47 protein-coding genes and 1 tRNA gene (1 of these 48 running past the window's edge) are annotated in these 57,671 nt (G+C 40.0%); 19 read left to right on the top strand and 29 right to left on the bottom strand.

From position 1 onward, the window contains the following. Window positions 1-1,447, bottom strand: the 5' portion of a protein-coding gene (locus tag IJI01_RS11720) for a methyl-accepting chemotaxis protein (RefSeq protein WP_292190490.1). Its footprint begins 2 nt before the window's first position; only the first 1,447 of its 1,449 coding nucleotides appear in the window; the start codon lies at window positions 1,445-1,447; its stop codon straddles the left edge of the window (only 1 of its three bases is visible, at window position 1). Between the two features lie 441 nt (window positions 1,448-1,888). Between IJI01_RS11720 and IJI01_RS11715 the strand changes: the two genes are divergently transcribed. Together IJI01_RS11715 and IJI01_RS11710 are read left to right on the top strand one after the other, a co-directional pair. Continuing rightward, entirely contained in the window at window positions 1,889-2,524 is a 636-nt protein-coding gene (locus tag IJI01_RS11715; RefSeq protein ID WP_292190488.1) for a helix-turn-helix domain-containing protein, read from the top strand. A 6-nt stretch (window positions 2,525-2,530) separates the two neighbouring features. Beyond that, window positions 2,531-2,758: a hypothetical protein gene (locus IJI01_RS11710; protein WP_292190485.1), complete on the top strand. Its 228-nt coding sequence runs from the start codon at window positions 2,531-2,533 to the stop codon at window positions 2,756-2,758. Between the two features lie 40 nt (window positions 2,759-2,798). On the opposite strand, the gene IJI01_RS11705 is transcribed toward IJI01_RS11710, so the two are convergent. From IJI01_RS11705 to rpmH, 17 genes are all read right to left on the bottom strand, one after another. Next, the gene (locus tag IJI01_RS11705; RefSeq protein WP_292190482.1) at window positions 2,799-3,557 is read right to left on the bottom strand and encodes a helix-turn-helix domain-containing protein; all 759 of its coding nucleotides are present in this window, start codon (window positions 3,555-3,557) and stop codon (window positions 2,799-2,801) included. A 326-nt stretch (window positions 3,558-3,883) separates the two neighbouring features. Continuing rightward, window positions 3,884-3,957 (bottom strand) — tRNA-Arg (locus tag IJI01_RS11700). 64 nt (window positions 3,958-4,021) lie between these two features. Further along, window positions 4,022-4,732: a histidine phosphatase family protein gene (locus IJI01_RS11695; RefSeq protein WP_292190479.1), complete on the bottom strand. Its 711-nt coding sequence runs from the start codon at window positions 4,730-4,732 to the stop codon at window positions 4,022-4,024. Between the two features lie 71 nt (window positions 4,733-4,803). Continuing rightward, window positions 4,804-5,514, bottom strand: coding sequence for a purine-nucleoside phosphorylase (gene deoD, locus IJI01_RS11690; RefSeq protein WP_292190476.1), 711 nt, complete (start codon window positions 5,512-5,514; stop codon window positions 4,804-4,806). Between the two features lie 24 nt (window positions 5,515-5,538). Next, complete coding sequence (locus IJI01_RS11685; protein ID WP_292190473.1) at window positions 5,539-6,432, bottom strand: DUF3881 family protein; 894 nt, start codon at window positions 6,430-6,432, stop codon at window positions 5,539-5,541. A 20-nt stretch (window positions 6,433-6,452) separates the two neighbouring features. After that, window positions 6,453-7,745, bottom strand: a complete 1,293-nt coding sequence (gene serS, locus IJI01_RS11680) for a serine--tRNA ligase (protein WP_292190470.1) — start codon at window positions 7,743-7,745, stop codon at window positions 6,453-6,455. 93 nt (window positions 7,746-7,838) lie between these two features. Further along, complete coding sequence (locus IJI01_RS11675) at window positions 7,839-8,360, bottom strand: DUF4446 family protein (RefSeq protein ID WP_292190467.1); 522 nt, start codon at window positions 8,358-8,360, stop codon at window positions 7,839-7,841. A 22-nt stretch (window positions 8,361-8,382) separates the two neighbouring features. Then, window positions 8,383-9,282: a ParB/RepB/Spo0J family partition protein gene (locus IJI01_RS11670; protein ID WP_292190465.1), complete on the bottom strand. Its 900-nt coding sequence runs from the start codon at window positions 9,280-9,282 to the stop codon at window positions 8,383-8,385. 33 nt (window positions 9,283-9,315) lie between these two features. Next, window positions 9,316-10,080, bottom strand: a complete 765-nt coding sequence (locus IJI01_RS11665; RefSeq protein WP_292190463.1) for a ParA family protein — start codon at window positions 10,078-10,080, stop codon at window positions 9,316-9,318. Between the two features lie 280 nt (window positions 10,081-10,360). Then, entirely contained in the window at window positions 10,361-11,098 is a 738-nt protein-coding gene (rsmG, locus tag IJI01_RS11660) for a 16S rRNA (guanine(527)-N(7))-methyltransferase RsmG (RefSeq protein ID WP_292190537.1), read from the bottom strand. Continuing rightward, complete coding sequence (gene mnmG / locus IJI01_RS11655; RefSeq protein ID WP_292190461.1) at window positions 11,088-13,016, bottom strand: tRNA uridine-5-carboxymethylaminomethyl(34) synthesis enzyme MnmG; 1,929 nt, start codon at window positions 13,014-13,016, stop codon at window positions 11,088-11,090. Before mnmG ends, rsmG begins: the two co-directional genes overlap by 11 nt. Window positions 13,017-13,019: 3 nt before the next feature. Then, on the bottom strand, window positions 13,020-14,456 hold the full coding sequence (gene mnmE, locus IJI01_RS11650; RefSeq protein ID WP_292190457.1) for a tRNA uridine-5-carboxymethylaminomethyl(34) synthesis GTPase MnmE: 1,437 nt from the start codon (window positions 14,454-14,456) through the stop codon (window positions 13,020-13,022). A 189-nt stretch (window positions 14,457-14,645) separates the two neighbouring features. Next, window positions 14,646-15,395: an RNA-binding cell elongation regulator Jag/EloR gene (gene jag / locus IJI01_RS11645; protein WP_292190455.1), complete on the bottom strand. Its 750-nt coding sequence runs from the start codon at window positions 15,393-15,395 to the stop codon at window positions 14,646-14,648. A 14-nt stretch (window positions 15,396-15,409) separates the two neighbouring features. Continuing rightward, the gene (locus tag IJI01_RS11640; RefSeq protein WP_292190453.1) at window positions 15,410-16,720 is read right to left on the bottom strand and encodes a YidC/Oxa1 family membrane protein insertase; all 1,311 of its coding nucleotides are present in this window, start codon (window positions 16,718-16,720) and stop codon (window positions 15,410-15,412) included. 20 nt (window positions 16,721-16,740) lie between these two features. After that, the gene (gene yidD, locus IJI01_RS11635; protein ID WP_026489267.1) at window positions 16,741-16,950 is read right to left on the bottom strand and encodes a membrane protein insertion efficiency factor YidD; all 210 of its coding nucleotides are present in this window, start codon (window positions 16,948-16,950) and stop codon (window positions 16,741-16,743) included. Further along, window positions 16,947-17,297: a ribonuclease P protein component gene (rnpA, locus tag IJI01_RS11630; RefSeq protein WP_292190448.1), complete on the bottom strand. Its 351-nt coding sequence runs from the start codon at window positions 17,295-17,297 to the stop codon at window positions 16,947-16,949. The genes yidD and rnpA overlap by 4 nt, the downstream gene beginning before the upstream one ends. A gap of 53 nt (window positions 17,298-17,350) precedes the next feature. Further along, window positions 17,351-17,485, bottom strand: coding sequence for a 50S ribosomal protein L34 (rpmH, locus tag IJI01_RS11625; RefSeq protein ID WP_292190439.1), 135 nt, complete (start codon window positions 17,483-17,485; stop codon window positions 17,351-17,353). 575 nt (window positions 17,486-18,060) lie between these two features. On the opposite strand from rpmH, the gene dnaA reads away from it, so the two are divergent. The 7 genes from dnaA to IJI01_RS11590 all read left to right on the top strand — a co-directional run bounded on the left by dnaA (window position 18,061) and on the right by IJI01_RS11590 (window position 28,336). Beyond that, window positions 18,061-19,461: a chromosomal replication initiator protein DnaA gene (gene dnaA / locus IJI01_RS11620; RefSeq protein WP_292190437.1), complete on the top strand. Its 1,401-nt coding sequence runs from the start codon at window positions 18,061-18,063 to the stop codon at window positions 19,459-19,461. 318 nt (window positions 19,462-19,779) lie between these two features. Then, the gene (gene dnaN / locus IJI01_RS11615) at window positions 19,780-20,889 is read left to right on the top strand and encodes a DNA polymerase III subunit beta (RefSeq protein WP_292190434.1); all 1,110 of its coding nucleotides are present in this window, start codon (window positions 19,780-19,782) and stop codon (window positions 20,887-20,889) included. 42 nt (window positions 20,890-20,931) lie between these two features. Beyond that, the gene (locus IJI01_RS11610; RefSeq protein WP_292190431.1) at window positions 20,932-21,147 is read left to right on the top strand and encodes an RNA-binding S4 domain-containing protein; all 216 of its coding nucleotides are present in this window, start codon (window positions 20,932-20,934) and stop codon (window positions 21,145-21,147) included. Then, entirely contained in the window at window positions 21,144-22,262 is a 1,119-nt protein-coding gene (gene recF, locus IJI01_RS11605) for a DNA replication/repair protein RecF (protein ID WP_292190429.1), read from the top strand. The genes IJI01_RS11610 and recF overlap by 4 nt, the downstream gene beginning before the upstream one ends. Window positions 22,263-22,278: 16 nt before the next feature. After that, a complete protein-coding gene (gyrB, locus tag IJI01_RS11600; RefSeq protein ID WP_292190426.1) occupies window positions 22,279-24,219 on the top strand; it encodes a DNA topoisomerase (ATP-hydrolyzing) subunit B in 1,941 nt (646 codons plus the stop codon). 65 nt (window positions 24,220-24,284) lie between these two features. Further along, the gene (gene gyrA / locus IJI01_RS11595) at window positions 24,285-26,834 is read left to right on the top strand and encodes a DNA gyrase subunit A (protein WP_292190534.1); all 2,550 of its coding nucleotides are present in this window, start codon (window positions 24,285-24,287) and stop codon (window positions 26,832-26,834) included. Window positions 26,835-26,884: 50 nt separating this feature from the next. Beyond that, window positions 26,885-28,336 carry a GGDEF domain-containing protein gene (locus tag IJI01_RS11590; protein ID WP_292190423.1) on the top strand — a complete coding sequence of 484 codons (1,452 nt, stop codon included), beginning with the start codon at window positions 26,885-26,887 and terminating at the stop codon, window positions 28,334-28,336. Between the two features lie 100 nt (window positions 28,337-28,436). Here the strand turns inward: IJI01_RS11590 and trpA are convergent, their stop codons facing one another. From trpA to IJI01_RS11555, 7 genes are all read right to left on the bottom strand, one after another. Next, window positions 28,437-29,204: a tryptophan synthase subunit alpha gene (trpA, locus tag IJI01_RS11585; RefSeq protein ID WP_292190420.1), complete on the bottom strand. Its 768-nt coding sequence runs from the start codon at window positions 29,202-29,204 to the stop codon at window positions 28,437-28,439. Between the two features lie 12 nt (window positions 29,205-29,216). Continuing rightward, window positions 29,217-30,407 carry a tryptophan synthase subunit beta gene (gene trpB, locus IJI01_RS11580; protein ID WP_292190418.1) on the bottom strand — a complete coding sequence of 397 codons (1,191 nt, stop codon included), beginning with the start codon at window positions 30,405-30,407 and terminating at the stop codon, window positions 29,217-29,219. A 23-nt stretch (window positions 30,408-30,430) separates the two neighbouring features. Beyond that, complete coding sequence (locus IJI01_RS11575; RefSeq protein ID WP_292190415.1) at window positions 30,431-31,075, bottom strand: phosphoribosylanthranilate isomerase; 645 nt, start codon at window positions 31,073-31,075, stop codon at window positions 30,431-30,433. Window positions 31,076-31,111: 36 nt separating this feature from the next. Further along, entirely contained in the window at window positions 31,112-31,897 is a 786-nt protein-coding gene (trpC, locus tag IJI01_RS11570) for an indole-3-glycerol phosphate synthase TrpC (protein ID WP_292190414.1), read from the bottom strand. An 18-nt stretch (window positions 31,898-31,915) separates the two neighbouring features. Further along, window positions 31,916-32,935 carry an anthranilate phosphoribosyltransferase gene (gene trpD, locus IJI01_RS11565; RefSeq protein ID WP_292190412.1) on the bottom strand — a complete coding sequence of 340 codons (1,020 nt, stop codon included), beginning with the start codon at window positions 32,933-32,935 and terminating at the stop codon, window positions 31,916-31,918. Window positions 32,936-33,312: 377 nt separating this feature from the next. After that, window positions 33,313-35,094, bottom strand: a complete 1,782-nt coding sequence (locus IJI01_RS11560; RefSeq protein WP_292190409.1) for an ABC transporter ATP-binding protein — start codon at window positions 35,092-35,094, stop codon at window positions 33,313-33,315. Further along, the gene (locus IJI01_RS11555) at window positions 35,094-36,827 is read right to left on the bottom strand and encodes an ABC transporter ATP-binding protein (RefSeq protein ID WP_292190406.1); all 1,734 of its coding nucleotides are present in this window, start codon (window positions 36,825-36,827) and stop codon (window positions 35,094-35,096) included. The genes IJI01_RS11560 and IJI01_RS11555 overlap by 1 nt, the downstream gene beginning before the upstream one ends. 417 nt (window positions 36,828-37,244) lie before the next feature. Between IJI01_RS11555 and IJI01_RS11550 the strand changes: the two genes are divergently transcribed. Further along, entirely contained in the window at window positions 37,245-38,009 is a 765-nt protein-coding gene (locus IJI01_RS11550) for an exodeoxyribonuclease III (protein WP_292190403.1), read from the top strand. Window positions 38,010-38,025: 16 nt separating this feature from the next. Further along, on the top strand, window positions 38,026-39,018 hold the full coding sequence (locus IJI01_RS11545) for an AEC family transporter (protein WP_292190400.1): 993 nt from the start codon (window positions 38,026-38,028) through the stop codon (window positions 39,016-39,018). 137 nt (window positions 39,019-39,155) lie between these two features. On the opposite strand, the gene IJI01_RS11540 is transcribed toward IJI01_RS11545, so the two are convergent. After that, window positions 39,156-40,088, bottom strand: a complete 933-nt coding sequence (locus IJI01_RS11540) for an alpha/beta hydrolase (protein WP_292190396.1) — start codon at window positions 40,086-40,088, stop codon at window positions 39,156-39,158. Between the two features lie 126 nt (window positions 40,089-40,214). Between IJI01_RS11540 and arfA the strand changes: the two genes are divergently transcribed. Beyond that, the gene (gene arfA, locus IJI01_RS11535; protein ID WP_292190394.1) at window positions 40,215-41,732 is read left to right on the top strand and encodes an arabinosylfuranosidase ArfA; all 1,518 of its coding nucleotides are present in this window, start codon (window positions 40,215-40,217) and stop codon (window positions 41,730-41,732) included. 90 nt (window positions 41,733-41,822) lie between these two features. On the opposite strand, the gene IJI01_RS11530 is transcribed toward arfA, so the two are convergent. After that, a complete protein-coding gene (locus IJI01_RS11530; RefSeq protein ID WP_292190391.1) occupies window positions 41,823-42,392 on the bottom strand; it encodes a DUF4234 domain-containing protein in 570 nt (189 codons plus the stop codon). A 203-nt stretch (window positions 42,393-42,595) separates the two neighbouring features. Here IJI01_RS11530 and IJI01_RS11525 point away from each other — a divergent pair, with 203 nt between their 5' ends. Further along, window positions 42,596-43,945, top strand: coding sequence for an MATE family efflux transporter (locus IJI01_RS11525; protein ID WP_292190389.1), 1,350 nt, complete (start codon window positions 42,596-42,598; stop codon window positions 43,943-43,945). A gap of 120 nt (window positions 43,946-44,065) precedes the next feature. Continuing rightward, window positions 44,066-45,247 carry an aldo/keto reductase gene (locus IJI01_RS11520; RefSeq protein WP_292190386.1) on the top strand — a complete coding sequence of 394 codons (1,182 nt, stop codon included), beginning with the start codon at window positions 44,066-44,068 and terminating at the stop codon, window positions 45,245-45,247. Here the strand turns inward: IJI01_RS11520 and IJI01_RS11515 are convergent, their stop codons facing one another. Both IJI01_RS11515 and IJI01_RS11510 read right to left on the bottom strand, forming a co-directional pair. Continuing rightward, entirely contained in the window at window positions 45,248-45,667 is a 420-nt protein-coding gene (locus IJI01_RS11515; protein ID WP_292190384.1) for a hypothetical protein, read from the bottom strand. It lies immediately after the preceding gene. Beyond that, complete coding sequence (locus IJI01_RS11510) at window positions 45,664-47,208, bottom strand: Y-family DNA polymerase (RefSeq protein ID WP_292190381.1); 1,545 nt, start codon at window positions 47,206-47,208, stop codon at window positions 45,664-45,666. Before IJI01_RS11510 ends, IJI01_RS11515 begins: the two co-directional genes overlap by 4 nt. A gap of 117 nt (window positions 47,209-47,325) precedes the next feature. Here IJI01_RS11510 and surE point away from each other — a divergent pair, with 117 nt between their 5' ends. The 5 genes from surE (at window position 47,326) to IJI01_RS11485 (ending at window position 57,530) form a co-directional block, all read left to right on the top strand. Continuing rightward, entirely contained in the window at window positions 47,326-48,042 is a 717-nt protein-coding gene (gene surE, locus IJI01_RS11505) for a 5'/3'-nucleotidase SurE (protein WP_292190378.1), read from the top strand. Window positions 48,043-48,063: 21 nt separating this feature from the next. Then, window positions 48,064-50,316, top strand: a complete 2,253-nt coding sequence (locus IJI01_RS11500) for a DUF3160 domain-containing protein (RefSeq protein WP_292190375.1) — start codon at window positions 48,064-48,066, stop codon at window positions 50,314-50,316. 56 nt (window positions 50,317-50,372) lie between these two features. Then, window positions 50,373-51,788: a CapA family protein gene (locus tag IJI01_RS11495; RefSeq protein ID WP_292190373.1), complete on the top strand. Its 1,416-nt coding sequence runs from the start codon at window positions 50,373-50,375 to the stop codon at window positions 51,786-51,788. A 157-nt stretch (window positions 51,789-51,945) separates the two neighbouring features. Next, window positions 51,946-55,893: an endo-1,4-beta-xylanase gene (locus tag IJI01_RS11490; protein ID WP_292190370.1), complete on the top strand. Its 3,948-nt coding sequence runs from the start codon at window positions 51,946-51,948 to the stop codon at window positions 55,891-55,893. 119 nt (window positions 55,894-56,012) lie between these two features. Beyond that, window positions 56,013-57,530 (top strand): MBOAT family O-acyltransferase, encoded by a 1,518-nt coding sequence (locus tag IJI01_RS11485; RefSeq protein WP_292190367.1) that lies wholly within the window; start codon window positions 56,013-56,015, stop codon window positions 57,528-57,530. Window positions 57,531-57,671: the final 141 nt, after the last annotated feature.

Below are 57,671 nucleotides of genomic sequence, written 5' to 3'. Positions count from 1 at the left end.
ATTTCAGCCTCTGCGCCTGATCATATATCCCCTTCAGCAGAATATCAAACTCATCAAATTTCTCCACCGCTGTCCTTGCTCCCTCTTCGTTCATACTGGACAAAGATGCCACCTGCTCACTTGTGGCGGCGAGGCTCGCAATATTATTATTGATCTCCGTTGCACTTCTTCCTATAGCTTCTATGGAAGTACCAATATCATTAAATCTTCCTATAAGGTTTCCAACGTTCTCCCCGATCTCTTCAAAAGTATCTGCGGTCTCTCTGATAAGAATGTCCTGAGCCTTGACAGACTCAGCTGCCGCATTGGTAGAGTCTACCGCATTCTGAACATCAGCGGAAAGCTCCTGCATGATGCTGGTGATCTGATTTGAAGCACTGCTGGTCTGCTCCGACAGCTGCCTTATCTCATCGGCAACCACAACGAAACCTTTCCCGGCTGCTCCCGCACGCGCTGCCTCAATTGAAGCATTGAGCGCAAGAAGATTGGTCTGCTTTGATATCGATATGATGGAACCGACAATCTTCTCAACCTTTTCGACCTTCTCAGTGACAGCTTTTGTGGATGCCACCGTCTTATCACTCATCTCAACAACATTTGCGGTCTTGTCCTTGAGCTGGTCGATGACCTTAGTCCCATCAATAACGGCTTTCTGCGTGCTCTCGGACATCTCAACCATCTGATTTCTCTTGGCATCAGCCACTTCCGTTTGCTCATGGATATCTGCTATCTGATGTGACTGCTCTGTCACGGCAGCTGCGGTATTTCCTGTGCTGCCCGCAATTTCCCTCATGCCATCGTGGTTTCTTCCTATGATGCTCTTTAACTCATCGACTTCCCCATGGGCCTCATCAAACAGCCCCGTAATTTCCTTGGCAATCTCCACCATCTGGATACGGGTCTTTTCCTGGGTCTCCTGCCCTTTCTTGATGGCCTCGTCGTCCTCTCTTACCAGGGCCCGCCTCATCTTAAGCGACTCTATTCCGGCAATTCCCGCAAGAATGATTATGAAACCGGCCACAAAATGGTCCCTGGGTATCGAACCTGTAGCAATAAGATTTCTGACCAGGACAATAAGTCCGCCTATGGTCATAGTCATCTGTCCCACCACATAGAGCCTTAAGTCCAGATAAAGAATACACGACAGCATTACCGGTATCGCGAATGCATAAAAAATCATATCATTTTGTATTATCATGATAATGATATAGTAAAGAGTCGGACCTCCCAGAATGACCACTGCGCCAAACCTGGTCTCTCTGAATTTGATAAACCCAACCGTCATCTGCAGCACACCTGCCAGGACAGCGACAATCTCGATAACAAGCCCCAGACTCATTCCGTGTGTTGCAGCATCCAGCACTACCATTAAAAGCGCAGTAAAGGCAATAATAAGGTTGATCTGAAATACTTTTTTGTTTGATCTTGCATACTGGTCAGGTGTCATATAATTATCTCCTTTAGCCATGAAAACAGAATTTAACTGTACAATAACTGACAAAATAATTATATACTATTACGTTGTGAACAATTATTAAATAACGCTAAAATCAATCTTGCATCCGGTTATGAAGTCAGTCATGGGAAAACTATCGCCTGACCGTATGCAAGATTGGTTTTAGCAGTATCGCCCTGATCTTTACTACGGCTCAATTGTTGTATTATTGACAGGAACAACATAGAATTCTGCCTAAGACAGTACAGTAGTGCTGTCCTTGCCATCAAGAACCTTAAGACTTACATGAAATTTTTTCCCATCCCAACTGTAATTGGACCTGGGGGACGGGGTTGGTGGTCCATTTTCAGGTTCCAACTAATCCGTAATTGACGATTTTAATAGGCAATGTTATTATAAATCCGTAATTAACGATTTCATAGAGGTGTTTCGATGACAATTGGACAAAGAATTTTCCATCTGCTTGAAGAAAAGCATATGACTCAGAAAGAGTTTTCAAATAAGACTGGCATTGCAACAACTACTATAAGCGACTGGAGAAAAAAGAATACAAATCCAGGATCTGACAAGGTAATGGTAATATGTGCTGCGCTTGGCGTTACTCCTGAATATCTTTTGTCAGGGGTCACGGAAGATAGTAACAGAGGAAGGGACGTGGATTATATGGTTATTCCTCAGGGAACTGAAGAGCGAGAACTAATAGAACTATTTAATGATTTGGATTGGCTAGAACGCGAACACTTACTGGAATATGCTCGAAAGGCCAAAGAAAAGTCTCTTCTCTCTGACTATGTCGACAGAACTGAGAAGAAATCCATGGTGAAGATTGCTGAGTTTTGCGATGTTGAGGTATTTATGGATTCTGAATTTGAAGGTGCCCCATCAGTAGATATAAATTACCTCGATGATAACATTCAAGGAAGTTTACGCTTAAGTGAAGGCACTATAACAGGAAGCTTTTCAAAGTACGTTCTTCCTGTTATAGAAGCCTGGTATAAAGAGCATAAGTCACAGCTTATTGCTATGTGGAATAACAAAAAAGTTGAAATGATACCAGCGTGGGAGTAACTTGTAATGGCTTGCATCGTTATTAAAAAGCTTTTAGGTTATGAGCTGTGTGTCTTAGAAAAAGAAGGGACTTTGTTTTATTCCGACCCTATCATGCTGATTAGAAAAGAAGGATTTACTGAAATATATAATCTTCAGAAACACGCCCATGAAACTGGGGATGTGATAAGCAAAGAGATAACTCGTAAGATAATATATGAGTTTATTGAAGAAAACATGCATATGTTCACATAAATAAGAACTGTCCAGATTTCTGAACAGTTCCTTTCTTTGTCTACGCATGAAACCGATGGAGTCTTCCCTTAATCACTAATAAAATGAGTGAGATTATACAAGCATAAAGGGCAGTAAGCACCATCACTGCAAGGTTTGGACCGATGGTCGCGGGATCAGCTATGTTGTGCATGAGAAGTACAAAACCTATCAGAGCTACACATAAGGCTGCTAAAAGAGTAGTTCTAATACCGAACGTTATGGCATACTCTGATTTTTCTGATAACAGCATAAGCTCTTCATCGGAATATCTTTTAGAGAAAAAAAGCAGTTTGAAGCTTCTGAAAAACTCTGCAAAATGCCCTGAAGCGCCAAGGATAATAAGCTGAATTCCAAGCAGTGAGATTAAGGATGGAGGATCGATGAAGTAAATTACCATCCCTACTCCGCCGGATACAAGAGTAATCAGATAAATAAAAAGACACAGCAAAATAATACCTACAACAGTTCCAACAACGGCTTTTCTGCTTTGTCTTTTAACATCTTCATTTGTTTTTATAAGCTCTACCATATTTTCTTCCGCCTTTCCGCAATAATCATCGCTGGATAGGCGCTGTCCTGACAAAAGATCATTAATACTGATATCAAGAACTTTGCATAGATCTGGCATTATAGATGTATCAGGCATACCACGACCTGTTTCCCATCTGGAGATTGCCTTATCACTTACTCCAATCTCTTCTGCTAGTTGTCTCTGAGTAAGACCTTTTTCTTTTCTGATATCTGCTATGAACTGTCCTGTCTTCTTTTGATTGATCATTTTCTGCTCCTATCAGCTCACTAATAGTTACAGTTAAAGCGTAAGAAATATTTAAGTATATTGTAACCTCATAAGCGTAGAAATAAGTATATTTTAGCATAGTACTGATATCTACGATTCGTAGATATCTCTATTCACAGTGACATAATCCAGAACATTCAAGATTTCTTTATTATAACTTTATGCCGTTATAATATTATCGTATTAGGTCTCGAATGGCTGCTTATGAAAAAGAACAAGCAGATTGAGAAAATTGTCACCCAGTGTCACCCACCTTTTGGGTGAAAATAAAAAATAGGAAGCACTACAAATGTGCTTCCTTACAGTGTTCCCGATGCGATTCGAACGCACGACCTTTCGCTTAGGAGGCGAACGCTCTCTCCTGCTGAGCTACGGAAACATGACAAATAGTATATTAGCACAAGAGCTTACTCTAATCAAGTAAGCTCCGTTCTTGCTGATTATTACTTATCAAAATTCATCTTCTCTTTTGCTATGTTCTCAAGATGGCGCATATCATTGAAAATCTCAAATCTTGGAATGACCATATCTCCTTCGCATCCATCAAAAGCAAGCACAGATACTGAGCAAACACCATAAGGAAGCATGGTAAGTGCAACTGGAAATGGAATGTTTAATACGTGCGAGAACATTACTGCACCTGATCCACCGTGAGCAAAAAGAGCTATGGTATCCTGATTCTCTTCTTCGCATAGATAATATCCGTTGTGGCGCTTAAGTCCGTATCCAGACAGAATCTCGTCTATACCTACTGAAATCTTATCAAAAGAGTTCATGCATCTATTGTTCTTGAAATATGGATGCTGCTCCCAATTGTTACCACCGATGTATTCCTGATTCTCAGTAAGAAGCTTATATCCAAGAGTCCATGGATGGCCATCAAATGGGATAATGTCAGAATCATCATTTGAGATTTCTCTCTTATCTCCCCAGTCGATTTCATGCATGAAATCAAGAGTTGTAACATCTAGGTCATGATCTTCTGCTGTAAAAGAGGCAGTCTTAACTGCTCTTCCCATTGGGGATGAGTAGATTTTCTTTATATTTTCTTTTTCAAGTCTCTTAGCTGTCGCTTTAGCCTGAACTATTCCGTTGTCTGTGAGACAATCGTCGGCGTAGTTTGGCTCTCCGTGCCTTACAAAAATGAGTCTCATATAATAAATAACTCACCAGGAAAAAGAAAATTCTTTTTCCTGATGAGATCCTTTCTTAGTTTTCTCTAAGATTAAAGCTGAATTGCTGTCTTGAGCGCAATCTCCATCATGTCTGTGAAGCTTGTCTGACGCTCTGCTGCAGAGAGTTCCTCTGACTTGTAGAGGTGATCAGATACTGTGAGGATTGTAAGCGCGTTCTTCTTGGCCTCAGCAGCGTTCATGTAAAGAGCTACTGTCTCCATCTCAACTGCAAGTGTTCCGAGGTTTCTATAACGATCAGCCTCGTCGCAGTTCTTCTTGTAGAAAGCATCAGAAGCAAGAACGTTACCAACGTGGTATCTTACGCCCTTATCCTTAGCGATGTTAACAGCCTTCTCAAGAATATCGTAAGTTGCTGTTGGGCAGAAGGTTCCTGGAAGTCCAAACTGGAATCCATAGTTAGAATCTGTGTGTGCGCCCATAGCAAAGATGATGTCCATTACATTAACATCGTCCTGCATACCGCCTGCTGAGCCAACTCTGATGATGTTGTCTACATCATAGAAATTGAAAAGCTCGTATGTATAAATACCGATTGAAGGAATTCCCATTCCGTGTCCCATAACAGACACTTCTTTTCCCTCATATTTACCTGTGAATCCGAGCATTCCTCTTACTTCGTTAACGCACTTAACATCTGTAAGGAAATTCTCTGCGATGAATTTTGCTCTTAATGGATCTCCTGGCATCAGGACGGTCTTTGCGAAATCGCCTTTTTCTGCACTATTGTGTGGTGTTGCCATAATATCCCTCCTTATTTGACTATCTTATTTTCTCTTCGCATCTGGATAGTTTATAAATCCCTGCATCCAGATATTACCCTTAAATCTCCTGCCGACAGCTGGTTCACCAAGAAGATCAATTTCATTTATACCCAGATCAAACTCCAGGTCATTGCAATTGATTCTCATGATAAAGACATTCTCGCCAGTAAATCTATTAGTAACTTTTCTGGTCGCAGTTATTTCTCCAAGAATTGAATAATGGTCACACTCTACGCCAAAAGGCATAAAGTATGAATCTACAAGACTATACACATCCTGCTTCCTGATTTTTTTGGAAATTGATGTATATAAGTCCATATCATCCAGTGTCAGAGACTCGATTGCTGTGTCGTCTCCTTTTCTGGCGTTATTTATGAGTTTATTACGATAATTGTTTTTCTTACGAGCTACCTCTTTTTCCTCTTCCGTCTTGGCAATGGGCATCAGAATCTGTCCCTTTGTAGAAAGAGCTGAAAGACTGAGTGTTGTTCCTCTGATTGGGAACTTGTTCTCATTCTCATACTTCATATATGGAATCATATTGAGAAGATAGAAAATGAGTGTTACACCAACCCTCGGTTCGTTACAAACTCCCTCGTAGGAAATTGTAGCTGCGTGTCTCTCAACATTGAGGTCTTCCTCAGTACTAACCTGGGATGGAATCAGATAAGGATAATAATATTCGTAGATGAATTTATCTTCCTCATCAAATTCCCCGCAAACAGCTAGTCCTATATCATCAGCAAAATCTCTGGCAAATTCTGCTACCATTCCATCATCTTTGGTTGAAACGTAGCTTCGTCTCGTAGCATCCTGAATACAGGCAGTGATAAGTGCCGTCAGTTCTTTTCTGTCTTTAATTTTTGAAAAACCTACGCAACGTAAGAATTTATGCACTAGGATTTTACCTCACTAAATCAAGCCTTCTTCTTTGGAACAAGAACTTCTTTTCCACCCATGTAAGGACGGAGAACTTCTGGAATACGAACGCTTCCATCAGCCTGAAGGTTGTTCTCAAGGAATGCTATAAGCATTCTTGGTGGAGCAACAACTGTGTTGTTAAGTGTGTGAGCAAGGTAGTTGCCATCCTTACCCTTAATTCTGATCTTAAGACGTCTAGCCTGAGCATCTCCAAGGTTAGAGCAGCTACCAACTTCGAAGTACTTCTTCTGTCTTGGTGACCAAGCTTCAACGTCGCATGACTTACACTTAAGATCTGCAAGATCTCCTGAGCAGCACTCAAGAGTACGTACAGGAATATCCATTGATCTGAAAAGATCTACTGTGTTCTTCCAGAGCTTGTCATACCATGTCTTAGAATCTTCAGGCTTACAGATAACAACCATCTCCTGCTTCTCGAACTGGTGAATTCTGTAAACACCTCTCTCCTCAATACCATGAGCACCTTTCTCTTTTCTGAAGCAAGGTGAATAGCTTGTAAGAGCCTTAGGCATCTCTTCTTCTGGAACGATCTGATCAATGAACTTACCGATCATTGAATGCTCACTTGTACCGATGAGGTAAAGATCCTCTCCCTCAATCTTGTACATCATAGCTTCCATTTCTGGGAAGCTCATAACACCTGCAACTACGTTGCCGTGGATCATGAAAGGAGGTACGCAGTATGTGAAGCCTCTGTCGATCATGAAATCTCTAGCGTAAGAAATAACTGCAGAATGAAGTCTTGCGATATCACCCATGAGGTAGTAGAAACCGTTACCTGCAACTCTTCTAGCTGCATCAAGGTCGATACCATCAAAGCTCTCCATAATATCTGTGTGATAAGGAATCTCGAAATCAGGAACAACTGGCTCACCGAACTTCTCGATCTCTACGTTCTGTGAATCATCCTTACCGATAGGTACTGACTCGTCGATGATCTGAGGAATGATCATCATCTTGTTTGTAACTTCTTCATCAAGCGTCTTCTGATTCTCCTCAAGCTCCTCAAGTCTCTTAGCTTCCTTAGCTACTTCATCCTTGAGTGCCATAGCCTCATCTTTTTTGCCCTGTGCCATAAGGCCACCGATTTCTTTTGAAATCTTATTCTTATGAGCTCTAATTTCATCAGCTTCCTGCTGGTTTAATCTTCTCTGCTCATCCAACTTGATAACTTCATCTACAAGAGGAAGCTTCTCATCCTGGTATTTCTTTTTGATGTTCTCTCTTACAACATCTGGATTCTCACGTAAAAATTTAATGTCGATCATCTTGATCTCCTCCAAGTAATTATTTATTTCCAGATATCAAACTACTTTGATATCCTAAATTAGCATTTTAATTAAATATCATATGTTATCTTATTATCTGTTTGTACTTTCTAATGCCTTGTCCAATGCTCTTCTCTCATCTTTACTGAGTTCGACATCTGCAACTCCAGCATTAATCTCTTTAGAATAAGAATAATTCATTCCGTCTGAGTTGTGAACTGAATTTAAAAGGAATCCGTTATCCTTCTCGTCAAGCATACATAATGCAAAACTTAGTTTACCACCACCCTGACTAAATGCATCATATTTTTCAAGACCAACCTTCTGGAAAGAATTGTTAAGTCTTCTATTTATGTCGATGATATCTTTTCTATTCTTCTCGTTCTCGCTTCGGATCATTCTGTTGTCATGAAACAGACCTATAATTTCATCCTCAAGAGACTCTGCCTCTTTGCCCTGCATAAATTTGGAATACTTACGCTCGAGTTTCTTAAGCTTGCTCCCCTGAACAATTATAAATACGAATGCAAGAATTAAAAGAAAAAGCATTACAAAAAATAAGATTGCAGGATCAAGTCCTGACATGCCCATTGCACTAAAAATGTTGCTATTCATATTTGCTCCCCAACGATATTATTTAGTTTTCTTTACAGATTCTGTCGATAATCTTCTCAAGATCATCATTGTTGTAGAACTCGATCTGAATAAGACCTACGCCATCACCCTTAGATGTGATATCAACCTTTGTTCCAAGAGCCTGTTTGCACTTTTCAGAAAGACTTCCATAAACTGCATCGATGCTCTCCTGGTTTTTTGCTTTAGTCTTCTTAGGTGTTGTCTTACCAAGATTCTTGACAAGCTTCTCGGTCTCTCGAACACTAAGCTTCTCATCAAATACTTTCTGGGCAAGTTCATACTGCTCAGTAGCATCCTCTACAGGAATAAGTGCTCTTGCATGACCTGTTGATAACTGACCATCAATAACCATCTGTCTTACTTTCTCACAGAGCTTCAAAAGACGAAGTGAGTTAGTAATTGTTACTCGGCTCTTAGATACCTTATCAGCTACAACATCCTGAGTATATCCAAACTCATCAATGAGTTTCTTATAAGCAAGTGCTTCTTCAATAGGGTTAATGTCTTCTCTCTGAATATTATCGATAAGAGCTACCTCAGCGATTTCCTGTTCAGAAAGATCCTTAATGATTACTGGTACTTCCTTGAGTCCAGCCTTCTTGGCTGCTCTCCATCTTCTCTCACCACCAACGATTTCAAAGTGGTCACCTCTGTCTTTTACAATAAGAGGATTGATGATTCCAAACTGCTTGATGGAATCTGCAAGCTCTATAAGCTTATCTTCATCAAAAGTTTTTCTTGGCTGATTTCTGTTAGGCTCAACCTTTGTGATATTTACCTTTTCTACCTGACCTTCGATATGCTTTTCTTCTATCTTACTCTCTTTAGAAGAACTAACCTTCGCAGGTATTATTGAATCAAGGCCTTTACCAAGACCTCTTTTTGCATTCTTTGTTGCCATTATCTCCTCCAACTATTATCCCAACATATATATTTAGAATTCTCTATCTATTACTTCATCTGCCAGGAGTCTGTATGCCTCTGCTCCGGCTGACTTGGGTTCATAAATATTTATTGGCAGACCATAACTTGGTGCCTCTGCCAATCTGATATTTCTAGGAATAATTGTCTTATAGACATTTTCCTGAATGTGTTCCTTAACGTTCTCAACAACCTGAAGTGAAAGATTTGTTCTGGAATCAAACATGGTAAATACCACGCCTTCCATTTCTAATTCTGGATTGAGTCTATCTTTAACGAGGTTGACAGTATGTACCAACTGACTAAGTCCTTCCAATGCATAATACTCACACTGAATAGGAACAAGTACTGTGTTGGCAGTTGTCATTGCATTAACTGTCAGCATACTAAGTGATGGAGGACAATCAATAATAATAAAATCATAATCATCTTTTACACTCTTGATTGCTTCCCTTAAGATGTATTCCTTCTGCTCTGCATCGATAAGTTCTATTTCAACAGCAGCAAGATTTACATTTGATGGAATGATATCCAGCTTATCGAATACTTCATCCTGAATTGCTTCCTTGACATCACATTCTCCGATCATCAATTCATAGATAGTATTATCAAGCTCATTCTTATCAAGACCAAGTCCACTAGTTGTATTACCCTGTGGATCTGTATCGATAACTAATACTCTCTTTCCTTTTTCTGCCAGAGCTGCAGACAAATTAATAGAAGTCGTTGTTTTACCGACTCCTCCTTTTTGGTTTGCTATCGCTATTACTCTACCCATTTCTCCTCCACATCATTAAACACTAATATGATTTTAGCACAAAACTAAAACTAAACACCAAGTTTTTGAGTTTCTTTTTAATTTTTCTTCTAGAAAACTATATGTTGTGCTGACTATTATCTGTCTTTCTTGGACAATTTTGTGGCAAAATTAATGTTTCACATGAAACAATACTATATTTAGTATTCCAATGTTTCATGTGAAACAATTTTTAGTAAGGTGAATTTAATGTTTCACATGAAACATTCACACCGATAAAAAGTTATCACCACAAGATATATTATAGAGGTTCTTTTGATGGAACTCCGGCTTTACGAGGATACTTTTTTGAGGTAGGTTCTACCTTATTAACAATACATATTGTTCTACTGATATCTGTATCAGGTAACATAAATTCATTAGTACTAATTAGCTTACCACCAAGAAGATGAATGGCTCCCTTAGCTTTCTGTAATTCATCGGAAGCTTTTTCGCTCTTGTAAGCAATAAAGTGACCACCGACTTTAACATATGGTAAACAGTATTCACTAAGCGTAGACATATTAGCTACTGCTCTGGATACAGCAATATCAAAAGTTTCTCTAAGAGAATCTTTTTTAGCGGAAGCATAATCCTCTGCTCTTCCATGAAGAGTAACTATAGAACCTTCTTCATTAAGACCAAGTTCATCTATTACTTCATTAAGGAACTTAAGTCGTTTGTTCAGAGAATCAAAAAGTGTTACATGAAGATTAGGAAAAACTATCTTAAGAGGAATACCTGGAAATCCAGCTCCAGTTCCAATATCAATAAGTGAATAATCCTTTGCAGCAAAATCAAAATATGGACTAGCTGAAATACTATCAACAAAATGAAGCTTACAAACATCTTCAAATTCTGTTATAGCAGTAAGGTTCATTACTTCATTCCACTTAACTAGTAATTCGAAATAAGTATTAAATTGTTCGAGCTGTTTATCACTAAGTTCTACATTAAAAGATTTCAGATCTTCTAACATATTTGCATACTTACTTCTCATCATTTTTTCCTCTATACATAGAATCAAGGTAAATTAATAGTACTGATACATCAGCTGGATTTACTCCACCAATACGTGAAGCCTGTCCAATATTTGTTGGTCTGAATTTCTCGAGCTTTTGTCTTGCTTCCAATCTAAGACTTGATACATCATTGTAATCAATATCAGCAGGAATAAGTTTCTTCTCAAGTTTCTTAAACTGTTCAACCTGTCTTTCCTGTCTATTGATATATCCTTCATATCTAATAGTTATCTCAACCTGTTCGATAATATCTTTTGAAAGAGTTGGTCTCTCTGGATCAATAGGAGCTAATGTTTCATATGAAAACTCTGGTCTACAAATCAGTTCCGCAAGAGATGTTGCTGTCTTAAGAGTTGAACTTCCATTCTCTTCCATGAATTTCTGAATAGCTGCATTCGCACCAACAGTTGTAGTCTTAAGTCTTTCTACCTCATGATTGATCTCATCTATCTTAGTAACTAACTTGTTGTATTTTTCCTCACTGATAAGTCCAGCTTCATAACCTTTTTTACGAAGTCTGATATCAGCGTTGTCCTGTCTGAGTAGTAATCTGTACTCTGCTCTTGAAGTCATCATTCTATATGGTTCAAGATTTTCTTTTGTAACAAGGTCATCAACAAGTACACCAATATATCCTTCAGATCTATCTATAGAAAGATATGGCTTACCCTGAATCTGCATCGCTGCATTAATTCCAGCATAAAGTCCCTGAGCAGCAGCTTCTTCATATCCACTACTACCATTGAACTGACCAGCACTAAAGAGACCATGTATATTTTTGATCTCAAGAGTTGGCTGAAGCTGACCAGGACAAAGGCAATCATACTCAATAGCATAAGCACTCTTAACAATCTTACAATTCTCAAGTCCAGGAACTGTTCTGTACATTGCAATCTGAACATCTTCTGGAAGTGAAGATGACATACCATCAATATACATCTCGTTTGTGTAAGTTCCTTCTGGCTCAACAAATACCTGATGTCTCTCATGATCTGGGAACTTAACAACCTTATCCTCAATAGATGGACAGTACCTAGGGCCAATACCTTCGATAATGCCAGCATATATCGGTGATCTATCTATGTTTTTTCGTATTATTTCGTGTGTTTTTTCATTGGTGTATGTCAACCAGCATGAAACCTGAGGTCTCTGCACATCAGCAGGATCTGTATCAAAAGAAAATGGAATAACTGGAGAATCTCCAAATTGCTCAGACATCTTGGAGTAATCAATTGTGTTACCATCCATTCTGGCCGGAGTTCCAGTTTTAAATCTGCGAAGTTCAATACCTGCATCGATAAGTGACTGAGATAACAGGTTAGAAGGTAGTAGACCATTTGGTCCGCTATAAGTAATAGCTTCTCCAGTAAGACATCTACTCTTTAAGTATGTACCGGTACAAAGAATAACAGCCTTAACATCATATGTGATTCCAGAGAAAATCTTTACACCAACAATCTTCTTGGTGTACTCTTCTTCCTCTGATTCAACCTTATAATCTTCAACTAAAATTTCAGATACTTCTGCCTGCTTAATAGAAAGATGCTCCTGAGATTCGAGAACTCTTTTCATCTCCTTGGAATATTCCATCTTATCAGCCTGGCATCTAAGAGAATGAACAGCTGGTCCCTTAGATGTATTGAGCATCTTGGACTGAAGGAATGTTTTATCTATTGCTTTTCCCATCTGTCCACCAAGAGCATCAATCTCACGAACAAGATGTCCCTTGGAAGATCCACCAATATGTGGATTACATGGCATGAATGCAATATTGTCAGCACTCATTGTAAATATAATTGTCTCAAGTCCAAGTCTGGCACAAGCAAGAGCAGCTTCACAACCAGCGTGACCAGCACCTATTACAGCAACATCATATTTTTCTCTAACATCTATCATAAATCACTTACCCATACAGAACTTGGAGAAGATTTCTTCAACAAGATCATCTCCAACTTCCTCACCTATAATTTCACCTAAACTTGCATAGGCATCATTTAAATCTACAGTATAAAAATCTTCAGACAAATCTTTACTGATACTATCTCTTACAAGCTTCAAACTATCGTAAGCATTTTGTAAAAGAGCTTTGTGTCTGAGATTAGTTATGTAAAGTTCCTGCTTTGGAACAATCTCTCCATTTAAGAACAGATCAGATACAGCTTTTTTCAGATCATCAATACCATTTCCTTTAAGCATTGAAGTCTTGATAATAGGTAAATTATCATTTGAAGCATCTGAAAAACGCATACGAACGATATCTTCTGTTATTTTAATTTCATCACTCAGATCGTCCTTATTTAAAAGAACTATCGTCTTCTTATTCATGCAAAGATCAATAATATCACCGTCTTCATCATCAATCTCAGATGTAGAATCCAGGATATAAAGAACAAGTTCAGCTTCCTGAACCATTGATTTTGCTTTATCCACACCAATCTTTTCTATGATGTCATCGGTGTTTCTGATACCTGCAGTATCTATAAGATGGAGAACTATATCTCCAAGTCTTACTGTCTCTTCTATAATATCTCTTGTTGTACCAGCAATATCAGTGACTATTGCACGATCATCACCCGTCAAAGTGTTGAGAAGAGAAGACTTTCCGGCATTAGGTTTACCAACAATTACTGTCTTAATACCATCTTTTCTAATCTTACCCTCATCAGCAGTAGAAATCATGTGTCCAATTTCATCTATAACCCCTGCTATAATTCCATCAAGCTTATCGGAAAAACCTGTAAGGTCATAGTTCTCAGGATCATCCAATGCAGATTCTATAAAAGCCATCTGATAAATAATTATCTCTCGAAGAGCTTTGATCTTACTATAAATCTTACCCTGAAGCTGGTTTCTTGATGCCTCAAGTGCAAAGTTATTCTGAGCACTGATTACATCCATGATAGCTTCGGCTTTAGTCAGATCAATTCTACCATTAAGAAAAGCTCTCTTGGTAAACTCACCAGGTTCAGCAAGTCGGCAACCAGACTTAAGAAGTAGCTCAAGTATCTGATTCATAACCAGCATTCCACCATGAGAGTTAATTTCTATAACATCTTCCCTAGTGTAACTATGAGGCGCTTTCATGAAAGAAATCATAACTTCATCAACAATCTGATTTTCTTCCTGAAGAGATTCATCAACAATATATCCATAAGTAATGGTATTTGGTTTATGTTCTAAAAGATTATGTTTCTTACCAGCAGAAACATAAACCTTATCACAAATCTCCACAGCTCTAGGACCACTAACTCTGATGATACCAATACCAGCATCACTCATCGCAGTAGCTATCGCACAAATTGTATCTGAATTTAACCTATTCAATAAATTCGCCATACCATGCTTTACCTGTTAACAAAAAAGTTTTCCACTAACTATAATATATCACACAAAAAAACAAGAATCTGCTGACTGTCTTGAACAACGCTGAAAGGAAGCAGATTCTTGTTTTAAAATCTTAATGAATTACGACGCAGACGAAAACAAGCATTTTAAATGCTCACCTTTGTAAGATCATAAATTACATTATTTCTTGAGTGTTACTACTACGCGTCTGAATGGTTCGTCACCTTCACTGTGAGTTGTAACATATCTGTCATTCTGAAGTGCTGAGTGAATAATTCTTCTCTCATAAGGATTCATAGGCTCAAGAGCAACTGACTGTCTTGTCTTTCTAACCTTATAAGAAATATTCTTAGCAAGATTCTCAAGAGTAGCTTTTCTTCTCTCTCTGTAGTTCTCAGTGTCTACCTTAACATGAATGTAATCAGAAGACTCTTTGTTAACTACAAGTGAGATAAGATACTGAAGAGAATCAAGTGTCTGTCCTCTCTTACCGATGAGTACACCCATCTCAGCGCCACTAAGCTCTACATCAAGAATGTTGTCTTCTGCATTGAACTTAGTATTTACGTTAACTTCCATGTTCATTGCACCAAAGACATCTTTAAGAAAATCATTAGCCTTCTTAACAAATACATCGCCATCAACTGGATTAGTGTTCTTAACCTCAGCCTTAGGAGCTTCCTTTTTAGCTTCTGCCTTAGGGCTCTCTGTCTTAACTTCAGCAGCCTTAGGTGCTTCTTCCTTAACCTCAGGCTTATCTTCCTTAATTCTAGCCTTGATCACAGCAGGCTTAGCATTGATTCCAAGAAATCCTGCTGAACCATTAGAAACTACTTCATACTCTAATCTATCACTTGTAACCATAAGCTGTTCGCAAGCTTCAGTAATAGCATCATCTACATTCTTAGCTGTAAATTCCTTAAAGTCCATTACAATCTCCCCTATCATTCTTTTGTATAGTTTTCGTTATAGTCTTTAACCATATTTGCCTTAGCTAAAAGAGAATCCTTACGAATATTATTCTTCTCGTATACCTCTCTAGACTTGGCTACCTTCTTCTCTACATCTACAGATGCTACTGCCTCTTTCTTGGCAACAGAAGAAATATTTCTTGTGGACATGTTAGCGTACATGTTCATCTGAGGAGATGACTTCATCTTCTCCATTTTCTTCTTGTACTTCTCTGTATTCTTGGCAATCTCTGCATCGATATCTGTCTTATCAATGTGTCTGTTGATAACAATCTGCTGAATAGATCTGACAACAGCACCGGCAATCCAGTAAACACCCATACCTGCTGGAAGACTTAAACAGAAGAATGCTGACATAATAGGCATCATGATGTTCATAGTCTTCATAGACTGCTGCATCTGAGCTGCTGGATCGTTAGGATCAATCTTAGCATTAGGATCTGTGTTCTGTGGCATCAACTTAGTGTTAACCCACTGAGTAAATGCTGCAAGAGCAGGAACTAATACACCACCAACAAGTAAAAGGAACTGTCTGTTGGCAAATGCAGTCTGAATCATGTACATTGGGCTATCAGCGATATTAAGTCCAAGGAATGAGTTGAAAGTATTAAGAGCAGTGTGTGTCTTATCAATTGAAGATGAAAGATTTGTAAAATGCTCTGAAATATTAGCCCAATCAGATGTTGATGTCTTATTAAGAATATCGATATATGTATTCTCAATAAACTCTACGTTACCTGAAGTAAATTCCTCTGCTGTAAACTTACTTGTAAATGTAGTAGCACTCTTAAGTGTCTGGAAAAACTCAGCTGCGCCTTCTGTATTACGAAGTTCCTCAACAAGAGGATAGAAAGCATTTCTTACTATAGTAACGTAAGCTGGAATATTATTGATAACTCTGTAAAGAGCAAACAGAATAGGCATCTGAATGATAAGCTGCAAGCAGCTACCAGTCTGTGAAACGCCATATTTTGCATAAAGCTCTTTTGTTTCTGCCTGCATTGCAAGCATTGAATCGTTATCTTTCTTGCCTTTGTACTTATCCTGGATAGCCTTAAGCTCTGGGCTCATCTTGGCCTGAAGCTTAGAGAATTTCTGCTGCTTGTAAGTTAAAGGAAGAAGTAACAGATAAATAACAATAGTGAAAATAATGATAGCAAGACCTATATTAGGTATTCCAATAGCGTTAAGAACGCTGAAAATACCATTCATTATGTGACCAAGAAGCCACGCAACAGGTCCTACAATTTTACCTGTATCCTTGGTTAACAAAACTCCTATCAAATTGTACCTCCTCTGAAAGCTTACGGAACTGGATCATAACCGCCACTGGAAAATGGATTACATCTAAGAATCCTCCACACGGCTAAGAGTCCCCCTTTAATAGCTCCGTACTTTTCTATTGCTTCTAGTCCATACTCCGAACATGTTGGAATATATGGACATTTTGTTCTCTTTAATGGAGACAAATACTTCCTATAAAATTTGATCAAAAAAATAAGTATTTTTTTCATTGATCACCGCCATTTTTCCTTATGCGGGCCTTCCCTGCCAGGCTTAAAAGAGATTCCTGAATATCAAAAAAGCTTGCATCTCTTGCACAGGCTCTGGCTACGATTACTATATCCAAACCACTATTGAATACATTTTCCTGTAATCGGTATGATTCTCGAACAAGTCTTGCAAATCTGTGCCTTACAATACTGTTCCCTATCTTTTTACTACATGATATCCCAAGTTTATTGTCTGAACGGCCATTTTCCCACACATATAACACAATAAATTTGTTAGCATAACTCTTGCCATTCTCATAAACATTGCGGAAATCACTTGTTTTTTTCATTGATTCTGAAAAAAGCATTTTTAATTTTCCTTTAATTGAAGAAAAAGGCCACAGTTACTGCGGCCTTTAAATCATGCTGATAATCTCTTTCTTCCCTTTGCTCTTCTAGCAGCAAGTACTTTTCTGCCACCCTTAGTAGCCATTCTTGCTCTGAAGCCGTGTACTCTGGCTCTCTGAAGCTTATGAGACTGGATTGTCATCTTCATAGTGGACACACCTCCTTCTTATACAAACTAAAATGGATCTCAAATTTAAAGTACGTAATCACCCAAATACAACATTAAGTTCCATTCAAATGATTAATGATTGCATCCTTGTGTGGAAAAAATCTTTATAATTATAATAAATAAAAACACGTCAGTCAAGCCATAAACTCCCCGAAAAAACATTATAAAAATCTAAAAATATTTTTAAAATTAATTTAATCTATATGTGGTATTTTAAAAAATTATCCACAGCAAAATGTTGATTTTGTGGATAACATGTTGATTAATTTTTTTCCAACTATTTTATCCACATTTTTCCAAATTTTTGTGGATAACCTTGTATATAATAGGTTGATAATTAATCGCAAATGCCGTATTTAAGCGATTTATAACGGTAGATAGTTTAAAGTGGAAAAAGAGAGGTTTTTCCACAGACAATTTTTCTGGTTGTCTTTTTTTACTCCGAAAAAAAAGTTTTCCACATAACCACAATGGAGTCCTTGTGGTTTGATATTTAAACCCAATTAATATAAAATAGTTAAAGTCTAAAATTATGCCTAGTTGGGGAGTTTTTCATGCAATCATCAGTAGAAATCACAAAAAAACTTAAATCAAATTGGGAAGAAATCAAGAAGAGTATCAGAATTGAGTCTGGTATTACAGATATTTCCTATAGAACTTGGATTGATCCTCTTACAGTATATGGAGTGCAGGGCAATACTGTCATGATCCTTATTCCACAGGATAACCCAGTAGCTCTTTCTTATATTAGTAAGAACTATATAGATTTCTTCAAAGTTTCAATCTCAGAATTTCTTGGAGAAATGATTGAGATTAATTTCATGTTAAATAAAGACATTATTAATAATGAAGAAACACATGAAGAAAAAAATGAAGTTAACGATCAATCCCAGTATTTAGGCAATTCTAATGCGGATCACTCTAATCTGAATCCTAAATATAGATTTGATACATTTGTAGTAGGTAGAAATAATAACTTTGCTCACTCAGCATCTCTTGCTGTAGCTGAGGCTCCAGGTATTTCATACAACCCTCTTTTCCTTTATGGAGGCCCTGGACTTGGAAAAACTCACCTTATGCATTCAATTGGCCATTTTGTTATGGAACATAAACATAATGCCAAAGTTCTATATGTAACATCTGAGCAGTTTACTAATGAAGTTATCGAATCAATCAGAAGTGGTAAAGCCGAGAGTATGTCCAAGCTGCGTGAGAAATATCGTACTGTAGATGTTCTCATGGTCGATGACGTTCAGTTTATTATAGGTAAAGAATCAACTCAGGAAGAGTTCTTCCATACCTTCAACGAGCTTCACCAGGCTGGTAAGCAGATTATTCTTTCATCTGATAAACCACCTAAGGAAATGGAAACTCTTGAAGAGAGATTCAGATCAAGATTTGAGATGGGACTTATCGCTGATATCCAATCTCCTGACTATGAGACCAGAATGGCAATTCTGCGTAAGAATGCTGAGAACTATGGTAAGCACATCGATGATGAAGTAATCAATTACATTGCTACTAATATTAAATCAAACATCAGAGAGCTTGAGGGAGCTTACAACAAGATCATCGCTTACTCAAGACTTAATAATGTAGATATTACTCTTGAGAATGCTATGGAAGCTCTCAAGGATATCATTTATCCAGATAAGTCCAAGGTTATCACACCTCAGCTTATCATTGATACAGTTTGTGAACAGTATGGATCCAAGAAAGAGGATATCTTCTCCAAGAAGAGAAATTCAGAGATTGTACTTCCTCGTCAGGTCATCATGTACCTCTGCAGAGAACATACTGATGCTTCTTTAGAAGAAATCGGTAAGCTTCTTGGCAAAAAAGATCACACTACAGTAATGAGTGGTATCAATAAGATTAAGAAGCAGATCACTTTTGATGAAGAGCTCAACAAGAATCTCGATATTATAATGAAGAAACTTAATCCTTCTTTATAATAAGTAATTCACAAAAAATAAAAAGTTATACACATTTGTGGATAACTATCTTGATAACTTGTGAATTGTCAGGGGATTAATTGTTATTTAAGGTGGATTACCTTTTTCATATCTCATTTGTCAAAATTTGGCTTGTTTATAACTTTTTAATTTTCAACATCAAATTTTTTGTTTTCAACAACCAAAAATTTGTAAAAAAGCCGCATAAATTGTATAATAGAATAGGTTTTACACTTATCAACAGCTATTATTAATTCTTTTATTATTTATTAATATTTATTTTATACTTTTTGGCCAGTGAAGGGAGTATGTGGTTAAATGAAATTCGTTTGCTCTAAATCAAATCTCGTAAGTGGATTACAGATTGTTTCAAAGGCAGTTCCTTCAAAAACAACAATGTCCATTCTCGAATGTATCTTAGTAGATGCTACAGAGGGAATCATTAAATTCATTGCCAACGATATGGAGCTTGGTATACAGACTGTAGTAGAAGGCAACATCGTAGAGAGAGGATATATCGCATTAGATGCTAAGATCTTCGTAGATATAGTTCGTAAACTCCCTGACAATGATGTAACTATTGAATCTGACAGCAGTAATAAAGTTACTATTAGTTGTGAAAGAGCTAAGTTCAATCTTATTGGTAGAAAGGGTGATGACTTCACCTATCTTCCATCAATTGAGAAAATTGATGGTGTAACAGTATCTCAGTACACTCTTAGAAATGTTATTCAGCAGACTATCTTTTCAATAGCAGAGAATGATGCTAACAAGATGATGGCTGGTGAGCTCTTCGAAGTTGATGGAGAGAACTTAAAGCTTGTATCTCTTGATGGACACAGAATCTCTATCAGAAAAGTTAAGTTAAATGGCATTTATCCATACAAGAAAGTTATCGTTCCAGGTAAGACACTTGGTGAGATCAGTAAGATACTTGGCGATAGCATTGAGAAGATGGTTAACATCTACTTCACAGACAAGCACGTTCTCTTTGAGTTTGATAAGACAACAGTTGTATCAAGACTTATTGAAGGTGAGTACTTCAGTATTGATCAGATGCTCTCAAGTGATTATGAGACTAAGATCAGCATCAACCGTAAAGAGTTTCTTGAATGTATCGACCGTGCTACTCTTCTGGTAAAAGAAGGCGACAAAAAGCCTGTAATCATCTCAGTTACAGATGGCAAGATCGAGCTTAAGATCAATTCTGCTATTGGTAGCATGGATGAGGAAATTGAAATTGATAAGCAGGGTAAAGACCTTATGATTGGCTTCAATCCTAAGTTCCTTATCGATGCACTCAGAGTTATTGATGATGAACTTGTTGATATTTACATGGTTAACCCTAAGGCCCCATGCTTTATCAGAGACAAGGAATCAACATACATTTATCTTGTTCTTCCAGTTAACTTCACAACAGTTGACTGATAGTATCAGTTTGGAACAAGGATTTTTAGTAAGGATTTATAGATGGAAACAATCAAATTACGTGAAAACGATGAATTTATAAAGCTTGGCCAGGCTCTTAAGAAGGCTGGGCTTGAAGGTTCTGGTGTGGATGCCAAGAATGACATCCAGGCCGGACTTGTTAAGGTTAACGGAGAAGTTGAGGAAAGACGTGGCCGTAAACTGTACGATGGTGACATTTTTGAATACGATGGCACACAGGTAAAAGTTGAGAAATGATAATTAAGTCATTAGAGCTAGCTGATTTCAGAAATTACGAGAATGTAAAAATTGATTTCAGCAGTGGTACAAATATACTTTATGGTGATAATGCCCAGGGAAAGACTAATATTCTTGAGGCAATATTTGTTTCGGCTACGACCAAATCCCATAAAGGTAGCAAGGATAAAGAGATAATAAGATTCGGTAAGGAAGAAGCGCATATCAGAACCATTCTGGAGAAGGATAATGCTGAATACCGCGTAGATATGCATCTTCGTAGCAGCAAATCCAAGGGAATTGCTATAGATGGACAGAAAATCAAGAGAGCATCTGATCTGATTGGAATGCTTAATGTAGTTTTTTTCTCTCCGGAAGATCTTAGTATTATTAAAAATGGTCCTTCTGAAAGGCGCAGATTCATGGATATGGAGCTGTGCCAATTAGATCAGATATATCTTAATAGTCTTTCTAAATACAACAAACTTGTTGTAGAGCGTAACAAAGTTCTTAAGGATTTGTATGAGCATCCGGAGAATAATGTTCTCTTAGATGTACAGGATAAGCAGTTATGCGAGTATGGATCCGTCATTATCAAGACTAGAGAAAAATTCATCAGAGATCTTAATGAAATAATAAGACCTATTCATGAGAAATTAACAGGACAAAAAGAGCTCCTGTCGGTTTACTATGAGCCAAATGTAAGTGCTGATGAATTTGAAAAGAAATTAAGAGCAACAAGAACAAAAGATACTTACGCCAAACAGACCACAGTTGGCCCTCATAAAGACGATTTTTCTTTTATCGTACAGAAGAAAAAAGCTGACAGCGATGAGTTTGGTGAAGGAATAGACATCAGAAAGTATGGCTCACAGGGCCAGCAGAGAACAGCTTCTCTCTCACTCAAGCTTTCTGAGATAGAAATTGTAAAAAGAGCTAAAAAAGAAAATCCAGTATTACTCCTAGATGACGTATTATCAGAGCTTGATAGTAACAGACAGAATTACCTGCTGAATACTATCGGTGATATACAGACAATTATCACATGTACTGGACTTGATGAATTTGTTAATAACAGATTTGAGATAGATAAGCTATTTAAGGTTACCGAGGGAACAGTAAGTAGCGAGAATTAAAGAAATGGAGCATAACATGAGCGAAGAAGCAGTAAATTATGGTGCCGATCAAATTCAGATTCTTGAAGGACTTGAGGCTGTTAGAAAAAGGCCTGGTATGTATATTGGTACTACTGCCAGCAGAGGTCTTCACCATCTTGTTTACGAGATAGTTGATAACTCAGTTGACGAAGCGCTTGCAGGATTCTGTGATCACATCGAAGTTACAATCAATGAAGACAATACAATTGTAGTTCAGGATAATGGACGTGGTATCCCTGTTGATGTTAACCACAAATCCGGACTTACAGGCGTTGAAGTTGTATTTACTATTCTTCACGCAGGTGGTAAGTTCGGCGGTGGAGGATACAAGGTATCTGGCGGACTTCACGGCGTTGGTGCTTCAGTAGTTAACGCTCTTTCTGAGTGGCTTGAAGTTCAGGTTACAAGAGGTGGCAAGGTTTACCAGCAGAGATACGAAAGAGGTAAGGTATGCTACCCTCTTAAGGAAGTTGGAACAGCTCCTGATAACGTAACTGGAACAAGAGTTTATTTCAAGCCTGATGCTGAGATATTCAGAGAGACAACAATCTTTGAATACAACATTCTCAAGCAGAGACTTCGTGAGATGGCGTTCCTTACAAAGGGACTTAAGATCACACTTACAGATAAGCGTGTTGAGGAAGGCGAGGATCCAGTTCAGCAGACATTCCACTATGAAGGCGGAATCAAGGAATTCGTTCAGTATCTCAATAAGAGCAAGACAGCTCTTTACGAAGGAATCATGTACTTTGAAGGAAACAGAAACAACGTACAGGTTGAGGTTTCTTTCCAGCACAACGATTCTTACAACGAGAGCATTTATACATTCGTTAATAACATCAATACTCCTGAAGGTGGTACACACCTTGAGGGCTTTAAGGCTGCTCTTACCAAGACATTTAATGACTATGCAAGAGCTAATAAGATGCTCAAAGATAACGAAGAGAACCTCACTGGTGAAGATATCAGAGAAGGTCTTACAGCTATCATCTCAGTTAAGATCGAGGATCCTCAGTTTGAAGGACAGACCAAGCAAAAGCTCGGTAACTCAGAGGCAAGAGGCGCTGTTGCTGGTATCGTAGGCGAACAGCTTACATATTACCTTGAGCAGAATCCTAATGTTGCCAAGCAGATTCTTGAGAAGGCTATCCTTGCTCAGAGAGCAAGAGATGCTGCCAGAAAGGCAAGAGACCTTACAAGACGTAAATCAGCACTTGATGGAATGGGACTTCCTGGTAAGCTTGCTGACTGTTCAGATAAAGATCCTAAGAATTGTGAAATCTTCATCGTTGAGGGAGATTCCGCCGGTGGATCAGCTAAGACAGCTAGAAGCCGTGCTACACAGGCTATTCTTCCACTTAGAGGTAAGATCCTCAACGTAGAGAAGGCAAGAGTAGACAGAATCTATGGAAATGCCGAGATCAAGGCTATGATCACCGCCTTTGGTACAGGTATTCATGATGATTTTGATATCAGCAAACTCAGATATGACAAGATCATTATCATGACCGATGCCGATGTAGATGGTGCTCATATCTCTACTCTCATGCTCACTTTCCTATACAGATTCATGCCGGAGCTTATCAAACAGGGACATGTATATCTTGCACAGCCACCACTTTATAAGCTTGAGAAGAACAAGAAGGTTTGGTACGCATACTCAGACGAAGAGCTTGATAAGATCCTTACAGATGTAGGTCGTGATCAGAACAACAAAATCCAGCGTTATAAGGGTCTTGGAGAGATGGATCCTGAGCAGCTTTGGGAGACAACAATGGATCCTGAGAGACGTGTACTTCTGCGTGTTAACATGGATGAAGAATCTTCATCAGACATAGATGTAACATTTACAACTCTTATGGGCGATAAGGTTGAACCTAGAAGAGAGTTCATCGAGAAAAACGCTAAGTTTGTTAAGAATATCGATATTTTCTAATCTAGTATAAAGTCAGGAAAAAGGAAAAGATAATGGCAGATAATAACAACATCAATAATAACGAAATGCCAGATGACGTTTTTGACAAAACAACCACTGACAGAATAAAAGAGGTTGATCTTCAGAAGACCATGGAGTCAGACTATATTGACTACGCCATGAGTGTTATCGCATCTCGTGCTCTTCCAGATGTAAGAGATGGTCTTAAGCCAGTACAGAGAAGAATTCTCTATTCTATGATTGAGCTCAACAATGGTCCTGATAAGCCACATCGTAAGTGTGCGCGTATCGTCGGTGATACAATGGGTAAATATCATCCACACGGTGATAGATATATTTACGGATCATTGGTAAATATGGCTCAGCCATGGTCAATGAGATACTGTCTTGTAGATGGACATGGTAACTTTGGTTCTGTGGACGGCGATGGCGCTGCTGCTATGCGATACACAGAGGCTAGACTTACCAAAATCTCAATGGAGATGATTGCCGACATCAACAAGGATACAGTAGACTTTGTACCTAACTTTGATGAGACAGAAAAAGAGCCTTCAATCCTTCCAAGTAGATATCCTAACCTTCTGGTTAACGGAACTACTGGTATCGCTGTAGGTATGGCTACTAATATCCCACCTCATAACCTCAGAGAGGTTATAAATGCTGTTGTTAAGATGATCGACAACAGAGTTCTTGAGGACAGAGAGACAGAAATTGAGGAAATCCTTGAAATCATCAAGGCTCCAGACTTCCCAACAGGCGGTATCATTCTTGGTACTAGAGGCGCTGAGGAAGCATATAGAACAGGTCGTGGTAAGGTTATAGTAAGAGCCGTTACAAACATTGAGCCAATGCAGAATGGCAAGAACAGAATCGTTGTAACAGAGCTTCCATACCTTGTAAACAAGGCTAACATGATTGCCAAGATAGCTGATCTTGTTAAGCTCAAAAAGCTTGATGGTATCACTGCCCTTCGTGATGAATCAGACCGTGAAGGTATGCGTGTTGTTATTGAGCTTCGTAACGATGTTAACCCTAATATCATGCTCAACAAGCTCTACAAGCATACACAGATGCAGGATACTTTCGGTATCATCATGCTTGCTCTTGTTAACAATGAGCCTAAGGTTCTTAGCATCACAGAGATGCTAAAGCACTACATTGCTCATCAGGAAGAGGTTGTAACCAGAAGAACAAGATACGACCTCAACAAGGCTGAAGAGAGAAACCACATCTTAGAGGGATTACTCATCGCTCTTGATAACATCGATGAAGTAATCAAAATTATCAGAGGTAGTGAAACTGTAGCTCTTGCTAAAGAGCAGTTGATGGCTCGCTTTGGACTTACAGATGTTCAGGCGCAGGCTATCGTTGATATGAGACTTCGTACTCTTACAGGTTTGGAAAGAGACAAGCTTGAACAGGAGCACGCAGAGCTTCTCAAGAAAATCGAGGAATTAAAGGCTATTCTTGCAGATAGAAAAATACTTCTTGGAGTAATCAAGACAGAGATTACTGAGATTTCCGCTAAATACGGCGATGACAGAAAGTCTCAAATTGGTCACGATGATTCAGATATTGATATGGAGGATCTTATTCCTAACGTCAATACAGTTATCGCTATGACAAATCTTGGATACATCAAGAGAATGTCAATTGACAACTTCAAATCACAGAACCGTGGTGGTAAGGGAATCAAGGGAATCACAACAATCGATAACGACTTTGTTGAAGATATCCTCATGACAACAACTCATAACTATGTCATGTTCTTTACTAACACTGGACGTGTATATAGACTTAAGGCATATCAGATTCCAGAGGCATCAAGAACATCAAGAGGAATGGCTATTGTTAACCTTCTTCAGCTTGCTCCTGGTGAGAAAATATCTGCTATGATCCCTGTTAAGGGCTTTGAGGATGAGGAAAAGAGCTTATTCATGGTTACCAAGAAAGGAACCGTTAAGAAGACTCCTATCACTGACTTCTCAAATGTCAGAAAGACAGGACTTGCAGCTATCACTCTTAGAGATGATGATGAACTTATCGAAGTTAAGACAGTTACCAAGGATGCAGAAGTATTCCTTGTAACAAAGAACGGAATGTGTATCCACTTCGATGAGGATGATGTTCGTTCAACAAGCAGATCTTCTATCGGTGTTCGCGGAATGATGCTTGATGATACAGATGAAATCGTAGGAATGCAGCTCAATACACAGGGCGATTCACTTCTCATCGTATCTGAAAAAGGTTATGGTAAGAGAACAACTCTTGATGAATTCCACAGCCAGTTCAGAGGTGGTAAGGGCGTAAAGTGCTACAAAATCACTGAGAAAACTGGTAACGTTGTAGGCGTTAAGGCTGTTAATGATGACAACGAGATCATGATGATCACAAATGGTGGAACCATCATTCAGCTTAGAATGGATGAAATAACTGTTCATGGCAGAGTTACATCTGGTGTTAAGATGATCAATCTTGATGAGGGCGTAACAGTAGCACAGATTGCCAAAGTAAGAGAAAAGATTTCTGATGGAGATCACGATATCGATAATATCGATGATGTACCAGAAGAAGTTGATGAAGATATTGTTGATACAGAGAGCGACGACGAGTAATACATAACAGACACAGTTAGCAGCTTGGATTCATCAGGAAATGAGGGCCTATGAACATCGGACTGTTGGTATCGGAACTGGAAGACAGAGAAGTTAAAAGAATATGTATAGGTGCTAGCCAGGCAGCGAGGGATAAGAAAATTACCCTCTGCATAATGCCGGGCAAGTACCTGCTCACAGAGGCTGAAGATGGGGATATATATGCATATCAGTATGCTGCACTTTTTGATTATGCCAGGGATTTTGCTTTTGATGCTCTGATAGTAGATATCGACAGAATAGGTAAAAAAGTGCCTATTCTAAAGAAGGAAGCATTTCTCAAAAAGTTCAGTGAGATACCTCTTTTAACGCTTACCAAGCAAGACGGCTTTACCTGTGTCAATACAGTAGATACTGACAGAGACCAGCTTGAGCAGCTTGGTTATGAAGCAGTTTGCGATGCGATTTCTTTTGCAGAAAAAGGTACTCTTCCATCACCTGAAGCTGCCAAGACATTTAACTACGTAGAAAAAGAGGCTTCTGAAGCGCTTAATGTATTATCGAGGATCAGTAATCCTTTGCTTCATAGGAAATATCCTACAGAGAAAGCTTATGAAGTAATGGCAGAAACTGTCGCAGCAGAAGGCATCAAGAGCTGCTCAGTAATGCTCTATGATAAAAAAATCAGAAATACCATCAAATACTGGTGGGAGAAACCTGAAAAGATAACAGTTAAGGCTAATCTTGTAAATGGTATAGTTACTGATTACGAGGAAGCTGATAAGAGAACCAAGTCCAGTGATATCATTGCGAATATCACAAATGGTAAGCCTAACGTACTTGTTGCAGGACCTTTGTATGTAGGCGAATATCAGCTTGGACTTCTGGTAACTGAGTTTACAGCAAATATCCTTACTGATTATTTCTTTGACAATGTCCTAAGCGTTATAACTGGAGTATCCAGAGTTTCATATTTGGAAAAAGAGCTTAAAAAGACCAATGAAGAGCTCTATGAAGTTCAGGAAGAGCTTGCAAGGGATGATTCAGTTCTTGATCATATTGGAGATCAGGATTATCTCACAGGAGGTCTTAACAGACGAGGATTCTTTGCCAAGGCTTATGATCTTCTAAAAGAAAACTTTGGACCAGGAAAATGCGCTATTGTAGCCTATATTCACATGGAATCCCTCAAGGGAATCAATGACATGTATGGCCATGAAGAAGGCGACAGAGCAGTTAAAAAGATTGCTGCAATTCTTGAGGAAGTATTCGAGGATTGTATTTATGGCCGAATCAGAGGCGATGAATACGCAGTAATAGAAATTACTGATGAAGAAGGTAAGGCTGAGAGCTTCAGACAGGAAATGTCTACTCAGAACGCCAAACTACTTTCTGAGTCCAGTAGATATATCAATCATTTGCAGTATTCTATCTGTGAATTTAGCTATGATGATAATCTCTCACTTAGAGAGATGCTCAAGGAGACTGATGACAATCTGCAGAGAATCAAGCAGATGCAGTAAAACTTATATGAATAAATAGAAATCCGGCGAATTACTAGATAATAGTAATAGCCGGATTCTTTGTATGAAAAAGGAATTATGAAGAAAACAAAGTGAATTATTACATAGCAGCTTTCATTGAATGAACGTATTCTTCGACATACTTAGGAGCATCTTTGCCATGCTTTTCAAGGAGTTTGATGATAGCAGAGCCGACAATAACACCATCAGCTATCTTAGAATACTTGGAAGCCTGCTCTGGAGTCGAAATACCAAAACCGATTGCGCAAGGTACATCAGAACTTTCTCTGATGAGCTTAACAATTGAATCAAGGTCTGTTGTAATGGAACTTCTGGTTCCTGTAACACCAAGGCTTGATACAACATAGATAAAGCCCTTAGCTTCTTTTGCTATCATAGAGATTCTCTTTTCAGAAGTAGGAGCAATGAGAGAAACAAGGTCTACATCGTATTTATTACAAACCTCCTCAAATTCCTCTTTTTCCTCAAATGGAAGGTCTGGGAGGATAAGTCCGTCCATTCCAATCTCGTTACATCTTTTTATGAATTCCTCTGAACCATAGGAAAATACAACATTAGCGTAGGTCATGAAAACCATTGGTACTGATACGCTCTTTCTAAGATCTACGACAAAATCAAAAATCTTATCAGTTGTAACGCCGCCAGATAAAGCACGTAGGTTTGCGCCCTGAATAACAGGGCCTTCTGCTGTAGGATCAGAAAATGGAATACCAAGCTCGATAAGATCAGCTCCTCCATTCACAGCAGCTATAACAGCCTCTTTGGTAGTTTCTAAATCAGGATCGCCACAGGTTATGAAGGCGATAAAAGCTTTGCCATTTGTAAATGCATTCTTTATTTTGCTCATGACTAGTCTCCTTTACTCTTCAATAATCTCGCCTCTGTAGCGGGCAATGGCAGCACAGTCTTTATCACCTCTGCCAGAAATAGTTACAACAATGATCTTATCTTTATCCATAGTAGGAGCAATCTTCATAGCGTGAGCAAGAGCATGTGATGACTCGATAGCAGGGATGATACCCTCTGTTCTGGATAGATATTCAAAAGCATTAACGGCTTCATCATCAGTAATAGCAACATACTCAGCTCTGTGAATATCGTGAAGGTAAGCATGCTCAGGACCAATTCCTGGATAATCAAGACCAGCTGAAATTGAGTAAACTGGAGCAATCTGACCATATTTATCCTGACAGAAGTAAGACTTCATGCCATGGAAAATTCCAAGTCTTCCCGTGTTGATAGTAGCTGCAGTTTCAAAGGTATCAATTCCTCTTCCTGCTGCTTCACAGCCAATAAGCTGAACAGATTCATCTTCAATAAAATTGTAGAAGGTTCCAATAGCATTTGAGCCGCCGCCAACGCAGGCAATAACTGTATCTGGGAGTCTACCCTCTTTTTCAAGCATCTGTTCTTTGATTTCTTTGGAGATTACAGCCTGAAAATCACGAACGATAGTTGGGAAAGGATGTGGTCCCATTACAGAACCAAGGCAGTAATGAGTATCATCAATTCGGGAAGTCCACTCTCTCATGGCCTCTGATACTGCATCCTTAAGAGTAGCAGTTCCTGTAGTTACAGGAATAACCTCTGCTCCAAGAAGTCTCATCTTGTAAACGTTAAGAGCCTGTCTCTTGGTATCCTCTTCGCCCATGAAAACAACGCATTCCATACCCATGAGTGCAGCTGCTGTAGCTGTTGCTACGCCGTGCTGACCAGCGCCAGTTTCTGCTATAAGTCTTGTCTTACCCATCTTCTTGGCAAGAAGAGCCTGACCGAGAACGTTGTTGATCTTGTGAGCGCCAGTGTGGTTGAGATCCTCACGCTTAAGATAAATCTTGGCACCGCCGAGATCCTTAGTCATCTTCTCTGCGTAGTACAGTCTTGAAGGACGACCAGCGTACTCATTCAAAAGCTCAGTGAGTTCTCTGTTAAACTCTGGATCATCCTTGTAGTGGTTGTAGGCTTCTTCAAGTTCTATTACAGCATTCATAAGAGTTTCTGGAATATACTGACCGCCATGAACACCAAATCTTCCTCTTGAGTTACTCATTTCTTTTCTCCTCATATTTCTAATTACTGATTATTTCTAACTAATGATGCGAACAAACGCATCTTATCAAAATCTTTAACCTTATCTGTCTCTATTCCAGAGCTTACATCCACTGCATAAGGCTTAACCAGTGAAAGAGCTTCTGTGATATTCACTGTGTTAAGTCCTCCAGCCAGGAATATTGGAGTTTGTAAGTCCTTAATAAGGTTCCAGTCAAAAGAACTACCGCTTCCCATTCCTGAATCCAGTAGATAATAATCTACAGGTTGATTTGAACTACCATTAGATTTATAAGTATCAAACTTCATTAGTTTTTGTATATCGGATTCGTTTTTAACTACAATAGCTTTTATGATTTTTGTGTAAGACTCACCTAAAGTATCTCTGAGCTCTTTGATATATTCCTCATCCTCATGCCCATGGAGCTGAACTATATCAATTATCTTTTTATCTACCAGTTCTTTTATAAGAGAAATATCTTCATCAACGAATACGCCAACAGTCTGAATACCATCATCGAGCTTTGATCGTAGCCTACTGGCTGTTTCCATACCAACATAGCGGTGACTCTTTTTGTAAAAGACAAATCCGATGTAGTCAGGATTAACTTCATTAGCGTATGTAATATCTTCTTCTCTAAAAAGACCGCACATTTTAATCTTAGTCACAACATACCTCATTATTATCTGATTGTTGCTCTATACTCATGCATTCTTAAGTTCATTTAAAAGAGCTTTTTTATCTATTGCTCGCATGAGCATTTCACCAATCAGTACAGCATCAGCGCCAAATTCTTTGATAGCCTTTATATCATCTACAGACTGAACACCGCTCTCTGAGACAAAGACGATATCACTCGGAACAAGACTTCTAAGGTTCTTGCTATTTGCTGTATCAACCTTAAAATCCTTGAGGTTTCGGTTGTTTACACCAATTATCCTTGCTGATACATCAAGAGCTGTCTCAATCTCTTTTTCATCGTGAGCTTCAACTAGTGCGGATAGACCAAGACTATCGCAGATGTCGATGTACTCTTTTATCTGACCTTTATCAAGGATTGAGCAGATAAGTAGAACTGCCTTAGCGCCAAGGACCTTTGCTTCATAGATCATGTACTCATCTACTGTAAAATCCTTCTTGATACATGGGATACTCACATTTGAAGCTATTTCTTGTAAATATGAATTGGATCCCAGAAACCATTTTGGCTCAGTCAGAACTGAGATACAGTCTGCTCCGGCTGCCTCGTAATCCCTTGCTATATCAAGATAAGGAAAGTCCTGTGCTATGATCCCTTTTGAAGGAGAAGCCTTTTTGCATTCGCAGATAAAAGAGATACCTGGCTTTTTAAGTGCGTTTTCAAATTCGAAAGTCCCTAATGGAAGTTCCTCAGCCTGTCTTCTTAAAGCTTCTAAAGATATTTTTTTCTTTGATTCTGATACTCTGAAGCTGGCGTAGGATGCCAGTTCATCGAGAATAGTTGCGCTCATATTTTTACCAAGCCTCTATTATGAATTACTTACTTCAATGAGTTTGTTAAGTGTCTCTGTAGCCTTGCCTGAATCGATAAGCTCTGCTGCAAGCTTAACACCTTCTGCCATGGAATCAGCCTTGCCACCGATGTAGAGGGAAGCACCTGCATTTAAAAGAACTGCATCACGCTTAGGTCCTCTTTCTTTTCCTGAAAGGATGTCTCTTGTGATCTGAGCGTTCTCTTCAGGAGTTCCACCAACAAGATCAGCCTTAGTGCAGGTCTTGAAGCCAAAGTCTTCAGGACGGATTGTGTAGGATTTGTACCAGCCATCCTTAATCTCACATACAGATGTTGGAGAGCTCATTGAGATTTCATCAAGCTTATCCTGTCCGTATACAACCATTCCTCTCTTGATTCCAAGGTTTATAAGAACCTGTGCAAGTGGAATGATGAGATAATCATCATAAACACCAAGAAGCTGCATTGAAGGTCTTCCTGGGTTTGTAAGAGGTCCGAGGATATTGAACACTGTTCTAAAGCCAAGCTCTTTTCTGATTGCTCCAACATACTTCATAGATGTGTGATATTTCTGAGCAAAGAAGAAGCACATTCCGGCTTTCTCAAGGAGCTCTACGCACTTTTCAGGACTCTGGTCGATATTAACGCCAAGAGCTTCGAGGCAGTCGGCTGTTCCACACTTAGAAGAAGCTGCTCTATTACCGTGCTTGGCAACCTTCATTCCGCCTGCTGCTGCAACAAGGGCGGAAGTTGTTGAGATGTTAAAACTCTGAGCGTTGTCTCCGCCAGTTCCAACGATTTCGAATACATCCATATTTGTCTCAACCTGAGTAGCATGCTCTCTCATAGCTGTAGCACAGCCAGCAATCTCATCTGTTGTCTCTGCTCTTGCACTCTTTGTAGAAAGAGCTGAAAGAAATGCTGCGTTCTGAGTAGGAGTTGTCTCACCACTCATGATCTCATTCATTACTGCATAGGCCTCATCATAAGTAAGGTCCTCTTTGTTTACGATTTTTACGATTGCTTCCTTGATCATAGTCTTTTCTCCTTTTGCTATTTAGGTATAAAAAAAGTCCCTGGCAGAATATTCTTCTGCCAAGGACGAATGTACATTTATACTATCCGCGGTGCCACCTTGAATTCGTAGTAAATACGCGCTTTGTCAGGATACCAACATATCCCTGGCTACTAACGAGAGCCTTCCGTTGCAGAATACTCTGTGGGAAACCACATTTGACTGCACCCTCTGCGGTCCATTTGAATATGTGTTTCTTGCCCGTTCTCAGCTACTCGGACTCTCTGTGAAGGCATCATAGACGTTATCTCCGCTTCATCGGTTTAAAGTATTAAGTTAGTAAAGATAATACTCCAATGAAATTACATTGTCAACAATTATTTTCTTTAATAGTCAAATTATGCAAACTGGGCCATGTAAAGGTCGTAGTAAGCTCCGCGCTTAGCAATGAGCTGGTCGTGACTTCCAGCTTCCTGAATACCACCGTTATTGATAACAAAGATCCGGTCTGCATTCTTGATAGTAGAAAGTCTGTGAGCAATAACAAAGCTTGTTCTGCCCTTGAGTAGTGCCTGAATACCTTTCTGTACAAGCATCTCTGTATGAGTATCGATACTACTTGTAGCCTCATCAAGGATAAGGATCTTAGGCATTGATATCATGGTGCGTGCGAAGGCAATGAGCTGTCTCTGACCAATTGAAAGGCCTGCACCACGCTCTTTTAACTCAGTATCATAGCCATTTTCAAGGTTCATGATGAAGTCGTGGGCGTTAACAGCCTTGGCTGCAGCGATCATTTCTTCCTCAGTGGCATCAAGCTTACCGTACATGATGTTCTCTCTTACTGTGCCGTGGAAGATGAAGTTATCCTGAGTCATGACGCCCATCTGACGGCGAAGGCTGTTGATAGTAACATCTGTAAGGTCGTGGCCATCAACAAAAATCTTACCCTTCTGGATATCATAGAATCTGCTGATGAGGTTAACAATTGTTGTCTTACCAGCGCCTGTAGGGCCAACAAGTGCAATTGTCTCACCTGGCTTAACCTGGAAGTTTACATTATCAAGAACCTTGGTCTGTGTCTCAGTTCCTTCATCGTAGGTAAATCCTACATTTTCAAAGGCTACACTTCCTGCGATATCTGGAAGTTCATCTGCTCCCTCTTTATCTACGATTTCAGCCTCTGTATCAAGAATATCGAATACACGCTCAGCAGCTGTGATATTGGTGATCAGCTGATTGTAGTAGTTTGAAAGACCCATGATTGGGCTCCAGAACATGCTGGAATAGCTTGCAAAAGCAGTGATAAGACCGATTGAAGCTGATGTATAGCCAAGAAGTCTGATAGCAACAAGGTACAGAACCATGTTACTGATAGCCCAGCTCATATCGATTGAAGGCCCAAAGAGGTCAGCTGCTCTACAAGCTGAGATGTAGGCATCTCTGTGAGCGTTAGCAAGCTCTCTGAAAGTTTTCTTGGTCTCATTTTCTGCATGGAAGCTCTGAACTACAGAGATTCCTGCGATATCTTCGTGAACGTAGGCGTTCATGTTAGAAGATTTCTTACGTACATCCTGCCATCTCTTGTGGTTAACGTTCCTTATCCAGAAGATGCTCACTACCATGATAGGAAGTGAAGCAAAGCATCCAAGAGCCAGCTTCCAGTCTTTTACCAGCATGATGATAACTACACCAAATACTGTGATAAAGTTAGGAATCAGGTTAGTGATGGTGTTGGCCATTACATCCTTCATTGAGTTAACGTCACCGATGATACGGGCAAGAATCTTACCTGTAGGTCTGTTGTCAAAGAAAGTAAATGACAGTGTCTGTATGTGTTCATATAATTCCTGCCTGATATCAAGCAGAACTTTGTTAGCAACCTTGTTCATCATGTACATACGAAGCTTAACGAAAAGAATGTATGTAACACCAAGGAATACTATGATTGTAGCGATTGTCAGAAGGCCTCTCACGTTCTTATTAGCCACATGTATGTCAATTGCATACTCGATAAGAAGTGGACTAACAAGGCTGATTCCAACGGTAATTACCAAAGAGATAAGAACCGGTATTATTTCAAATATGTGAGGCCGCAGATAGCGGATCATTCTGACAAATATCTTTTTACGGTCCGTATTGGACAGGTGCTCATCTTCACGAAATGAGTTAGCAGCCATTACGCACTCACCTCCATTTCTGTAGGAGCGCCGTACTGAGCAATGTAGGTCTCGTAGTACAGGCCCTTTTTCTTGAGCAGCTGCTCGTGAGTTCCTCTTTCTGCGATGCGTCCGTTCTCAAGATAGATGATCTCGTCAGCATTTCTAACAGCAGATATTCTGTGAGCAACGATTACACGGGTTGTGCTCTTAATGTCATCAAGTGTTTTCTGAATCTCAGATTCAGTCTCCATATCAAGTGCTGATGTGGAGTCGTCAAGTATAAGTATTGGAGCGTTCTTGGAAATAGCTCTGGCAATACTGATTCTCTGTTTCTGACCTCCGGACAAGCCAACACCTCTTTCGCCAATGACTGTTTCGTAAGACTCTTCGAGCTTTTCGATGAAGTCAGAAGCCTTTGCCATCTGGGCAGCACTCTTAATCTCGTCCATGGTCATGTCATCTTTTCTACCCATGCGGATGTTTTCTTCAATTGTGTCAGAGAAAAGAAATACATCCTGCATAACAACAGCAGTGGCGCCTCTTACCTGATCGAGCTCCATCTGTCTGATCTCGTTGCCATCAAGCATGATATTTCCGCTTGTTGGATCATAGAATCTCTGGATCAGGTTGATGATAGTGGACTTACCAGAGCCTGTCTGTCCCATGATTCCAAGAGTCTTACCTGCTTTAACAGAAAAGCTGACATCTGAAAGAACTTCTTTTCCGCCAAGCTCAAGTGATACATGATCAAATTCAATCTCTCCCTTGATACCATCAACATGGATAGGATCAGCAGTTTCAGAAAGAGTTGAGTGCTCGCTGTAGATCTTTTTGATCTTCTTGAGTGAAGCAATTGAGCTTGAGAATTCGTTGGTGATCCAGCCAAGCTCCTCCATTGGCCATGTGCAGTTTCTGGTGTAGATGATGAACGCTGTAAGACTACCAAGGTTCATGTGTCCGTTAATTACTGCAATTCCGCCGAGTACGGCGCAGGCAACAGGAAGAAGTGTTCCAGCCAGCATAAATACAGGGTAGAACTTGATAAGTGCCTTAGCCTCCTCCATGTTGAGATCATAGTATTTCTTGTTATGCTTAAAGAATTTTTTTATCTCGTAGTCTTCTCTGGCAAAGGCCTTAACTGTTCTGACACCGGCCAGATTCTCCTCTGCAGTAGTTGTCATCTCAGCGTTCTCTTCACTGATAGCATCGTAGACTTTATCGAGCTTACGCTCCATAACAACGGCTGTTGTGCCGCATATTACCATAAATGTAAGAGGTAAAAGAGTCAGTGGCACATTTATTGAGAACATGAAATACAGGATGAGGACTGAGTTTAAGGTAACTTCCATTCCTCTCATGGCTACCATGCCTACAAGCTGGTAAATCTTATCTATGTCATCTTTTACACGAGCCATTAGTTCGCCTGTGCTGGAATCATCGAAATAATCAAGAGACAGGCTCTGAATGTGATCAAAGAGATCCTTTCTCATCTCAGTTCCGATGGTTATGCAATTCTTATCAAAGGTAAATTCCTTGTAGTATCCAAATACGCTTCTGCCTACTCCGATAAGGATTATGGCAAGGAGCAGATATGGGAAATAGGTGAAATCCTGATCTATAAGTACTTCGTTTACTATTCGTTCTGTTACTTTCGGGAACATCATGTCAAGGGCAATAGCAATCAACATGAAAACAATTGCCATTGTGTATGTTGCCCAGTGCTTTCGCACATAACTTCCAAGTGTATTCATTGTCCCTCCATTTTGTAATAAATAGATTGTTTCGTTTCTGTTACTCCTCTAGCCTCGGGTTTTGTGACACTAGGAAACGGGCCCGGTTTCCTAAAGGCATAAAAAAACCCCAGGTAAATCACAAGAACTTACCTGGGGAACCCATGTCACAAAAAATATTCAGATGCAGGTTGAAAAATCCTTATCCGAACAAGATATCCCGAGGTAAAGTCTGTGCATAATGATTCGCTTTAAAAAAGTTCGCCACTGTAAATGTCATTTCTTTTACCTCGCTTTCTTGATTATTTATCAGTCGTAGCAAAACTGATATGATTGATAATGGCACACAAAAGTTTCACTGTCAACCTTGTTTTCAGAAATTTTATTTTTGATATAATAAATCTGTTGACAATAGGCAGTAAGAGAAATGGAGAGATTATGGGAAAAAAGTTAGTGTCATGGAATGTTAACGGACTACGCGCCTGTGTATCCAAGGGATGCTTTCAGGAGTTCATGGATAAAGAAAATCCTGATGTGATCTGTCTTCAGGAGACCAAGCTTCAGGAAGGACAGATTGAGATTGACCTTCCAGGATATGAGGAGTACTGGAATTATGCTGAAAAGAAAGGCTATTCAGGTACTGCTATTTTCACCAAGGAAAAGCCAATCTCTGTAACCTACGGACTTGGGATAGAGGAACACGACCACGAGGGACGTGTGATCACAGCTGAATATGAGGACTACTACCTCGTAACAGTTTATGTTCCCAATGCCAAAGAGGACCTTTCAAGACTTGAGTACAGACAGGTCTGGGAGGATGATTTCCTTGCATATATCAAGAAGCTTGAGGAGAAAAAGCCAGTAATCTACTGCGGTGATCTCAATGTTGCTCACAAGGAGATTGACCTTAAAAATCCTAAGCCAAACAGAGGACATGCTGGATTTACTGACGAAGAGAGAGCTAAGTTTGATAATGTTGTAGGTGCTGGACTTGTTGATACCTTCAGACATTTCTATCCAGACCTTGAGGGAGCATATTCCTGGTGGTCTTATAGATTTAATTCAAGAGCCAAGAATGCTGGCTGGCGTATAGACTACTTTGTAGTATCAGAGAGCTTTATGGACAAGGTTGAAGATGCCAAGATTTATGCGGATGCTCTTGGTTCTGATCATTGCCCTGTTGGTCTTATTTTGAAAGATTGATCGGGGTTGAGGTTATATGGAAAATCTAATCTTTAGTTTAAATGCTACTTTGCCAATTTTTCTTTTGATGGTGCTGGGCTATGTTTTTAACAAACTTCACATTATCGATGAGAAGGCAGCAAGCTGGATGAATAAGTTTGTTTTCAAGGTTGCGCTTCCTGTGCTCTTATTTGAAGACCTTGCAGAGCAGGATTTTGCAGGAACCTGGAATGGCAGATTTGTACTGTTCTGTTTCCTGGTCACATTACTTAGTATTCTGGTGATCACACTGATATCCAAGCTGATCATTAAGAATAAAGCAGAGCGAGGTGAGTTTATTCAAGGCTCCTATCGCAGCAGCGCAGCACTTCTTGGAATAGCCTTTATTCACAATATCTACGGAACAGGTAGTACAGGAATGGCACCACTTATGATCATCGGAAGTGTGCCAATTTACAATATCTTTGCTGTAATAATACTGATGCTGACAGCTCCTAAGTCAGCAGTTCTTGGTAGATACACAAGCGAAGACAATAATTCAGACGATGTACAAAAAGAGCTGTTTAAGAAAACACTCATAGGAATAGCCAAAAATCCAATTCTGATTGGAATTTTCTGTGGCCTTATGTGGTCACTTCTAAAGCTTCCTGTGCCCAAATTTATGGGTTCAATGATCTCCAGTGTCGGAGGCCTTGCTACTCCACTTGGACTTATGTCCATGGGTGCAACCTTTGATTTTGCCAGGGCTGTAAATAAAATAAAGCCCACATTACTTGCGAGCTTTATCAAACTATTTGCGCTTGTAGGCGTGTTCATGCCTCTTGCTGTAGCTCTTGGCTTTAGGGATGAACAGATAATAGCGATTCTTGTTATGCTTGGCTCAGCTACAACAGTTTCAAGCTTTATAATGGCCAAGAACATGGGACATGAGGGAACACTCAGTAGTAGTATCATAATGATGACTACCTTTGGATGTTCATTTTCATTAACATTCTGGTTGTTCGTTCTTAAGACATTTGGAATTATATGATAACGAAGGGCTATGTTAATTCAAATACAAACCTCCAATGATTCACAGAATCAAATCGGTTTGTATTTAAATTAAACATAGCCCTGCTGTTTTTATGTCTTTTTCAAATTATTAAGAACTCATGGCGTTTATAATGATCAGAAATCAGTTTTGCTCAGGAAGCTCTCAATTTTGCCCCAGTAATTCTCAGGATCAACAGTTACACATTCGATGTGGCCTGCGCCGAGGATCATGCAATACTGCTTGGGACATTTAGCTGCTTCATAAAGTCTTGAGCACATATGTGGATCAATGAAGGTGTCATCATCTCCATGAATGAAGAGTGTTGGTGTTGTAGAATTCTTGACCGCTTCAATTGGATTAACTTCATTGATGTCATAGCCAGCCTTCAGGTAGATAATAACCCTTGCCAGGAAAAGAGCTATAGGCGTAGGAACAACAGAGCCTTTGAACTGTTTGTAGGTGTGAGCAAACTGTTCTCGAAGTGTAGCGTAGGCACTGTCTGCAATTGCTGCCTTAACATTTCTTGGAAGGTGCTCTCCTGTTGTCATAAGAGTTGTAGCTGATCCCATGGACATTCCATGAATTAGAATCTTAGCTTCAGGATCTCTTTTGACAATCCAATTTATCCACTCGATGATATCAAGTCTGTCATCGTAGCCGTATCCGATATAATCACCTTCGCTCTGACCAAAGCCTCGAAGATCAGGAAGAAGGCAGTTAATGCCCTTATCAAGATAATATCTGGCGTAAACACCGTTGGCTTCGTGGTTATCCCAGATTCCATGGATGACAATCGCATATCTGTGGCTGTCTTCCTTGGCAGGAATGAAGGATGCGTGTAGTCTTAACTGATCTACAGAATCAATATACATATCCTGTCTGTCAGGATGATTTCGTACAAAGCGTCTGCCTTCTGTGATAGCCGGGTCAAAATCCCTTCCATCATCTGCATCTGTGTGCTGCTTGGGCACCATAGATATCTGATAAATATAGTTAGTAAAAGCATAAACCCCACCAAAAACAGTAGAGAATATGCCAAGCTTAAGTAGTGTATTTTTCTTGCTCATAATATTTCTCCTCTAACCTACATCTTAACATTTTTTTAAGAAATAAATGAGTATTTTCCATTTCCTTTTTATAAAGAATGTATTATATTATTCATGTGACTGTAAATTATTTTAGGGGTATTTAAAATGAAAAAAGCAAAAATTGAAAACAAAGTACAGGTTTGTATCGATCGTGACTTTACTATCAGTAAGGTAGATGAGCGAATCTTTGGATCTTTCATTGAGCACCTTGGACGTGCTGTATATGAAGGAATTTATCAGCCAGGCAATAAGTTTGCCGATAAAAACGGATATCGTAAGGATGTCATGAAGCTTATTCAGGAGATCAACGTTCCTATCGTTAGATATCCTGGTGGAAACTTCGTATCATCTTTTAACTGGGAAGACAGCGTTGGTCCTAAGAAGGACAGACCTCGTAGAATCGAGCTTGCATGGGGCGTTGTTGAGACTAACCAGTTTGGTCTTGATGAGTTCATGGATTGGTGTAAGAAATGCGGAACCAAACCTATGTATGCTGTAAACCTTGGTACACGTGGAATCGATGATGCCAAGAATGTAGTAGAATACTGCAACAGCAAGGGCGGAACCAAGTATGCTGACATGAGAATTGCAAACGGAGTTAAGGATCCTTACGGAATCAAGCTCTGGTGCCTTGGTAACGAGATGGATGGTCCTTGGCAGACAGGACACCTTACAGCTGAGGAATACGGACGTAAGGCTGACCTCGCAGGCCAGATCATGAAGCTTGTTGATCCTACAATCGAGACTGTAGCATGTGGTTCTTCAGGACTTACAATGCCTACATTTGGTAACTGGGAGAGAACAGTTCTTGAATGTGCTTATGACAACATCGACTATCTCTCACTCCACCAGTACTACGGAAATGGCGAGCATGACACACCTAACTTCCTTGCAAGCAGCGTAGCTATGGATCAGTTTATCAGCCAGGTAGTTAGCATCTGTGATTATGTTAAGGCTGTTAAGAGAAAGAAAAAGGATATTCACCTTTCATTTGATGAGTGGAACGTTTGGTATCACTCAAATGAGCAGGACAAGAAGCTTGAGAAGTGGGTTGAGCATCCACATCAGCTTGAGGATATTTATAACTTCGAGGATGCACTCCTTGTTGGTTCTATGCTTATCACAATGCTTCGTCATGCAGACAGAGTTAAGATTGCATGCCTTGCTCAGCTTGTTAACGTTATCGCACCTATCATGACATCAGATACAGGTGCATGGAGACAGACTATCTTCTATCCATATATGCAGACAAGTGTTTATGGACGTGGAGAGGTTCTCAACACAGTAGTTAAGGTTCCAACTTATGAGTCCAAGCACGGCGATGCTCCTTACGTTGATTGCGTAGTTGTTGCTGATGATGAAAACGATGCAGTAACACTCTTTGCAGTTAACAAGAACCTTGAGGATGACTTTGAGCTTACTTGCGATCTCAGACAGTTTGCTGATTACAAGGTTGTTGAGCATAGCGTACTCACACACACAGATCTTGAGGCAATTAACACAGAGAAGAACCCTGACAATGTTAAGCCTGTAGATGCAACCAAGAATTCTAAGGTTACTAAGGGAATCCTTACAAGCACACTTCCTGCTAGAAGCTGGAATGTAATCCGTCTTGCTAAGTAATTCTTTTTAGAAAAAAGACAATAAAAAAGGTATGCAATGTAGATGACAAATGCCATTTACATGCATACCTTTTATTATGCTCTTAAATAATTAGCAAGAAGCTACAAGGTTGTTGATTGCATCCTGAGCGATGATGTAGTTTACAAATCCAAGACCAAAGATGCTAAGGATAAGGAACAAGATTGAAGAGCTTCCGTTAGGTGTGCCCTTGATCATGTCAACCTTCTCACCAAGCTTGTATGACCAGTAGAAATAGTAAATACCGCAAGTAATGATTGTGAACAGGAATGCAAGTCCGCCAGATGCGCCTTCTGTCTGGTTTGTGATGTGGTTAGTCTCATCTGTAAGAACGATGAACCAGTAAATACCATAGATACCGCAAGTTACGATTGTAAGAATGATCGCAAGTGCAAGCTCTCTCTTCTGAATACCAGTAACATTAAGGTAGTAAGGTGATCCCTGCTGTGGATTGCCCTGCTGACCAAAGTTCTGCTGATAAGCATTGAAATCAAAACCAGCTGGCTGACCCTGTGACTGAGCTGCACCAGCATCAGCTGTAGGTGCTCCGTTTCCATCTAATGCTGCGCTTACATCTGCACCGCAGTTAGGACAAAACTTTTCTTCCCCTGTAATTTCTGTTCCGCAATTTGGACAAAACATGATAAATCCTCCTCTAAAAAATAAACTATTAACAATATTATCACATGTGCGTCTGTTTACAAACATATAACACTACATAAAAGAAAAAAGTTGCATTTAGTTTCTAATTTGGTAACATGGTAGAATTGAATCAAAAGATTAATTGCGTACTATTTATTTAACGGGAGTCTAGTAATAGTGCGGAAACTACAGGAGATTTATTAGTGGAAACAAAAATTGATAATAAGCTTTTTTACAAGAACCTTATAAGGATAGCATTTCCAATTGCACTTCAGAGCCTGATGCTTGCTATGGTGGCAGCTGCAGATGCTCTTATGCTTGGAAGAGTAACACAGGAGCAGATGACAGCTGTTTCTCTTGCAACTCAGATACAGTTTGTTCAGAACATGTTCCTCTTCTCTTCTACTACAGCTGGTGCTATTCTTGGAGCTCAGTACTGGGGCAAGGGAGATAAAAAAGCTCTTGAGAATATTTTTAACCTGATGCTTATTTCAAGTGAAGTTGTTGCCGTGGTATTTTTTGCCATGTGCGAGCTTATCCCTGGACAGCTCATGCACATATTTGCATCAGACCCTGAGCTGATAGCTATTGGTACAAGTTATCTCAGAATTGCTGGCTGGTCATATCTTATTACAGGTATTTCCCAGAGCTACCTTTCTATTATGAAGGTTACTGAAAACGTCAAGGCTGGAGCTCTTATCAGTACTGGTGCGGTTCTTTTGAATATAGGGTTTAATGCTGTATTCATTTTTGGACTTTTGGGAGCACCAAGAATGGAGGCTCGAGGCGCAGCCCTCGCTACAACAATCTCAAGAGTTATAGAGCTGACACTTTGTATTGTGATATCACTTAAGCCCTCATATATCAGACCAGCACTTGGCAGAATGTTTGCTGTTCCTCTTCAGTTGTACAAAGACTTTATGAAGCAGTATTTACCGCTTCTAGGAGGATCACTTTGCTGGGGAATAGGATTTACTTCGTATACAGCTATCATGGGTCATCTTGGCGTAGATGCAGCAGCTGCCAATTCTATCGCTGCTGTAGTAAGAGATCTTATCTGCTGTCTCTGTAACGGAATAGGAAGCGCAGCGGGAATTATAGTTGGTAACGAGCTTGGTGCTGGCAGACTTGAGCTTGGCAAGCAGTATGGAATCAAGCTCAAGAACATATCCTATGTAATAGGCTTTGTTTCTACAGCACTTGTTCTTGCTGTTACGCCTATAGTTGTTAACGGAGTAATCCTCACGGATACAGCAAGACATTACCTTGTAGGGATGATGATCATCATGTCTGTTTACATGATAGGAAGAGCTGTGAATACAGTAACCATCAACGGAGTACTTGATGGCGGCGGAGACACACTTTTTGATATGTACAGTCTTATCGTTACTATGTGGTGTATAGCGATTCCGCTGGCTCTTGCTGGTGCGTTTGTATTCCACTGGTCTCCTCTTTTAGTTTATGCATGCACCTGTCTTGATGAAGTTGGTAAGATTCCGTGGGTTATGTACAGATTCAGGAAGTATAAGTGGGTACAGGACCTCACAAGATAATTCGCGTAAAAAAGTGAGAGTATTTTTAGTTAATATTTTATAAAATATAATTTTACAAAATGTGAGTTGAATAATATAATCGGCTTGTAGGATAGTTGTTTTTCAAATAGGGAGAAACATATGGAGTACAGGCAGAACAGAAATGGTGAACCAATTTCAATCCTTGGCTATGGATGTATGCGTTTTACTACTAATGGACGTGGCATCGATATAGACAAGGCAGAAAAAGAGATAATGAAAGCCTATGAGATGGGCGTCAATTATTACGATACTGCTTATGTTTATTCAGGAAGTGAAGCGGCTCTCGGAGAAATTGTGGAGAGAAATGGCATCAGGGAAAAGATAAACATAGCAACCAAGCTTCCACAGTATCTTGTAGGAAGCAGAGCTGCTCTGGATAAGTATTTTGAAGAGGAGCTTAAAAGACTTCGTACCACCTACGTGGACTATTATCTGATGCACCACATGACAGCTCTTAATCAGTGGGATAAGCTTGAGAGAGTCGGCATCAGGGAATGGGTTGAGGAAAAGAAAAGAACTGGCCAGATCAGAAATATCGGCTTTTCCTATCATGGAAATACAGAGGATTTCATAGGAATTCTTGATTCCTATGACTGGGATTTCTGCCAGATTCAGTATAACTACATGGATGAGCACACTCAGGCCGGTAGAAAGGGCCTCGAGCATGCAGCTAAAAAGGGAATTCCAGTAGTTATTATGGAGCCTCTTAGAGGAGGTAAGCTTGTTAATCTCCTTCCTAATAAGGCAAAAGAGCTTATAAATGCTCAGGACACTGGCTACACACCAGCTGAATACGGACTTAGATGGCTCTGGAATCAGCCAGAAGTTACCTGTGTTTTATCGGGAATGAATTCTATAGAAATGGTTGAGGAGAACTGTCGCATCGCATCCAGCGCTACAGCAGGCTCTTTTACCGACAAGGATTTCGAACTTATAGATCAGGTTAAAAAGATCATTTCTGAGACAGAGCTTGTGGGATGTACAGGCTGCAGATATTGTATGCCTTGTCCTAAGGGCGTTGATATTCCTGCCCTCTTTAGATGCTACAATATGACAGCGCTTGAGAGTAAGGCAGAAGCCAGAGGTGAGTATTTCCAGACTGTAGCTCTCAAAAAAGAGCCAGCCTTTGCAACACAGTGTATTGAATGTGGAAAATGCGAGCAGCACTGCCCTCAGAGTATACCCATCAGAAAAATGATTAAAGAGGCAGATAAGGTTGTCCGCCCTCTCCCATACAAGGTTGCTATTGGAGTAGCTAGGAAATTCATGTTAAGAGGATAATTAAGCTTCTGCGCTATCAGGTTCAATACTGATGATGTCATCGATAGCTATGGTGGATTTATCCATCAGCATTACGCTTCGGCTGACAGAATCAATCTTGCGGATATTGGCAGAAATGGTGACATATTCGCCACCAGCTTTTACTTCATCAGGCACAAAATAGGTGATTGTAGCCTTAGGGTGCTCTGAAATAACTAAATTAAGATTAGATAGTATTTGGTCGAGCTCAGCCTTCTTTTCTTCGCTGAGCTCGATTTTGCTTTCTGTAAGACGGGCAGTTTCAGTGACAGCATCGTCGTAGCCAGTTAACGCTGCAAAAGGCGCAAACTGAGCGGCCCTGTTCTCAAGAGGCATTGGCTTATGCTTCCTGGAAACCGGTCTGTCCATATATAACATATCCTTGTATTTATCAATACTCATGCCTTGTGTCCGCCTATCTGTCTTGCTCTGTCCATGCCTGTTGCGCCCTCTTCATAGGAGGTTCCACGGACAATAGCAGTCTTACCAAATTTCTTTTGTATCTCCAAGGTCGCCTTCTGAAGGGCTTTAGCCTTGGCATTCTTAGCTTCCTTTTCCTTCTTCTCCTTCTCTTTTTCATCATAATCAACAAAAAGAGAAAGCTGCTCGTAGGAGGATTCTACAGTTTTCTCAGCTTCTGTCTCACTAAGAACACGCGTTGCAACGATAGTTACGCGTCTCATCAAAAGATTCTCATCAACCTGAGAGTCGTAGATATGTAGGGCTGCTTCTATAATGTTGTCACTAAGATTAGTAAACTCCTCAAGATTGTAGCTACCGTGAGCATGCACCGGAATAAGTCGACCGTAGTAATCCTTGCCGATATCACCGTGATATTTCCTACGAATCTCAGGGTCATTAAGGCTCTCTGCGTCGTAGCCGATAGATAGAACTATCTGATCTGTGACCTTCTCCTCTTCCATCAGCTGAAGAGCTAGTGCCTCTGCCATCTCTTTGACAATGATGCGGCATTTATCATAGGTATACGGACAGTGGAGAACCTGTCCCAGACTTACGCTGTTGTTGTCAGGCTTGTAGGATTTGACCATCTCCATGGTGCAGGGCTCATAGCCCCAGGCGTGGTCTATAAGGAGCTCTGCGTTTATTCCAAAGTTCTTGTACAGAAGGTCTTCGTTAAAGAACTCTCTCTCGCCGCCAAGGCTACATCTGGCGATATCTCCCATTGTATTAATTCCAAGAGCCTTAAGTCTTCTGGTATAGCCTCTTCCAACGCGCCAGAAGTCTGTAAGCGGCTCATGATCCCATAAGAGCTGTCTGTAGCTGATCTCATCAAGCTCAGCCATGCGAACGCCGTTTTCGTCCGGATCGGTGTGTTTGGCAACAATATCCATGGCTACCTTGGCAAGGTACATATTGGTACCAATGCCAGCAGTTGCAGTGATTCCGGTCTCTTCCATTACCTGCTTGATCATCATCTGGGCAAGCTCTCTTGGAGTCTTGTTGTAGATCTTAAGATACTTTGTTACGTCCATGAAAACCTCGTCAATCGAGTAAACATGGATGTCTTCAGGTGCAACGTACTGCAAGTAGATATGGTATATAGTAGTGCTGATGTCTATATAACGAGCCATTCTGGGAACGGCAGCTATAAAAGAGAGCTTGAGAGAAGGATCTTTTTCCAGAGCCTCTTCATCATCGGATTCTCCTGTAAATTTATGGCCAGGTGCCTTGCGAAGCCTTTCGATATTTATCTCTTTTACCACCTGAGTTACCTCGAAAAGCCTTGGCCTTCCAGGTATACCGTACTTCTTAAGAGATGGGGAAACGGCAAGACAAATAGTCTTTTCAGTTCTGCTCCTGTCAGCAACTACAAGATTAGTAGTAAGCGGATTTCTATCCAGGTCCTGACATTCAACAGACGCATAAAAAGACTTAAGATCAATAGCAATATAATAATTTTGTCTTTCATTACTATTTGTCATATGCCTATTTTACCATGAAAAGGGCCCGTAAAACATATGTTCGCAAGCTGAATTTTGCGCGAAAACAACTAAGAGAGTATTATAATTGTATGTGAAATTGCATAAACAGGAGAAATTATGAGAAAAATACTTATTACCAATGATGATGGAATTGAATCTGATGGTATCAGAAGACTAGCAGAGGCGGCAAAAGAGTTTGGTGAAGTCTGGATTGTTGCTCCGGAAAGTCAGAGGAGCGCAGCTTCTCACAGCATCACACTTCGCCATCCAATTGATGTTCATCCCTATAATTTTTCTGTAGAGGCAGTTCATGCTTTTTCCTGCACAGGAACACCAGCGGACTGTGTAAGAGTGGGAATCTTGAGCATCATGCCAGAGAAACCTGATGTAATCATGTCTGGAATTAACTTTGGCTACAATGTAGCCTGCGATATTCAGTATTCTGCAACAGCAGGAGCAGCTTTTGAAGGCGAGTTTCAGGGAGTTCTGTCAATCGCGTTCTCAGAAGGAATGACAGGAGTTCACGAGGTTACTGATAAGTATCTTAGAGAAATAATGGCTGAGCTTATTGAAAAGCCATATGTTCCAGGACAGATATGGAATGTTAATTTCCCTCATTGTAAGGCAGATGAGTGTAAGGGAATACTCAGAGACAGACTGGTTTCCAGAAAGTCTTTTTATACAGACAGATACAGACCTGTTGAGGAATTTGCCAATGGCGGAGTAAGCCTTATGGTGGATGGCATATTTAACCCTCAGTCAGAGGAAGGTACAGATTACGGCGCAGTTCTTGATAATTATGTTTCAGTTGGAACAGTCAGAAACGTATGCTGATAACAATATGAGGAGGATGTTATGAAAAAGAAAGTGTTGGTAATAGTCTTGTCACTGGCTATGCTCACAGCTTGTGGAAAAGCAGGATCTGTGAGTACTGAGCAGCCACAGAATGCTACAAACGATGCATCACAGACTGTAACTAGTGAAGAAAAGACAGATGTGTCAGAAAAAGAAAGTGCTGAAACTCAGGTGGTTCCATTATCTTCTAAGGCTTCTATCCTTGGAGATGAGGAGATCATCTATTATGATCCAAATCTTGTTCCATCAATTCCAAGCTATACTGTGGAGCCGGATTTATCTAATGTTGTGATCCATCCATCTTTGGATTATACGTTCAATATGGAGCATGAAGATGAGTATAACAAACCCAAGGAGCGTATTGAACTTCTATCCAAAAACGGTTTTGTTATCACAGGCTCTGCTGGAGATGAGTTTTTTGACGTATATGAAGGGAACAGATATGGAATGGTTCCTAACTTCATTACTGTTGATTCTCTGATGCACACATACCATCTGTATTTTGCATATTTGATGAAGAATTCAGAAAAAGACTATCTTTCTGAGGAACTTAAGAGCCTTAGCCTTACTATGTATGAGACCTCCAAGACACAGTACGAGGAGCTCAAAGGCTCGCAGTGGGAGAAGGCAGCGCTTGATAATCTCATCTTTTTCTATATTGGAAGTAAGCTCCTTGATGACAGCGTAGCACTTCCGGATATAAGCAGTGATGTTACAGCGGCTGTTGATAATGAAATGCAGAAGATCAAGGCTGCAGAAGGTATTGATTTTTGCGTTGTTACAGACAAAAGAGAAGACTATTCTCAGTACAAAGTAAGAGGCTACTACGAAGGCGACGAGAAGCTTGAGAGATATTTCAGAGCTATGATGTGGTATGGTAGAATAGCCTTTGAGCTTGAAAATGAAGAAATGGTTAAAAGTGCTATTCTTCAGACAAGCGCCATTTCTCCGGTTCAGGATAAATGGAACAGTATCTATAAAATCACCAGCTTTTTTGCTGGATCATCAGATGACCCTGGCTATATCGAGCTTAGTGAGATTATCTCAGATGTCTATGGCCAGCTGCCAGATACTCAGACACTTACTTCTGACGAGGCTTCCTTCAAGGCAGTACTTGAGAAGGTTAAAGACCTCAAGATGCCTGAGATCAATTCAATCCCTGTAGAAGACGGAGATAATCCAATCATTCCATCCTACAGATTCATGGGACAGAGATTTACTATTGATGCTGCTATTATGCAGAGACTCATCTATAGTTCGGTAAAAGAAAATTCAAAGGGCGAGTTCAGATATCTTCCAGATGCGCTGGATACACCAGCAGCTCTTGGCTCAGAAGCAGCCATGAAGATATTAGAAGAAAAGGGCGCTACAGACTATAAGAACTATACTGATAATATGACAATTGTGTCACAGCGCTTTAATAATGATGATCCTCAGTTCTGGAATGCCAGCCTTTATGCTGGATGGCTCAATACCTTAAGACCACTTCTTGAGGAAAAGGGCGAAGGTTATCCTTCATACATGCAGAATAGTGAGTGGACCAAGAAGAACCTTGAGACTTTTGCCGGCTCCTACACAGAGCTTAAGCACGACACTGTTCTTTACGCCAAGCAGAACATGGCAGAGATGGGAGGTGGAGAGGAAGATTTGGATGACAGAGGTTACGTTGATCCTCAGCCTGTAGTTTACAGTAGATTTAAGTTCCTTTCAGAGAAGACCAAAGAGGGACTTGAGGGATACGGAATGCTCAGCGCTTCATCCAAGGAAGACCTCGACAGACTATCTGAGATAGCTGGAACTCTTTTGGCAATATCAGAAAAAGAGCTAAGATATGAGGACTTAAGCGATGATGACTATGAGTTCATCAGAAGCTATGGCGGATATATAGAGCATTTCTGGAGAGAAGCAAACAAGGAAGAAAACGGCGAGAGCCCAGTCAGCAGTGACCAGGCACCAGGATCAGTTGTGGTAGATATTGCTACAGATCCAAATGGTACTGTGCTCGAGATTGCAACAGGACATGTTGATGGAATATATGTTGTTTTCCCTATAGATGGTGAGCTTCACATTGCACATGGTGGTGTTTACAGCTTCTATCAGTTCGAGCAGAATATGAATGACAGACTTACAGATACCCAGTGGAGAACAATGTTAAGCGGCGGGTATCTTGACGACGACTGGAACTGGGTTGCAGTTGAGAATAATATCGATAGAGCAGACTGGACAAAGAGTTACAGAACTGAAAGATGGTAAAATGCATTCCTGACAAAAACAAGATAACTAAATGGCTACTGCTATCCTTAGGGATAGTGGTAGCTTTTTGTGTTGCTATATTTATTGGTAAAAGAAATTACATCCCGAGTTGGGTTGACTGGACAGAGAGGGAAGTATCCTTTGAGCATGGGAAAAAAGGCAACGAAATATTAAGATTAACAGTTGGCGGTAAAAAGTTTTCAGTTAGTGATGAGTGTGGCGAAATACTCTTTGAAACTAATATAGATATTAAGGTTCAGGATGCCATAGCTACAGACGTGGACGGTGATGGGCTACAGGATATCATCGCAGTTGTCTGGAAGAGAGGACTTTATGGTAAACACAGGCCCTTCTGGGTAACGTCTGATGAAAAGAATTATTCCCAACATGTCTTTATATATGGTGTAAGTGAAGATGGCGAAGTCTCGCAAAAGTGGTTTGCCTCGGAGACGGGAATACTTATAAATCGCATGAAGCTGATGGATAAGAAGCCGCAGATTGTCATGTTTGAAGATATAGATGGCGACTGCACTTTGTGGCAATGGGAGAGCTTTGGCCTTAAAAATATTGAAAACAAAGTAAAGATTGTAGCTTTTGGAGATAATCTGATTCACGATGCAATCATAGATGCGGCTAATAAAGAACATGGAAGAAATTATGATTTCCTGTATGAGCCATTTCTTGATGATATCAGAAGCGCTGATATAGCTGCGCTAAATGCAGAGACAGTGTTGGTTGATAAAGAGAGTATGGTATCGGGGTATCCTTCCTTTGGCTCACCTGTTGCTGTGGGCGAAGCTATAGCAGATGCTGGCTTTGATATAGCTGTTTGTGCAAATAATCATGTGCTGGATAAGGGAATTGATGCACTTGAATATACCAGAAGGTTCTATGAAGCTAAGGGAATAAAGTGTCTTGGAATTCAGGACAGGGCAGATACTGAGAAAAGGCCTTATGAAGTTATCAAAAGAAACGGTATCTCTTTTGCTCTGTTTGCATACACCTATGGCACAAATGCAGGTGATATATCTGATAGGTATCCAAATGCTGTTCATTATCTTCCTAGAAATGAGGAGCAGGAAAAAGAACTGCTGGAGGATTTACAGAAAGCCAGGGAAGAAGTGGATATTATAATCGTATTTGTTCACTGGGGAGAAGAGTACGAATTAAATGCAAGCAATGAGCAAATGAAGATGGCAGCTCTTTTTGCAAAGGGCGGAGCAGATGCCATTATAGGAAGTCATCCTCATGTAATGCAGGAAGTGGAAGAGTTAGATAGGCCAGATGGCGGAAAAACAGTGGTGTACTATTCACTTGGGAATTTCAGAGCCGATCAGGGAAAGGATGAGAATACTAAGACTGGCGGAGAGGCAATTTTAACGGCTTCACATACTTTTGATGGTGCAGGAATAGTGAGCTTTGAAATCAAGAAAATTGACTCCTATTGGATGGCTGATAATAATTCTAAATAAAATATAAAAATATTATAAAAAATTGCAAAATCTAGCAAGTGGTTAGCATTTTTTGATAGGCATACTGTGCGAAAATACTAAATAATCATAATTAGCGACATTGTGCTTTGGGGATTTGCACAAAAATAATTATTTAGACAGGAGGAAAAGCAAAGGTATGCACAAAAGATGGTTGGGGTTATCATCGATTGTTATGGCAGGACTTCTGACCGTAACTAGCGTTGGTACCGGTGTAACACAGGTCTACGCTGCAGAAGCAGGCGCAGAGAGCTCTCTTGTAGTTGAGACAGATGAAGCTACTGCAGAGGCAAGCAAGGATGAAGAAGTTGTAGTAGACGCAGCAGCTGAAGGAAGTTCAGCAGAAGTTGTAGAGGGCGTAGTAGACGAACCAAAGGAAGAGGTTAAGGATGAGTCTTCAGAAGAAGCTTCAGACGAGGCTTCAACAGGAGATACAACTACTCCAGTAGAAGAGGAAGTTAACGGCCTTGTATTCTTTGACAGATGGTCACAGGGCAACAAGGTCTCTAACAAGCTTGAGTTTGAAAAACAGTATCAGGAATTCTGTTATGATCTTGGACAGGTTTATGATACAGCTAATGTAAAGAGCGTTACTATTAAGGTTGCTGACCAGGAAGGTAACGTATGTATTAAGTTCTATGATGATGGATTTAATGAGGTGCAGCCTAATTATTCCAACAATGGCAGCAGCAAATATATTATTGCTCCTACTTATGATGGAACATTAAGGTATATCGGCGTTATGTCAATGCTGGAGGGTGCTGAGAATTATCCATATCATATTACAATCAAGGATGTTGTAGTTGATGCTCAGGCACCAGCAGAAGAGAAAAATGAAGAGACTCTTGTACTTGAGGGCGATGCTCTTAAGTTTACAGAGGCTTGGAATGGTACAGCGGTTGAAGGCAGAAAACTTAAGTTTGATCAGGAGTGGCGCGAGTACAGAGTTTCTCTTGGCAAGACAATCCCTGGCGAAGATGTTAAGGCTGTAAAGGTTACATTTGCTGAGGCAAATAGCCAGGCTATCTGTATCAAGACCTATGGTAATGGCAATGAGCTCAAGGCTGATTATGGTAAGAGCGGCGCATCCAGCTACACAACAAGCCCTAGCGTAACTTCTGATGTTGATGCTATTGCTATCATGGCAATGAACAACCAGACATATCCATTTGAAGTTACAGTTGAGAAGGTAGAAGTTGTTATAGATGTAACACCAGAGAGTGAGAGACCTCAGAAGGGTGTTGAGTATGACATCGTTGACCTTCGTGACCCTGTAGCAGCTCTTATGGGTGATGATTTCATCATTGGTACAGCAGCAAGTTATGATGAGTTCGCTGATGAGCTTGATATGGAGCTTGTATTCAAGCACTTCAATGGTGTAACTCTTGGTAACGAGCTTAAGCCAGATGCAATGCTCAAGAGCTCAGCGCCTATCATTACTTACGAGCTTAATGGTGAAGATGTTCCATTCCCAGAGCTTAGCTTCACAACACCTGAGAGCCGTCTTGATCTTTTTGTTGATTGGAACGAGAATCATCCTGACAAGCAGATCAGATTAAGAGGCCACGTTCTTGTTTGGCATTCACAGACTCCAGAGTTCTTCTTCCATGAGGACTATGACACATCTAAGCCATATGTAACTCCAGACGTTATGAACAAGCGTCTTGAGATCTACATCAGAGAAGTTGCTCAGCACTTCACTGCTCCAGGCAGCAAATATGCAAGCCTCTTCTATGGATGGGATGTTGTTAACGAGGCAGTTAGTGATTCTACAGGCACATACAGAAGCGGAAGCGAGAATTCAGCTTGGTGGAGAGTTTACAATTCACAGGAATTCATCACAAACGCATTCGTATATGCTAACAGATACATGCCAGCTAATATAGCTCTTTTCTACAACGATTACAATGAGACTGGCACAACTAAGATGAAGGGTATCTGCCAGCTTCTTAATGACGTTAAGGCAACACCTGGCGCAAGAATTGATGGTATGGGAATGCAGGGTCATTACCAGATCGCCAACAATTCACCAACAATGGATCAGTTCAAGACAGCAGCTAAGGCTTATGCTGAGATCGTTGACCAGGTTCAGGTTACAGAGCTTGACTTCAAGGGCGCTACAAGTGCTAAGGATGAGAGACTCTCAGAGAGATATAAAGCAGTATATGACACAATCAGAAGACTTAGAAATGAGGGCGTTAACTTCACCGGTATGACAATCTGGGGAGTAACAGATAAGCACTCATGGCTTCAGACAGCAAACAACAACGGTGGCGGTTCAAACGGAAGCTCCAGACAGTATCCACTTCTCTTTGATGATTACTACAAGGCTAAGGATTGCTTCTGGACACTTGTAAATGCAGGTGAGCTTGAGCCAGAACTTAAGAGCGTAACACTTGTTCAGAATGCAACTGGTGACTTCTCAGGTGGACAGGCTTATACATTTGGAACAAATACAACTGCTACAGTTGTACCTATGTGGAGAGAAGGATTCCTTGATCTCAAGATTTCTGTAAATGATCCTGTAAACTTCAAGATGGATGAGGTGAATGTTTACGTAGATGCAGGAAACGGTATCTACCTTGAGCATATAAACAGATCTCAGGTTGACTCCCCCGAAGTTCGTATTGAGCAGACAGAAGCAGGTTATGATGTTACTGTTAGTGTAGCAGTCGATAACGATGTACTTCAGGCTAATAAGGTTAAGTTTGATGTTGTTGTTTATAATCAGGATTTAGATGAAACAATCGCATTTGCTGATACAACCTTCAAGCAGGCAGAGAGCAGCAAGTACTATGCTGAGACAGTAGTTAAGCCACTTCTTGCAGTTAAGAAGGGCACACCTGCAGTTGATGGTGATGCATCTGATGCTGTATGGGCAACAGCTAATGAGATGCCTCTTCTGATCAACATTGGAGCTAAGGCATCAGCTACAGCTAAGGTTCTTTGGGATGAAGAGAATCTCTATATTCTTGCAGATGTTAAGGATTCAGTTCTTAATAAGGATTCTGGAGATGCATGGCAGCAGGATTCAATAGAGATCTTCGTAGATGAGAACAATGCTAAGACAGGTGCTTATCAGGACGACGATAAGCAGTACAGAGTTAACTATGTAAACGAGCATAGCTTCAATGGAACAAAGTGCGTTGAAGAAAACTTCAATACAGAAGTAACTGTTACAGAAGAAGGATACGTTGTAGAAGCAGCTATTAAGTGGACAGACATTACTCCTGCAGTGGGCGCTTTAGTAGGTCTTGAGCTTCAGGTTAATGACGCTGACGAGTCAGGCAAGAGAGCTGGAACACTTAGCTGGGCTGACAACACAGGTAACGGCTGGTCATCAACAGAGGTATTTGGAACAATCATCCTTACAGATGGATCAAATGTTCCTACTCCAGGTGAGCCAGATCCAGAGACTCCTGTAGAGCCAGAGGGAACACTTGTAACTAAGTATGGTAAGACATACTATGTTGATGCTAATGGCACAAATCTTACAGGAATGCAGACTATTGACGGTGAGATGTATTTCTTTGATCTTAGCAGTGGCGTAATGAAGAAGAACGCTATGTTTACATTCGAAGATAAGAAGTATTTTGCTAAGGCAGATGGTAAGCTTGCTGCAAACGAGAAGATCACAAGATATGGTGCAGATTATATCTTTGATGCAGATGGAGCTATGGTGGTTGGATTTACAGAGCTTGATGGTAACCTCTACTACTGCAAAGCTGATGGTAAGGTTTCAAAGAATGGACTTATCACAGCTGATGATGGCAGAGTATTCTGCTCAGGAAGCGATGGCGTTATCTATAAAAATGCTAAGGTAGAGAAGTACCACAATGAGTACATCTTTGGCGAAGACGGCATGGCTAAGACTGGTTTCGTAACATTCGAAGACAAGGATTACTATGGTAAAGGCAATGGAAAACTTGCTAAGAATGAGCTCTTTACAGAAGGAGAATACAAGTACTTTGCTAAGGAAGACGGAACACTTGCTAAGAGCGAAGTGATCGTAAGATATGGCGTAATCAGATATACTTTCGATGAGTTCGGTCATCTTGTTAAGACAGAAAAGGGAATATTCTTCTAATCGCAAATATGTAATACAGATTTATTCAGGAGAGAGGCAAAATCTTGCCTCTCTCTTTGTTTTACACTAAACACCTTATTTGGTATACTCTTCATGATGTTTATTAGATGGAGATATTTATGGGTTTTAATTCGTTTACGTTTATACTGATATTCCTGCCTATTTTGCTATTTGGCTGGAACGTTTTAAATAAATACGAGAAGTACAGATGGGCAGATTTGTTTCTGCTTTTTATGTCACTGTATTTCTACCAGACCTTCGGTATGGAATTTATGTTGGTGCTGGGAGCAAGTGCTATGTGCAACTATCTGCTCAGCGCTGTTATAGATATAAATAAAAAAAGTGCAAATATAGTCAAGGTTATCGGAGTGCTGTTTAACCTTGGTCTTTTATTCTATTTCAAATATCTTGGATTTTTCCTGGACAATGTAAGTGCTCTTACTGGAGCTACCATTACGATTAAAGAGATAATCATGCCTATAGGAATCAGCTTTTTTACCTTTGGTCAGATTTCTTTTATTGTGGACAGAGCAAATGGGAAGACAGAGAATTACAGCCTTTTAAGGTACCTTATGTATTCCTTCTATTTCCCGAAACTGATTCAGGGACCTATAGCATTTCATAAGGAAATGATAGACCAGTTTGATGATACAAGCCTTCGTAGATACGACGCTGACAAAATGGCAAGAGGCCTTATGTCTTTTATCATTGGTCTATCCAAGAAGGTTCTGCTGGCAGATAACCTGGCCATGGCAGTTAACTACGGATTCCACTACACTTACTATCTTGATACACTTACCGTTATTTTTGTAATGCTGGCATATGCCTTTGAGATTTACCTTGATTTCTCTGGCTATTGTGACATGGCAAACGGCGTCAGCCTTATGCTTGGCTTTGAGCTTCCAATGAACTTCAATTCACCATATAAGGCAGCTTCTTCCAAGGAATTATGGCAGCGCTGGCACATGACTCTTTCAAGATTTTTTATTAAATATGTTTACATTCCACTTGGAGGCAGCAGAAAAGGCAAGCTTCGTACTATGATCAATGTCCTCATAGTATTTGTTTTAAGCGGACTCTGGCACGGAGCAGGCTGGACCTATGTTTGCTGGGGCCTTATGCAGGGACTTTTGGTTGTATGGGATAACCTTGGAATAACAGGTGTTAAAGAGACAGTGGGTTCCAAAAAGAACCGCTATCTGTTGAGAGAAAAGCCTCTCATCGAAGTTCCAAGACCAATCGGAAATGCCATAACCTTTATCATGTTTGTGATCTCCCTTGTGTTCTTTGGATCACAGAATCTTGAGTATGCGTTCGAGATGTTCAGAAGATTTACCTTCTGGACTTATCCGGGATTTCTTTATAAGACAGCAGAGAATTTCAAGATTTCTGAGAACTACATTTTCAGACAGCTCTTTACCCAGCTTGGAAGAGACAACATGAATAATATTGTTTATCTTGTGACTTTTGTGATTCTCCTTGTTATTAGCGCTATTGTTATGACCAGGAAGAACACTGCCGAGATTGTAAAAGAGACTAATTTTGATAAAAAGACAATTGCAGGACTTACGGTTCTGTTTATCTGGTCCTTTATATCACTTTCAAATGTAAGTACATTTATTTACTTCCAGTTCTGAGTGCGAGCTGAGAAAATCAGCCGCAAAGCGGTTGATTTTCCCCAGCGAGCACGGGGCGCCGTGCAAACTGGGAAGCTGCTTTATATACAGTAGGAAAATCCTATCGGGAAAGGACTGGCTATCCACCCGTACCGAGCATTT

Origin of the sequence: Butyrivibrio sp. (assembly GCF_017433805.1) — a bacterium.
In the GTDB taxonomy this organism is placed as follows: Bacteria; Bacillota; Clostridia; order Lachnospirales; family Lachnospiraceae; genus Butyrivibrio.
The sequence above is the reverse complement of the archived record's forward strand: the minus strand, read 5'-3'. Positions and strand labels throughout refer to the sequence as shown.

Bases quoted from the DNA above. Each gene is read 5' to 3' on its own strand.
- trpA (WP_292190420.1), bottom strand. From the start codon at position 29,204: ATGAGCAAAATAAAGAATGCATTTACAAATGGCAAAGCTTTTATCGCC.
- recF (WP_292190429.1), top strand. From the start codon at position 21,144: ATGATAATTAAGTCATTAGAGCTAGCTGATTTCAGAAATTACGAGAAT.
- jag (WP_292190455.1), bottom strand. From the start codon at position 15,395: ATGGACTTTAAGGAATTTACAGCTAAGAATGTAGATGATGCTATTACT.
- serS (WP_292190470.1), bottom strand. From the start codon at position 7,745: ATGATCGACATTAAATTTTTACGTGAGAATCCAGATGTTGTAAGAGAG.
- IJI01_RS11670 (WP_292190465.1), bottom strand. From the start codon at position 9,282: ATGGCAACAAAGAATGCAAAAAGAGGTCTTGGTAAAGGCCTTGATTCA.
- mnmG (WP_292190461.1), bottom strand. From the start codon at position 13,016: ATGATAGATGTTAGAGAAAAATATGATGTTGCTGTAATAGGTGCTGGT.
- IJI01_RS11610 (WP_292190431.1), top strand. From the start codon at position 20,932: ATGGAAACAATCAAATTACGTGAAAACGATGAATTTATAAAGCTTGGC.
- IJI01_RS11550 (WP_292190403.1), top strand. From the start codon at position 37,245: ATGGGAAAAAAGTTAGTGTCATGGAATGTTAACGGACTACGCGCCTGT.
- trpC (WP_292190414.1), bottom strand. From the start codon at position 31,897: ATGAGCGCAACTATTCTCGATGAACTGGCATCCTACGCCAGCTTCAGA.
- IJI01_RS11555 (WP_292190406.1), bottom strand. From the start codon at position 36,827: ATGAATACACTTGGAAGTTATGTGCGAAAGCACTGGGCAACATACACA.
- gyrB (WP_292190426.1), top strand. From the start codon at position 22,279: ATGAGCGAAGAAGCAGTAAATTATGGTGCCGATCAAATTCAGATTCTT.
- IJI01_RS11705 (WP_292190482.1), bottom strand. From the start codon at position 3,557: ATGATCAATCAAAAGAAGACAGGACAGTTCATAGCAGATATCAGAAAA.
- rpmH (WP_292190439.1), bottom strand. From the start codon at position 17,485: ATGAAGATGACAATCCAGTCTCATAAGCTTCAGAGAGCCAGAGTACAC.
- gyrA (WP_292190534.1), top strand. From the start codon at position 24,285: ATGCCAGATGACGTTTTTGACAAAACAACCACTGACAGAATAAAAGAG.
- IJI01_RS11560 (WP_292190409.1), bottom strand. From the start codon at position 35,094: ATGGCTGCTAACTCATTTCGTGAAGATGAGCACCTGTCCAATACGGAC.
- IJI01_RS11530 (WP_292190391.1), bottom strand. From the start codon at position 42,392: ATGTTTTGTCCAAATTGCGGAACAGAAATTACAGGGGAAGAAAAGTTT.
- yidD (WP_026489267.1), bottom strand. From the start codon at position 16,950: ATGAAAAAAATACTTATTTTTTTGATCAAATTTTATAGGAAGTATTTG.
- arfA (WP_292190394.1), top strand. From the start codon at position 40,215: ATGAAAAAAGCAAAAATTGAAAACAAAGTACAGGTTTGTATCGATCGT.
- IJI01_RS11510 (WP_292190381.1), bottom strand. From the start codon at position 47,208: ATGACAAATAGTAATGAAAGACAAAATTATTATATTGCTATTGATCTT.
- IJI01_RS11710 (WP_292190485.1), top strand. From the start codon at position 2,531: ATGGCTTGCATCGTTATTAAAAAGCTTTTAGGTTATGAGCTGTGTGTC.
- deoD (WP_292190476.1), bottom strand. From the start codon at position 5,514: ATGGCAACACCACACAATAGTGCAGAAAAAGGCGATTTCGCAAAGACC.
- IJI01_RS11485 (WP_292190367.1), top strand. From the start codon at position 56,013: ATGGGTTTTAATTCGTTTACGTTTATACTGATATTCCTGCCTATTTTG.
- dnaN (WP_292190434.1), top strand. From the start codon at position 19,780: ATGAAATTCGTTTGCTCTAAATCAAATCTCGTAAGTGGATTACAGATT.
- IJI01_RS11715 (WP_292190488.1), top strand. From the start codon at position 1,889: ATGACAATTGGACAAAGAATTTTCCATCTGCTTGAAGAAAAGCATATG.
- trpD (WP_292190412.1), bottom strand. From the start codon at position 32,935: ATGATCAAGGAAGCAATCGTAAAAATCGTAAACAAAGAGGACCTTACT.
- IJI01_RS11695 (WP_292190479.1), bottom strand. From the start codon at position 4,732: ATGAGACTCATTTTTGTAAGGCACGGAGAGCCAAACTACGCCGACGAT.
- IJI01_RS11520 (WP_292190386.1), top strand. From the start codon at position 44,066: ATGGAGTACAGGCAGAACAGAAATGGTGAACCAATTTCAATCCTTGGC.
- IJI01_RS11540 (WP_292190396.1), bottom strand. From the start codon at position 40,088: ATGAGCAAGAAAAATACACTACTTAAGCTTGGCATATTCTCTACTGTT.
- IJI01_RS11490 (WP_292190370.1), top strand. From the start codon at position 51,946: ATGCACAAAAGATGGTTGGGGTTATCATCGATTGTTATGGCAGGACTT.
- IJI01_RS11515 (WP_292190384.1), bottom strand. From the start codon at position 45,667: ATGAGTATTGATAAATACAAGGATATGTTATATATGGACAGACCGGTT.
- IJI01_RS11500 (WP_292190375.1), top strand. From the start codon at position 48,064: ATGAAAAAGAAAGTGTTGGTAATAGTCTTGTCACTGGCTATGCTCACA.
- IJI01_RS11665 (WP_292190463.1), bottom strand. From the start codon at position 10,080: ATGGGTAGAGTAATAGCGATAGCAAACCAAAAAGGAGGAGTCGGTAAA.
- dnaA (WP_292190437.1), top strand. From the start codon at position 18,061: ATGCAATCATCAGTAGAAATCACAAAAAAACTTAAATCAAATTGGGAA.
- trpB (WP_292190418.1), bottom strand. From the start codon at position 30,407: ATGAGTAACTCAAGAGGAAGATTTGGTGTTCATGGCGGTCAGTATATT.
- rsmG (WP_292190537.1), bottom strand. From the start codon at position 11,098: ATGAGAAGTAAGTATGCAAATATGTTAGAAGATCTGAAATCTTTTAAT.
- IJI01_RS11675 (WP_292190467.1), bottom strand. From the start codon at position 8,360: ATGAATAGCAACATTTTTAGTGCAATGGGCATGTCAGGACTTGATCCT.
- IJI01_RS11545 (WP_292190400.1), top strand. From the start codon at position 38,026: ATGGAAAATCTAATCTTTAGTTTAAATGCTACTTTGCCAATTTTTCTT.
- rnpA (WP_292190448.1), bottom strand. From the start codon at position 17,297: ATGCTTTTTTCAGAATCAATGAAAAAAACAAGTGATTTCCGCAATGTT.
- mnmE (WP_292190457.1), bottom strand. From the start codon at position 14,456: ATGGCGAATTTATTGAATAGGTTAAATTCAGATACAATTTGTGCGATA.
- IJI01_RS11590 (WP_292190423.1), top strand. From the start codon at position 26,885: ATGAACATCGGACTGTTGGTATCGGAACTGGAAGACAGAGAAGTTAAA.
- surE (WP_292190378.1), top strand. From the start codon at position 47,326: ATGAGAAAAATACTTATTACCAATGATGATGGAATTGAATCTGATGGT.